This window comes from Natrinema sp. DC36 (assembly GCF_020405225.1).
GTDB lineage: Archaea > Halobacteriota > Halobacteria > Halobacteriales > Natrialbaceae > Natrinema.
In genome coordinates this window covers 2578451-2634818 of the sequence record NZ_CP084472.1, presented here as the reverse complement: position 1 = coordinate 2634818, position 56368 = coordinate 2578451, and the positions used below count along the sequence as shown (strand labels likewise).

The window sequence follows — 56368 nt, the reverse complement described above, 5'->3', positions numbered from 1 at the left end:
CGAGGAGGTACACGAGGGCGGCGTTGCCCACCGCGACGGCGACGAGCGTCACCCGCGGCTCACCGAACAGCGCCATCGAGACGGCGTACATCGCGGGGACGACCGGCGAGTACTTCGAGTAGAGCCGACCGCCGTCCTGCACGAAAAACCACGGCCGGAACGCGTCGGCGATCTCACCGGCTCGGAGCGTAAGCTGTCCCTCGAGCAACATGGCCGCCTGCAGGAGGTAGACCCCCTCGTCGTCGTTGCTCGAGTGATAGGGAAAGAGCTCGGTCGCGAGTAGCGCGACGGCGAGGCCGGCGAGACAGACGACGGCGAGTGCGGCCAACTGGACGGGGCGTGGCCGCTCACCGAACGCGTTCCCCGACCGAAATCGACGAATCGGATCCCGAATCACGAGGAGAGTCGGATTAGATGCTGATGCCGTCGATACTGCGCATCAGGTCCAGCGTCGGCTGCAGATCGGACAGCTCCGACGGGTCGATATCCGGAACGTTCAGATCGTCGACCGACGGGAGTTCGCCGACCGGTTCGGCCTCGGGGATCAGCGGATACTCGAACGTTTCCACCGCGAAGAACTCCTGGACTTCCGCCGAGAGGAGGTGGCGAACGAAGTTCTCCGCCAGCTCGGCGTTGTCCGTGTTCTCGATGACGGTCGCGCCCGCGACGTCGAACGTCGCGCCCGCGTCGCCCTCGGTGAACACCGTCTCGATCGGCGCGTCCGGGGATCCCTCGAGGACCCGCTGGATGTAGTAGTGGTTCGTGAACCCGGCGTCGATCTCGCCGTCCGCGACGGCCTGACAGACGGCCATTTCGTTGTTGTACCCGGTGATTCCGTTGTCGACGACGCTCTGAAGCCACTCGCGAGTGGCCTCCTCGCCCTCGAGGATGCGCATCGCGGTCACGAACGACTGACAGGAGCCGTACGAGGGGGCCCAGCCGAGGTCGCCCTCGAAGTCGGCGTAGTCACTGATGCTCGTGGGCATATCGCTCTCGGAGAACGCCGACGAATTGTAGGGAATCGTTCGGATGCGGCCCGAGGTTCCGACCCACTCGTCGGTCCGGAACTCCTCGGGGACCATCTCCAGGACGTCGTCCGAGAGGGATCGGGACATCCCCTCGCTCGCGACCTCCCCGAGTGCAGCCGAGTCGACCGTAAAGAAAACGTCCGCGTTGGTTCCCGCGCCCGCCTCGGCGATCTGATTCGCGAGATAGGAGGAGTCGGCGTATCGAGGCCCTTCGACGACGAAATCGTCGTACTGGTCCTCGAGGCTGCTGATGAGCGTCCCGACGAGGAACTCGTTTCGCCCGGAGTAGATGTGGAGTTCGCCCTCGAGGTCCGGCAGTTCCGACATTGGCGTGCCGCCGGGCTGACCGCGCCCCGAACGGCCGGAGCCGATCTGGTTGAAGACGTTCTCGTCGTCCTCGTCGTCGTCATCGCTCCCAATCAGGCCCATACAGCCGGCCAGGCCCGCCGTGCCGAGTGCAGTCGATCCGACGAGAAACGCCCGCCGACCCGTCAAATCGTGTTGCTTCGTCATGCAGTTTAGGCTAACCTAAATATACTTATAGGCGTCGATTCCCCGCAACGGGCGCAGTCCGCTCGAGGGCTGACAGACACTCGAGCCAGTTGCGCATGTGTTCGCCCACGTGGTTGAAGAACGCGCCGTTGTTGTACTCGGACCAGTCGCCGTCGGCGAGTTCGTCGGCCATCGCCTCGAAAACGTCGGCGTAGTCGTCCGCGTCCGAACCGACCTCGTCGACGACGCGCCAGAGGTGTTCGTTGAGCTCGAGCCCGGGGACCTCGTTGTTGAGATCGTCGAACGTGCTGCGGGGGGCCTTGTTGTGCTCACAGAGCGGCCCGCCGTTGTAGATCCGCTTGCCGAGCACGTCGCAGGCGCGCTTGAGGAAGACGCCCGACCAGATGTCGTCGAAGCGGCCGACCTCCCACTCGTTGTCGTCCATGGGAAGCTGGTAGAACGCGGGGATCACCTCGCGGCGAAAGGCGAGGTTCATCGAGCAGACGGTGAGATAGTTGTCGCGAGCCGCGACGAAGTCGTCACCGAAGTCGTCGCTCGAGGTTCGGGTCTGCGCCTGTCCCTCGAGGTCGCCGTCCATGAGGATGCGGACGGCGTCGAGGTCGGGGACGTTCGTCCAGAGTCCCTGCGAGGCGACGACCTCGCCACCGTCGATTTCGGCCGTCCCGGTCTCGACCGTCTCGTCCATCGCCGAGTAGGGGTAGCCACGCGGATAGAGCCCGTGAACGTCTGCGTTCTGGTAGAGAACGTTGACCCACTGTTCGTCGGAGGAGACGGCCTCTATCTCGCCTTCGAAGGCAAGGTTCTCCATGTGATCGCCGAAAAAGTCCTGATCCTCGTGGGGGAGGGTGTCGTCGTCGATGAAAAATCCGTAGTCGAACTCGTCGTGAGCCCACATGTAAAGCAGGCCGAAGCTCGTCTCGGCGTGACTCGCCGCCGGGACGACGTGGCCGTACTCCGAAACGTCGTGTGCGTCGTACCACTCCTCGCGTCGGCTCCCGTCGAAAACCTCGCCCGAGACGCCTTCGTCCTCGAGCATCGCTTCCATCGCATCGGTTTCACAGAAGTCCTCCGTGACGAGGACCACGTGCAGTCGAGAGAGGTCGAAGCCGTGGTTGCGCGCGTTCCCGAAGTACGACCGCATGCACTCGTACTCCCGGATCGTCGGGACGATTACGCAGATATCCTGACTCATTGCTCGCCTATCTTTTAGGCGAGCCTAAAAAGTTACCGGTCTCCCGCGTCGCCTCCGCATCCGACTCCGCCGCGTCCGATAGCGAAATTCCCAGCGAGGCGACCGAACCGGCACCGCCGAGCAGCGTCACGCCGTTTTTCAGCGCGTGATCGACGATCGCCGCCGCCAGCGCCGTGCTCGCACCGACGGGCGTGAGCCCGACCACGAGCGCCGTAAAGGCCGCCTCGTAGAGCCCGACGCCACCCTGGGACAGCGGGAGGACTTTCGCGAGGTTTCCGACGCTGACCGCCAGCGTCCCCACGGCCAGCAGCGGCCCGACGGCGAGCCCGCTATCGAGTGCCGCGAGGACGAGGACCGCCGTGAGCACGTCGAGCACCCAGATCAGCAGGCTTTCCGCTCCGATCGTCGCCAGCGCTTTCGGGTGTCGAGCGACGACCTGTACGTCGCCCGCGAATCCGAGCGCGGCCTCGAGCATCTCCTCGAGGCGCGGCCGACCGACGGTCCGGTCCCGGAGCCACCCGGCCAGTCCGTGGTCCGCACGAGCGGACGTGACGACGACGAACCCGACGCCGACCGTCGCCGTGCTCACGGCTACCGCGGCCACGAGGGCCGTTCGCGCGCCGCCGGCCTCGGCGGCGATCTCGAGCGGTCCGGCCGCGCCGCTCAGTGCGAGCCACGCCGTCGCGAGTCCAGCGAGCGCGGCGATCGTCGCCAGATCGAACACCCGTTCGACGGCCAGCGACGCGAACCCCGCGGTGTAGGGTACTTCGCGACGGGTACGCATTACGTACGCGCGTACCGCGTCCCCCGCCCGCGCCGGAATCGCGAGGTTGGCCGTCTGGCTGACGAAGACGGCCGCCGTACAGAACGCGGTGCCGCCTCGGTGGCCGATCGCGTCCACCACGTCGCTGTACCGGCGACCGCGAAGCGGCCACGAGGCGGTGTACACGACGATCGCGGCCCCGAGCAACCGCGGATCGGCCGTCGACATCTCGGCGACGACGGTCCCCAGATCGACGTCCCGAAGGGCGACGAGCAGGCCGAGAAGAACGAGTATCGTCCCCCCGATCGTCAGCCGCCGGCGGGTCAGCGCCGCTGTAATCCTCCCGGGCTGGTCGCTGTTGGCGGGATCCCCCGCGTTCGATCCGTGATCGGCATCCCGCGACGCCGAGTCCCCGCCACCGTCGGTCATACCAGCCACTCTCAGACCCAGATATTTAAGCCCACCTAAAACCCGATCGAACGGGGTCGACGGTCGCTCTCGAGTCCGTTTTCCTCGAACGGATTCGGCGCGATCACCCCGCTTAGCGTAGCTCCTCGATGATCTCGCGCGTCGAACGACGGACCGCCTCGTCGCTCGAGAGGCGGGGCTCCCAACCCAGCGCCGAGAGCTTCTCGATCGAGAGGCGCATCTTCGGCACGTCGCCGGTCCAGCCCCGCTCGCCCCCGGTGTACTCGTGGTCGGGATCGACCCCCAGTTCCTCGGCGACGATGGCTGCGATCCGGTCGACCGAGGTCGTCGTGCGCGTGCCCAGATTGTAGGTGTTCATCGGGTCGTCGGCGTGCTCGACGGTGTGAAGGATCGCGTCGAGACAGTCCTCGAGGTGGAGATACGACTTCTCCTGGCGGCCGTCGCCGAGGATCGTCAGGTGGTCAGGATCGTCCTGCAGTTTCTCGATGAAATCCGGAATCACCGCCCCGCGGAGGCGCGGACCGACGACGTTCGCGAATCTGAAGTTCCAGACGGTGAGGTCGTGGCTGTGCGCCCGCGCGGAAAGCAAGCCCTCATCCGCGAGTTTGCTCGCCCCGTAGGCGCTGATCGGCTCGAGGGGCGCGTAGTCCTCGGGCGTCGGCCGCGGGGCCTCGCCGTAGACCGTCGAGGAGGAGGTGTAGGCGATCTCGGTCACGTCGGCGTCGGCCATCGCCTCGAGGATGTTGCGGGTCATCCGCGTGTTGTCGTCGAACTGGCCGTGGGGGCGGTCCGTATCGACGTGTTTCGACGCCGCGAGGTGGAAGACGAGGTCGACGTTCTCGAGCTGGCCTTCCAGAGCATCGGGATCGGTGAGGTCGGCCTCGAGGAACTCGGCGTCGTCGGGGACGCGGTCGCGGTCGCCGTTCGAGAGGTCGTCGACGACGGTTACGTCAGTGCCGTCCGCGAGCAGGCGCTCGGTGAGGTGCGAGCCGATGAATCCGGCACCGCCCGTGACGAGTATGTTTTGGCTCGAGATGGACATGACCGGTGATTCACCGACTGGGGGGTAAGTAGTTGTGTTTCGCTCCAGGTACCGCCTTCGTGTGCAGCGGTCGGAGTGATCGTTGCGCTGGGCGAGCCCAGCGTTCCGTTCGTGCTGGTGAAGTCAGCGCTCGACGGACGGGGAACGCGGCTCGAGGGCAGCGAGGATAATCGGCCGGTATCGAAGCGAAGGGACCGTCGGTACCGGTGCCCGTCCGTCGCTATTCTTTTTGCAGCGACCTTCGTTTTCACTGGCGATGCGCTACTTCGAGGATATCGAGGTCGGAACGACCAGAGAATTTGGAGAGTACCACGTCGCGAAAGAGGAGATCATCGAGTTTGCCGAACAGTACGATCCACAGCCGTTTCACACCGACGAGGACGCTGCAACGGAGTCTGCGTTCGGTGAGTTAGTCGCATCGGGGTGGCACACCGCCGCGATATCGATGCGAATGCTGGTCGATAATTATCTCCGAGAGAACGCCGGAATGGGTGGCCGCGGGGCTGATGAACTCCGTTGGCAACGGCCGGTCAGGCCGGGCGATACACTGTCCGTTCGGGCAACGGTCGCGGGCAAACGCCGCTCCGAGAGCGAGCCACGCCGCGGATACGTAGAGAACGATATCGAGGTGGTAAATCAAACCGGTGAGATCGTCCTCTCCTACACCGTCACCGGGATGATCGGGCGACGAGAGCACAGCAGCGAGTAGATGGGACAGTTTACACGCCGGTCGAGTACCGCAGAATCCCGGCGAAACCGCCGAAGGCGTTGAGAAGCTGTTCGCCCTTCTCGAAGTCCGTCGAGATGAACTTGGTCTCGGTGCCGCGCTGTTCGGCGATATTGATGAGGTGGTCGATGGCGTCCTCGCGATCCTCGTCGGTCGCCTCGACCTCGGTGCCACACTCGGTACAGGAGTGTGTCGGCGTCGATTTCCGGCGCTCGACGACCTCGCGCTCGGTGGTACCGCAGTCGGGACAGTCGTAGGTAATCACGTCCTTCCGGAGATCCTCGCTGATCAGGAGGCGGTCGACCGACCCCATCATCAGGTTCCGGCGGGTCGGCTCGAAGCCGTAGGTCGCGAGATCGCCGGCGTTGAGTTCCTCGAAGAACTTCTCCATCTCCTTCTTGTCCTTCATCACCTCGGCGTCGGCGAGCGCGTCTTCGGCGTTGTTGACGAGGTCCGACAGGCCGGATTCGTCGGTGTAGGCGACGTCGAACTTGCCCAGGACGGAGTCCTGCAGTTCGTGGTGGAGGTAGTCACCGTCGAGGAACTCGTCTTTGGTCGGCGAGGGCCCGCCGACGAGAATCCCGTCGAGTTCGTGGCGTCGCGCCACGAACAGGTCGTTCGCCATCCCCGCGACCTCCTGATAGAAGTTATCGATCGCCTCGAGGCGCAGGCGGGCGAATCGCTGGGCGGACTGGCCACCCTTTCGTTGCTTGCCGGGGACCAGCGACGAGGCGGACTTGACCGGTTCGATGCGCTTGCCCTTCAGCCAGCCGACGTTGGCCTCGCGGCGGTCGAGGACGATCAGCCCGTAGAGGCCCTTGTCGGCGAGCATCTCCTCGAGCGGCTCGGTCAGGAAGTCCGAGTCGCAGTGATAGCGGAAGGACTCGATGGGCTGGGGCGGGCTCTCGAGGACTTTCGTGACCATCTCGGTGCGGCCGCCGCCGGAGTCGACGGCACCGGAGAAGAGCACGATGCCGTTGTCCGGCGGAAAGGTGTCGAAGTAGCGGAGTCGATCTTTGATGCTCGTCAGCGCGTCCTGGACGGCCGTTCGGGTCTGTTTGGACTTGATGTTGGCCGCTTCGCTGTGTTCCTGTGTGACGTGCTGGACGACGTCACTGATCTGTCTGTCGTCGGGAATGTAGATCGTCACGAGCTGCGTACCGGAGCCGTCGTAGTCCTTGAGGTCCTCGATGACCTTTCGGAACTCGTACTTTTTCCGGTCCGAGTGCTCCTGCTCGCCCTCCTGGCTCATTAGCCGTATAAAACGGGGCTGTGGGTAAGAATCCTTTGACACACCGGCCGACGTGGGACCGCGTGCCGATCGATGACGAGAGTACTGACTGCCGGCGAGTGGTCGTCACGGGCCCGTCGACGCGGGTCGAAACTGAGTCGAAGCGGAACGCGCGGGACACCGTCGCCGACGTGATCTCCCACTGTAACGACGCGGGAGGTGTGGTCACGATTTAAGGTGGTGCCGTTCTAGGGTCCGGACAGTATCCGAGTATGTCTCATGAGACGGTCTACGCCATCGCGAGCGGGAAAGGCGGCGTCGGGAAGACGACGACGACGGTCAACCTCGGCACGGCCCTCGCAGAGGCCGGCGAGCGCGTCGCCATCGTCGACGTCGATCTCGGCATGGCGAATCTCGCCGGGTTCGTCAGCCTCACCCCCGACTCGACCACCCTTCACGACGTGTTAGCCGGAGATGCATCGATCGACGACGCTACCTACCGACTCGCGGACAACATCGTCGCCGTCCCGAGCGGAACCAGCCTCGACGAGTACGCCGAAACCTCTCCCGAGGGGCTGCGCGACGTCGTCGAGGAACTGCGATCACGATTCGACTACGTCTTCCTCGACGTCGGAGCCGGTATCAGCCACGAGACCGTCCTCCCCCTGGGACTGGCCGACGCCGTCGTCCTCGTCTCGACGCCCGAACCCGCCGCCGTTCACGACACGAAGAAGACGATCGAGCTGACCGACCGCGCGGGCGGCGAGATCGCCGGCCTCGTCCTCACCCGCACCCGACCGGACGGCGACGTCTCCCACGACGAACTCGCCGACCGGCTCCAGGTTCCCCTCCTCGGGACGATTCCCGAGGATCCCGCGGCTCGTGACAGCGTCTACGCCGGGACGCCGCTGGTCGTCTTCGAGCCCGGCGGGCCCGCCGCCGTCGCTTACCGCCGCCTGGCGGCCGATCTGACCGGGATCGAGATCGACATCCCGGAGCCCGACCGCGACGGTGCCGAGGATACCGCGTCCACAGACGCCGAACGACCGGCGGCCGAACCGAACGCGGATGGCGGTAACGAGGTCGATGCGGGCGGCGGTAGCGATGCGGACGACGATGACGGTACGGACGGCGGTGAGGATGCGGGCGATACCGACGAGCGCGAGGCGGCACACGACGACGTCTCGAGCGCGATCACGGAAGCCGAATCGGATCCCTGACGAGCGATCGTCCCCGTCGAACACACGATTTCCGGCGGTAGGCACCGCCTGAACCGCCGATTCCTTCCCGAACTCACTGTTTATCCCGCCGTTTTGCCGATCGGACGGGATTCCGTCGGCGGGGGGTGGAATGGTGATACTCCGACAGCGTGCAACGGATTACGTGGCGTCTGACCGGTCGGTATCGTCATCGTTATCGATATAGAGAACCGCTACAACCCGCTCTCCGTCCGTTCTCGAGTCGAAACGACGGCGTTTCAGCGTCCGAGATAGTAACGAACTGATTACTAATCACGGCGGTTCTCGATGCCTCGCCCATGGAGCGACGAAAAATCCTCCTCGGCAGTGGCGCAGCACTCGCAACCATGCTCGCGGGTTGTTCGAGCGACGAAACCGGCGACGAGTCCGACTCGAACGACGACAACGATGAGTCGCTCGGAGACGACGGCGACGATGGAAGCGACGGAACCGACGGGTCTGACGGCTCCGACGAACCCGACATCCCCGGTCTCGATCCGGACAAGCTGAAGATCGACAGCGAGAAGGTCTCGATCAAGGACGTCAACAAAGACGGTGACAAAGTCGATATCGTCGCGACGACGACGACCACCGACCCGGACGCACTGATGGCCGAACTCGAGTCGCTCGCCGACGACATCACTCGCGCGATCTCCGACCCGGAGGCGTTCGCGGCCGCGGTCAAGAGCGTCACCTGGGTGCTCGAGAAAGACGGGGCCAAGGTGATGTCGTTCTACGTCGACGTACAGTGGGCGCTCGCGTTCATAAACGACGAGATGGACGAAGACGAGTTCGTCGATCGCGTCCTCGATACCGTCGACGAGACGCAGTAGCGGTTCCGTTGCGACCGCCTGGTGACATCCCGTTCTTTTGGAACCCGACTGACCGCGTAGCTGTGCGTATCGTCGAACCGCGATCCTACATCGAGCGCGGTGCGGCCACGCCCAGAATCGATAGCGCGTTGGCAACCGCGTGTTTCGAGGCGGCGACCAGCGCGAGCCGCGCCTCCCGTACGTCGGGGTCGACATCGTCGGCGAGCACCGGACACTCCCGGTAGAAGCCGTTGAACCGGTCGGCGAACTCGCGGGTGTAGGTCGCGATCTGGTGGGGCTCGAGGTCGTCGGCGGCCTCGTCGACGACCGCCGGGAACCGCGCGATCGTCTCGAGGAGGTCCCGTTCGGCTTCGGTCTCGAGCAGATCGGCGTCGAGGGCCTCGAGTTCGACGTCTTGCTCGGCGAGGGCCGTCTCGGGATCGAGCCCGGCCTCTTCCAGAATCCCACAGCACCGCGCGTGGACGTACTGGACGTAGGGTGCTGACTGTGCCTCGAAGTCCAGCGCGCGGTCCCACTCGAAGGTGATCGCCTTCGTGGGCTGCTTGGAGACGATGTCGTAGCGGACCGCGCCGATCCCGACCTGATGGGCGATGCGCTCGATGTCGGCCTCCTCCAGATCGTCGTCGCGGATGCGGTCGTCGAGGCGGTCCTCGACCTCGTCTCGAGCGCGATCGATCGCCTCATCGAGCAGATCGTCCAGATCGACGCCGGTGCCCTGTCGCGTGCTCATCTTCCCCTCGGGAAGGTTGACGTACGAGTAGAGCACCTGTCGGAGCTGGTCGGTCTCGTTGCCCAGCAACTCGAGGGTCGTCCGGACCTGTTTCGCCTGTAGCTTGTGGTCTTCGCCCAGCACCGTCACCGCGCGGTCGTACTCGTCGAACTTCCACTCGTGGTGGGCCAGATCGCGGGTGGCGTACAGCGAGGTACCGTCCGAGCGCAGGAAGACGAGGTTTTTGTCGATGCCGTGGTCCTCGAGCTCGAGCTGCCAGGCGTCTTCCTCGTAGACCGATTCGTCGAGTTCCTTCAGGCGGTCGACGAGGTCGTCGGTCGCGCCGTTTCGCATGAACCGCGTCTCCTTGACGAACTCGTCGAACTCGGCGGGCAGGCGCGCGAGACACTCCGTCATACCCCCGAGCACCTGATCGACGACCTCGCTGACCCGCTCGTAGGCCTCGTCGTCGCCCGCCTCGAGGCCCTGCATGATCGACTCGATCTCGGCTTCGGCCGCTTCGACCTCGGCGTCGGGCGCGTTCTCGAGGTAGGCGTTCCCCTTGCGGTAGTAGCGCACGAGGTCGTACTCGATCCGATCGCGCTCGGGCGGCTCGTCTAGCTCCGCCTCGTCGAACGTCTCGTAGGCCCAAGCGAAGACGGCCATCTGCCGGCCGGCGTCGTTGACGTAGTAGTGCCGGTCGACGTCGTAGCCGGCGTACTCGAGCAGGTTACAGACGGCGTCGCCGATGATCGGGTTCCGGGCGCGGCCGACGTGGACCGGTCCCGTCGGGTTCGCGCTGGTGTGCTCGACGACGATCGACTCCTCCCGATCCGGCAGACTGCCGTAGGTGTCGCCGGTCGCCGTCTCGAGCGTCTCGGCGAAGTAGGCGTCGCTCGGCAGGAAATTGAGGTAGGGACCCTGCGTCTGTACGTCCGAAACGTAGGTCAGCTCGTCGGCGTCGATCTCGTCGGCGACCTGTCCGGCGACCTGCGGCGGCGGTGCGCCGGCCTCGCCGGCCAGTCGAAACGCCACGCTCGAGGCGAGGACGCTCTCGACGTCGTCCGGCGGCTCTTCGATCCCCAGATCGTCCGTGGGAAAGTCCAGCGTCGAGAGCGCCCCCTCGAGGGCGTCTTCGACCTCCGCGCGTAGGGAGAGGAACATACCCGCCCGTATTCAGGGCTCGAGTAAAGGAATGTCGGGTTTCGTCTCGGCGCGTTGTCTCGCAGAGTCAAACCGGAACTGGAACCGAAACGCGGTCAGTCTACCGTTCGATCGTTGAACGCGAGCTCACGGTCGGAGACGTCGAGCCCTCTCGAGCCCTCCGGGAGTTCGGCCTGCACCTTCTCGATCAGGAGGTCGATCGCCATCCGGTTCGCGCCCTCGGGAATGATCACGTCGGCTTGCTTCTTCGTCGGCGCGACGAATCGTTCGTGCATCGGTTTGACCGTCTCGAGGTACTGATCGATGACGCCCTCGAGGTCGCGCCCGCGCTCGATGACGTCGCGTTCGATCCGGCGCAGAATGCGGACGTCCGCGTCGGTCATCACGTACACCCGCAGGTCGAGGAGATCCCGTATTTCCTCGTCGTGGAGCGCGAGAATTCCCTCGAGGACGATGATCTCGGAGGGCTCGACGGTGACGCGCTCGTCGGTGCGGTTGTGCACCTCGAAGTCGTACTGGGGCATCTCGATCGGCTCGCCCGACAGCAGCGTCTCGAGTTGCTCCCGGAGCAGTTCCCACTCGAACGCGGAGGGGTGATCGTAGTTGACCTCCCGGCGTTCCTCGAACGCGAGGTGCGAGAGGTCTTCGTAGTAGTTGTCGATCGGGATCCGCGTGACCGCCTCGCCGACGGTCTCCGCGACCGTGCGTGCGACCGTCGTTTTCCCGGCTCCCGTGCCGCCGGCGATTCCCATGGCGAACGACGGTGTGCTCATCGTCCGAATCTGGGCCGGGCCGCTAATGAATCCCCTGATCCCGCGTCGCCTCGATTCGACGGAATCCGTCCGCTTCTCGAGTGCCAGCCCTCACTCGAACGAGGCGGCGGCCTCGCGGAACCGCTCCTCGTGGACCGGGCGAAAGGTCTCGCTCGAGGCGCCGAACTCGCTCGGCGTCCAGAACCGGGCGTCCGTGGCGTCGCTGCCGGCCGCCGGCACCCCCTCGGCGTCAACCCGATCGGCCGCGTAGTGGACCGTCACGACGTGTTTGCCCTCCCGGGGCGGCATCGCCGACGCGGCGAGGATCTCGAGGTCGTCGGTATCGACGACGATGCTCGTCTCCTCTTCGAGTTCGCGGGCGGCCGCCGCCGCGGGCTCCTCACCGATCTCCACGTGGCCGCCGGGGATCGTCCACTCGCCGACGCCCGGAGGGACGCCGCGCTCGACGCAGAGGACGGCGGAATCCGGACCGGATCGGTCGACCACCGCGACGCCGGCACAGGGAACCGGGTTGTGCCAGACGATCGCCGCGCAGTTCGGACACCGCATGCGCTCGCGGTCGTCGAACGTGATCGACTCGAGTCGGGTGCCACAGTCGGGGCAGAACGTCGGCGGTCGACTGACCATCTATCCGGTTTCTCGGACCGGACCGTTCAAAGTGTTTTGAATCCGCTTCCCGTCAGCGGCACGACGACGTCGTCGTCATCGGCGACGACCCCGTCCTCGCGATATCGCTCGAGGGCCGCCGGCGCGACCGCACAGGTCGGCTCCACGTAGAATCCGTTGCGGTGGAGTCGGTCCAGCGCGGTCTCGATCCGGTCGCCGCCGATCGCGATCGCGTCGCCGCCGGTTTCCTCGATCGCCTCGAGGATCTCGGTGCCGCGGGCCGGTTCGGTGATCCGAATCCCGTCGGCGATAGTCGTCCCGTCGCCGTCCTCGTCGGTCGTCTCGCCGCCGAGTGCCGCGACGATGGGCGCGTAACCGGCTGCCTGCGCGCCGAGTAGGCGAGGCATTCCGTCGACGATGCCGGCCTCGTTCAGGAGGCTGAAGCCGCGGTACGCACCGAGGAAGAGCGTCCCGTGGCCGACGGGAAGGACGACGGCGTCGGGAACGGTCCATCCTTGCTGGGCGGCCACTTCGAACGCGAACGTCATGGTCCCGGCGTAGAACGCGGGGTTCCACGCGTGGCTGGCGTACCACCCCTCGCCCGTCTGATGGGGTGCGTCGCTGTCGCCGGCCGAGACGGCATCATCGTTCGAGCGGCCTTCGACGGCCCTGAGGCAGGCCGCGGTGACGTCTTCTCGAGTCCCCTCGATGCGAACGGGGCGCGCGTCGGCCCGCTGGATCGCCATCAGCTTCGACTGTTTGACGTCCGCCGGCACGTAGATGTCCGCCTCGAGCCCCGCGCGGGCCGCGTAGGTCGCGATCGATGCACCCGCGTTCCCGGATGAGTCCTCGATGACCTTCTCGACGCCGAGTTCGACGGCCCGCGAGAGGGTCGTCGTCGCGCCGCGGTCCTTGAACGATCCCGTCGGAAACACGTACTCGAGTTTGAACTGCGCGTCCCACTCGGGGGCGTCGACCATCGGCGTAAACCCCTCGTAGAACGTGACGTGCTGCTCGATCGGGAGGAACTCGAAGAAGGTCCACAGCCCCTCACTCGTGTCCAAACTGTGCAGCGGGAGCGGATCGCCCTCCGGGTGGGGTCGTTCCGTGAACTCGAGGCCGCGGCCGCACGCACAGCGCCACGGCTCGTCGGGTCCGGCGTCGTAGCGGGTGCCACAGTCGGGACACGTGAGATCAGATGGCATGGTCAGACGGTGTCGATGTCGGTTCCGACCGAACAGACGTATTCACCGGTCGCGACCTGCGGGAGTCGACGGATCCGCCAGAGGATGCCGTTGCTGTTGGCGGTGACGGTCGACTTCGGCTCGCCGAACGGCGTCGTCACCTCGAACAGCGTCTCGCCGCTCGCGACTCGATCGCCCAGCTCCTTCCGGAGGTCGACGAGCCCGCCGCTGGGAGCGCCGTACTGCTCGAAGCCGCTGGCCCGTACCTGTCGCTCCACGTCCGCGTCCTCCTCGAGGTAGCCGTAGTACCGAAGGACGTTGAAGACGCCGTCGACCCCCTTTCGAATGCTCTCTTCATCCCAGCCGACGGCACCGCCGAGTTCGGGGTCGACGGTCGGGATCCCTTCGTTCGGCGCGGCGCGGGCCAACTGTCCGTCCGGTCCCTTCTGGTCGAGAATGTGCCCGCAACCGAAGACTCTCGCGAGTTCGAGACACTCGTCGTAGAGGCGGTGGCGCGTTCCGCATCGGACCCGGACCTCGTCCAGCATCCGGCTGGTCGACCCCTGGTGGAGATCGAGGATCATGTCCGCTCGGGTCGCGACATCGAACGTCGCGGCCGCGATCCGCTCGCTCGAGGTCCCGTTCTCGTTGCCGGGATAGGCCCGGTTCATCTTCGTATCGTCGATCGGGTTGCGGTGTTCGGCCACCTGAAACGCGTGGTAGTTGACGATCCCGACGATCAAGATCGTGCCCGAGAGTTCGGCGGGATCGAGCCTTGGCACGAGGCGCTGGATCACGCCGACGCCGTTGAGTTCGTCGCCGTCACTGACCGCCTGTACGTAGAGCGTGTCTCCAGAAGTCGCGCCGTTGAGTACGGCGACCGGGAGCCCGAACGGGCTCCCGTCTCGCGTCTCGCCGACCTCGAGACGGCCCGTATCCATCTCGCCGGGCCCCGCGCTCGCCGTTCCGAGCGTCGTCGTCATACGTTCCTCACGATGGATCCGTTCGCCTTTAGACTATCCTTTGATCTCGAGCGTCGATCATCCGGTGAGGACGGCCCGGAGCGCGAACCGGAGGTTCTCCCGCCGTTCCATAACCCGACGGTAGAAGTAGGACTTCCAGCGCTCGCCGTAGGGGACGTACTGCCAGACCTCGTACGCCTCGGCCAACTCGTACTGGGTGTCCTCGCGGACGCCCATCAGCATCTGTACCTCGAACGCGGTACCGTGGCGTTCGTGGAGCGCCGTCGCGTACTCGAGCATCGCCGGATCGTGGCTCCCCACCGCGATCCCGCCGTCGTAGTGTTCGAACGCGTACTCGAGCAGGGTCCTGTACTCCCGGTCGACCCGCGCTCCGTCCGCGTACGCGACGTCGGCCGGCGGATCGTACGCGCCCTTCACGAACCTGACTTTCCCTGGAACGTCGGCGAGGCGGCGTGCGTCCGCTCGAGTCCGCCTGAGATTCGCCTGGACGCAGACGCCGACGCCCCCTCCCTGCTCGCGAGCGACCGTCTCGAAAGCGTCCAGCGTCGCATCGGTCGTCGTATGGTCCTCCATGTCGATCCAGACGAAGACGCCGTGATCGGCCGCCGCGTCGACGATCGCCGTTAGCTCGGAGCGGAAGACGTCCTCGCCGATATCCAATCCGAGTTGCGATGGCTTGACTGAAATGCAGGCCTCGAGCCTCGAGCCAGCAATGTCGGCGACGAGTTGGCGGTACTCGGCGGCGTCGGCCGCAACAGGGTCGTAATCGTCGTAGTGTTCTCCCAGCAGATTGACGATGGCCTTCACATTCTGGTCGTTTAGCTGGCGGACGTGTTCGAGTGCTTCCGCAGGAGAGTCACCCGCGACGAACCGGTTCGCGATGGGCGGGATCATAACAGAGTGACTGACCGCGACGCGTAAGGGTGTTTCTCCGTTTCTCGACGCGTTTCGACGGAATAGTACGGGTCGTTCGACGGAGAGCGAGTCACCGTTCCGACGGAGAGCGATCCGTTCCCCGTCTCTACGCGGCGTCGTCAGGATCCTCGACGGAGAGTTTGTGGCCCGTTTCTCGACCGTGTTCCCGAATCACTTCCGCGGATTTTTCCCCGTTCTTCGTTACTTCCTTCGAAAAGTTGCACTCGTCACACACGATACGAACGGACCGTACGTTTTGCTCGGGAGCCATTATACGCAGATCTCGGATGATTCGTCCTGCTGGTCGCGTTTCGCTCGGTGCGACGGCTCGGGTCCGTATGTCGGGGATGTGGTATCTTCGGTCATCTGTCTCAGGTGGGGACACGTTCCACTGCGGTGCGTTCCGCGCGGCCGCGACGGAGAGAACGAGGGACGCTCCGCGGCAGAACGGGCGTCCGGTTCGGGCGATTCCGACATCGTCGGGGCGCAAACACACGAGATGAATCGTTGGTCCGTGTGATGAGGGGGCGTGCCGGAATATTAAATTTACGTATATACCGCACATACTTACGCTTCCCCGACGGGGAGACGCGTCCCCCGAAGCGACGGTTCGAGATCGGCTGTCAGACGACGGAACCGTCTCGGTCGGAGGACTCCCAGTTCAAACCTATCCGCCGTGGCCGGGATAGTCCCGCTCGAACCGGTCCTCGATTTCCGCCTCGTCGAACTGCACGATCACCGGTCGACCGTGCGGACAGGAGTAGGGGTTCTCGCAGTCGTCGAGCGCGGACAGCAGGTCGACGACCGAGCCCTCCGTCAGCGAGGTGTTCCCCGTGATCGACGGATAACAGGCCAGATCGCCGAGGAACTCGTCGGCCAGCGCGTCGACGGTCTCGGCGCCCGCTTCGCGGTCGCCCGCGACGAACGATGCGAGGACGTCCCGCAGCCGATCCGGCTCGAGCGTCTCCTCGAGCACCGCCGGCACGGTCGTCACCGCGACCGTCCGATCGTCGATTCGGTCGGCGTAAAAACCCAGCCGCGAGAGGGCCTCTCGGTAGTGTTCGAACGCCTCGGCCTCGGCGGCCGTCAGCTCGAGTTCCACGGGCTCCGCGAGCGCCTGCGCGGTCGGATCGTCGGCGAAGGCCGCCTGCAGGCGCTCGTAGTTGACCCGCTCGTCGGCGGCGTGCTGGTCGATCAGGACGAGTCCGTCGGCCGCCTCGCAGACCAGATAGGTGTCGCGGAGCTGGCCGAGGAGTCGCAGCGACGGCAGCGACTCGAACTCGGATCGCTCCCCCGTCGCGGCCTCGCCGGCCAGCGTCCGCTGTTCGGTCGCCGCGGCGAATTTGCGTTCGGCGTCGGACTCGGCGCGGCGGCCTCGTTCCGTCCTCGAGGCGCTCTCCGTCTCCGTCGAGCCGGGCGACTCATCGCCGTCCGCGTCGGGATTTGGATCCGTGCTCGATTCCGCCACGCCCGTCGAACCTGTCGCATCCGTCGCATCTGTGGCGTCCGTCGCGTCCGTCGCTGGTTCGTTCCGCGGCGTTGCCGTCGGTCGACTGGCCGCCGCCGAGCCGTCCCCGGTCGGTGACTGCGAATCGGTCCCCGAATCCGCGCTCGGCGTCGCGGACGCGTCGGTTGACGGCGCGTCGTCCGTCACAGCGTCCGCCCGTTCGGTAGCCGAGTCCACGGGATCGTTCCCGTCGTCGCTCGAACCGTCGGACTGCCTCGCAGCCTCGCTGGTGCGCTCGAGCGTGGCGGTCTCGTGACTGTCCGGGTCGGGTTCGGTCCCGCGACCGCTGCCGGGTTCGACCCGCGCCTCGCCCGGCGCCGACCGACCGCGTGGCGCACCGGATCGGAGCAGACCGTGCTCGAGCAGCGCCGACTCCACGGCGGCGTCGACCTGCCGGCGGACCGCGTCGTCGTCGTCGAAGCGCACCTCCCGCTTTCTGGGGTGGACGTTCACGTCCACTGCGTCGCCGGGCACCGCGAGGAAGAGCGTGACGAAGGGGTAGCGGTCGCCGCCCAGTTGCGTGCCGTAGGCGCCCATGATCCCTTCGCGGACGGCGTCGGCGGTCACCGCCCGGCCGTTGACGTACGTCGCGAGGTAGTCCCGACTCGAGCGGTTCGTTTCGGGATGGGAGACGAGGCCGGAGACCGATTCCAGGGGCCCCGGCGGAAGCTCGTCGCCGCCGGCCTCGACGGGGATCATCGACGAGGCGACCTCGCGGCCGTAGACCGAGAGGACGGCGGCCTGGAGGTCGCCCTGTCCCGTCGTCGAGAACACCTCGCGGCCGTCGTGGGTTAGCGTGACCGCCACGTCCGGGTTCGCGAGCGCGTAGCGCGTGACGACGCGGTTGACGTGGGCGAACTCCGTCGCCGTCGTCTTGAGAAACTTTCTGCGAGCGGGCGTATTATAGAAGAGGTCCTCGATTTCGACCGTCGTTCCCGCCGGACAGCCCGTCGGCTCGATCGAGACGACGTCCCCGCCCTCGTAGACGAGTTCCGTCCCCGCGCCGTCGGTCTCGCGGGGCCGCGACCGGATCGTCATCCGCGAAACCGAGCCGATCGTGTGCAGCGCCTCGCCCCGGAAGCCGAGCGTGGCGACGCCCGACTCGAGGTCCTCGAGCCCGGCGATCTTGCTCGTCGTGTGCTCGCGAACGGCCGCGCGGACGTCCGCCTCGGACATCCCCGTTCCGTCGTCGGCGACCCGGATTAGCTCCGTGCCGCCCTCCTCGACGGTGACGTCGACGCTCGAGGCGTCGGCGTCGAGGCTGTTCTCCACGAGTTCCTTGACGGCGCTGGCGGGGCGTTCGACGACCTCGCCGGCGGCGATGCGGGCGACGGTGTCCTCGTCTAACTGGAGGATGTCGGTGTCGTCCTGGGGGTGGGTACTCTCGTCACTCATGATGATTTGGCGTCGGCGCGGCGATCGGTTCCGACGCGTCCGCTGTGCTGGATACAGGTAGAGGCGGCGGCTGGTTAGGTCTTCCGTCCCGTGTGACACCGCCGTGACTCGAGCGGGTCGGCAGGGTTCGAGTCCTCAGTCCTCGAGGCCCAGGTCCTGCGCCGTCGAATTCCCCGCTCGCGGAACGCCCTTCACCGTCACGGTCTCGCCGTTCATGAAGGAAGCGGCGGGACTGGCGAGGAACTGCGCGACGTCGGCGATGTCCTCCCCGTAGCCGATGCGGCGGTCGGTCTCCTCGCGGGGCGGCATGTCATCGCTGTCGATGCCGAGCGTCTCGGCGACGCCGGGGGTCTGGATCAGGCCGGGCGCGATACAGTTGACGCGGATGCCGTCCTCGGCCCATTCGACGGCGAGCGTCTCGGTCAGCCGGATGATCGCCGCCTTCGACGCGCCGTAGTGGCTCTCGCCGGGCGCGGCGTGCTGGCCGTTGACGCTGGACATGTTGATGATGACGCCGCCGTCGCCCTCGCGCATGACTTCGCCTGCGAGCTGCGTACAGTGGACCGTGCTGTTGAGGTTGAGGTCGACGATGGTCTGCCAGCCGTTGGCCGAGATGTCCTCGAACGCCGCGACGAACTCTCCGCCGGCGTTGTTGACGAGGATATCGACGTCGCCGAACTCGTCGACCGTCTCGTCGACGAGGTTCTGGACCTGATCGCGCTCGCGAACGTTACACTCGACGGCCAGCGCCTCGCCCGCGTCGTCAGTATCGTTGATTCCATCTGCGACCGGGCCGACGCGGTCCATCGACCGCGAGCAGATCGAGACGTTCGCGCCGCCGGCCGCGAGCGTCTCCGCGATCGACTGTCCGATTCCCTGGCTCGCGCCGGTGACGATGGCGGTTTTCCCTGCTACGTCGAAGTCTGCTTCGTGCATCGTGGTAACGACTGTCCTATCGGCTCAAAACGGTTCCGATGGCGCTCGAGGAGCGGCGGTTCCGCAACCGATCGACACCCGTCGGGTCGCCGGCGGATGGCGAGTGCCAGCGCCGCGCTTTTTGTGACCCCAGTCCTCCGTCCGTTATGGACCTGCGACGGATCCGCTCCGTCGCTCGAGACGTGGTCGTCGTGGTTCGCGAACAAAACGTGGCGTTCATGGCGGGCAGTATCGCCCACGCGGCGTTCCTCTCCCTGCTCCCGCTCTTGCTCCTCCTGTTGATCGTCGTGGGTGCGGTCGGCAACGAGTATCTGACCGACCAGGTCGTGAGGATGGCCCGCGATCACCTCAGTCCCGCCGGACGGGGGTTAGTCTACGAGGCGCTGACCCACGCCTCGGAGCGTGCCGGCGCGTCCCTTATCGGGGTCGCATCGCTGCTGTGGGGCATGGTGCGCATCTTTCGCGGACTTGATATCGCGTTCGACGAACTGTACGGGAGGACGGAGAGTTCGCTCCGCGAGCAACTCGTCGACGGCCTCGTCGTCGCCGTCGCCATCACGATCGCCACGGTCGGTACCAGTCTCGCGACGGCCACGCTGGCGGCGGTCGACCACCCCGTCGTGATAGGACTGACCCCGATCGTGTTATTCGGGGGACTCGTCGTCTCGTTCTTCCCCGTCTACTACGTCTTCCCGGATCTGGACGTCTCGGCGCGTGAGGCCCTTCCCGGGACCGTCATCGCCGCCGCAGGCTGGGTCGTCCTCGAGATCATCTTCGGGATCTATGCGGACCTCGTCGACACCGTCGGAACCTACGACACGTTCGGCGCGGTCATCCTCCTGCTCGTCTGGCTCTACGGCACCGCGTTCGTCCTGCTGGTCGGCGCATCGGTGAACGTCGTGATCGGGGAGTACCACCCGGACGAGAGCGCCAGTCCCAGCGACGGACGGGACGCGGCCGGTTCCGTCCGCGGGTAACCGACGACGAGAGCGGTGATAGCTCCGCTGCACTTCGCACGTCTTTCGATCGGAGACCGGATCTGCGACGACCCGATGGATAACGGAATCTATAGCCATCCTGCGCCGAGACTTCGTAGCGAAAATGTCGTGGTATCTCTTGCTCGTCGCGGGCCTGTTCGAAATCTGCTGGGCGATCGGTCTCCAGTACTCCGACGGACTCTCGAAACCGGTGCCAGCGTTCGGCACCGTCGTCGCCCTCGGTATCAGTATGGTACTACTGGCTCGGGCCGTCGAAGACCTCCCCGTTGGCACGGCCTACGCGGTCTGGACCGGTATCGGGGCCGTCGGAACGGCCTCGCTCGGAATCGTCCTGTTCGACGAACCGGCCACCCTCGCCCGGATCGCGTTCATCGGCGTCATCGTCGTCGGGATCGTCGGCCTTCACCTCGTCTCCGGCGGTCACTGACCCGATAAGAGAGATTCGGCGGTCATTCCAGAAGCGACTCGAGCGAGAAACTACCGGAACGAACCGACTCTCCCGCTCACTCCTCGAGTCGCTCCTGTAACTCCTGGACTTTCGAGACGAGTTCGATCGGCGGCGTCGTGTTCACGTCGATCGACTCGAGGTCCTCGAGAACGGCTTCGGTGTCGGGATCGATCGGTTGGCTGTCGGAGTCGCCCGCCAACGATTCGGTGTCGGAGTCGTCATCCGACGATCCGGTGTCGGAATCGGGATCCATCGGACCGCCGTCGGTCGATGCCGCCCGTGCCTGCGCCCGGTCCTGCTCACCCTGCGTCTGCATCGTTCCGCTCCCCAGATCGAAGACCGCCTGGACGGGGTCGCTCGAGCCGCCGCCTTTCGCCTCGATGGCCTTCTCCTCGCGCAGTCGCTCGAGGACGTCCCTCGAGCGGTCGACGACGGGACCGGGAACACCGGCGAGGTCGGCGACGTGGATGCCGTACGAGCGATCGGTGGGACCGTCTCTCACGGTGCGAAGGAAGGTTACCTCGCCGTCACGTTCGTCCGCCGCGACGTGGACGTTGGCGACGCGGGGGAGGTTCTCGGCGAGCCCGGTCAGTTCGTGGTAGTGGGTCGCAAAGAGGGTCTTCGCCTGTACCTCGTTGTGGAGGTACTCCGTCGCGGCCCACGCGATCGAGATGCCGTCGTAGGTCGCGGTGCCCCGTCCGACCTCGTCTAAAATGACCAGCGACTCCTCGGTCGCCGTGTGGAGGATGTTCGAGAGCTCGCTCATTTCGACCATGAACGTCGAGCGTCCCTGTGCGAGTTCGTCCAGCGCGCCGACCCGGGTGAAGATGCCGTCGACCAGCCCGATCTCGGCCTCCTTCGCCGGAACGAAGCTGCCGATCTGAGCCAGCAGGACGATACAGGCGACCTGGCGCATGTACGTCGACTTCCCCGACATGTTGGGCCCGGTCACCACGAGGAACCCCCGCTCCTCGTCCAGGTGTACATCATTGGGAACGAACTCCGTCGTCTGCTCGACGACCGGGTGTCGGCCCTGCTCGACCTCGAGGCGGTCACCCTGATGCAACTCCGGCTGAATCCAGCGATTCTCGGCCGCGTGGGTCGCCAGACTCGCGAGCGCGTCGACCGTCGCCAGCGCCCGCCCGACGTCCTGCAGCAGTTCGGCCCGCGCGGCCACCTGCTCGCGGAGTTCCTCGAAGAGTTCGTACTCGAGGTCGCCGCGTCGCTCCTCGAGCCGAAGGATCTCGCGTTCCTTCTCCTCGAGTTCGTCGGTCGTAAAGCGCTTCGAGTTCTTCAGCGTCTTGATCTCCTCGTAGTGATCCGGGACGCCGTCGGCGGCGGACTTGCCCACCTGAATGTAGTACCCGTCGGTCTTGTTCCGGTCGACGGTCACGTGGCTCAGGTCGTACTGCCCCTTCTCGCGGTCGGCGAGCGTCTCGAGCCACTCCTTGATCTCCTCGTGGCGATCGATCACCTCGTCGAGCTCGTCGTCGTACCCATATTGGAGGAGTTCCCCCTGCGTCACCGTCGACGGCGGCTCGTCGGCGATGGCTTCCTCGAGCGTCTCCCGAAGTTCCCGCGCAGCGTCCCGGTCCGGCCGATCGACGATCCCCGAGAGGGGAGAGTCGGCGAGGTCCGGGTTCGATGCGATGCCGTCGGCCAGCGCCGGGAGAACCGCCAGCGTCTCCTGAACCGCGAGCAGGTCCCGCGCGTCCGCACTGCCGTGAGTGGCCTTCGAGGCGAGCCGCGCCAGATCGTAGGCCTCGCCGAGCGTCTCCTGAACCTCGTCGCGGGCCAGCGCCGCCGTCGAGAGCGCAGCCACGCTCTCCTGGCGTCGCTCGAGGCTCTCGAGCGAGCGCCGGGGTCGCTGGAGCCACTCCTTCAACAGGCGACCGCCGGCGCTGGTCTGAGTGTGATCGATCGTCGCGAACAGCGACCCGTCTCGCTCGCCCTGCATCGTTTCGGTGAGCTCGAGGTTGCGCTGGGTGGTCGCGTCCAGCGTGACGTGGTCGTCGCCGTGGTGGGCCTGAATGCGGGTCATCGAGGCGAGCACGCCCGCGCCGGTCTCCTCGACGTAGGAGAGGATCGCGCCGGCCGCCGCGACGGTCGGATCCGCGACCGACAGCCGGTCGACGGTTTCGGTGCCGAACTGTTCGCGAACCGTGTGGCTCGCCCGCTTCGGCGCGAACGCCTCGGTTTCGTGGAGGGTCAGCGTCGCGTCGGTCCGGTCGCGGACGGTGTTCAACAGGTCGTCGTCGGCTCGCGCGTCGGGTCCCGGCAGCACCTCGACCGGATCGAAGCGGTACAGTTCCGTTAGCGCGTCGTCGACGTCGGCGGCGTCCGCGACGAGGAATCGGCCGGTCGTCACGTCGGCGAAGGCGAGGCCGTAGCCCGAATCGGTCGTCGAACTGCCGCTCGAGTCGCCGGCGCTCTCGCTGTCGTCGACGACCGCCGCGAGATACTGGGCGTCGGCGTCGCTGGTCTCGAGCAGGGTGCCGGGGGTCACGACGCGGACGATTTCCCGCGCGTGGCCGGAGTCGGTCTCGTACTGATCGGCGACGGCGACGCGGTAGCCGCGTTCGACGAGGGCCTTGAGGTAGGGCGTCAGATCGTCGATCGGCACGCCGGCCATGGGGTACGACGAGCCGTGGGAGGACTTCTGGGAGATTTTGAGGTCGAGCTCATCGCTGACGATCTCGGCGTCCTCGCCGAAGAACTCGTAGAAATCGCCACACTGCATCGTCAGTATTTCGGCGTCGGTCTCCTCTTTCAACGAGAAGAACTCTCCGACGATCCCCGTCGCCTCGGTCATATCCGGAGACTGTCCTTCCATCGCAAAAACCCTGCGGGATCCGCGGTGAAAGTGGTCGGGCGCGATCGATCACACCGCTCCGTAGCGAGTCTGGTCGTCTCGATGATCGCGAGTCCGACGTACCGCCTGCAGTCACCTCGAGAACGAGCGCCTACCCAAAATATGTTGGATGTTCGTTTCGGAAGCGTCGGCCGGAGGCCGACGCCGAATCCATCCGGTGTGGTGGACGTGGTAGGTGGGTGATCGGAATCGCCGGGTGGATTCTGCCACGGTGGAGCGATATCCGACCAGTGGCGAGGGGGCGGTGATGTCTCGGGAAGTTCGGACGGTTCGGCTGGCAACGACTGAACCCGCTCCGCCTCGCCACACAGGCTCTTCGGGGCTGTTGTGTATACTTATTGAGCAGTTAAAGCGATACCGGCGGGTACAACGAGTGCGTCAGTCCGGGCCACTCGCCCGCGTGCAGCGACGATCGATCCGCGGACGGCACCCGGGACGCTCGAGGGTCCGGCCTACACGCTCGGCCGGTCCGACGACGGTTACCGTTCGGCGATGAGACGGGTCAGTACAACGTCCCGCCCAGGGGAACGTCGTCGTCCGGCGACACCAACACGGGATACCCCTCCTCGCTGGGGACGCCGACGGTCAGCGCCTCGGATTTGAAGCCCGCGATCCGTACCGAGCCGAGGTTCGTGGCACAGAGTACTCGTCGACCGACGAGGTCCGCGGCGTCGTAGTGGTGGTCCAGTTGGCCGGCGGACTGGATCTCCCTTTCGCCGAGGTCGATCCAGAGCTTGGTCATTTTCGGCTTCTCGGCTTCGGGGAACGGTTCGGCCTCGATCACCTCGCCGACTACGATATCGACGTCGAATGGACTCTCGACCATGTGTCGTGATATTGCTGCACCAAAACGTAGCTATTGGTTCGCGAACCGACGCGTCCGGCGGGGATATATCACGCATCCCGTGGGAGGACTGACTGAACCCCAGCAATGCCAGATCCTCGCGATCATCGCGTGCTGATTCCAGTTGATGTCCTCGAGGGACAGACCGTTCCGGCGACGGTCATCGACGCGTTCGCCTCGATTCCGGTCGTTCTGCTCGGCTATCGCGAAATACCCGACCAGACGGGACCGGATCAGGCGCGCGACCAGTACGGTGACCGCATGCGAGCCGAACTCGCGGAGCTCGGGACGGTGTTCGAGGACGCCGGCTGTGACGTCACGACGCGGTCGGCGTTCACCCACGATCGACTGAAAACGTTCGAACGCGTCGCCGTCGACGAGTCGTGTGACGCCGTGTTGGTTCTCAACCCGGCACCGGTCCTCGAGACGATACTCGTCGCGATTCGAAGCGACGTCAACGTCGAACACATCGCCCGACTGCTCGAGACGATTCTCGCGGGAACGGACCTCGAACTGACGCTCTTTCACGTCGTCACGGACGAATCGCGGCGAGACGAGGGCGTGGAACTGCTCGAGACGGCGCGGTCGGAACTGCTGGCTGCGGGGATCGACGAAGACCGGATCGATAGCACGGTCGTCGTCGGGGACTCGCCGACGGCGGCCATCCTCGAGGCCGCAGCCGATCACGACCTCCTCGTCGCGGGTGAGAGCCGGCCGTCGGTCCGTCGCTTCGTCTTTCGGGACCGTGCCGAACGGCTCGCTCGGCGGACGGTCGATCCGGTCCTCGTCATTCGGGGGGAGTACCTCGAGTCGGACGACGTCGACGAGGAAATAGTAGACGGCGAGGGCGACGAGTAGCGAACGGCCGGACGGTCAGTCACGACGTTCGGCCGCATCGTCGCGTTCTTCGACACCCCGAACGACGAGTACCGGCCCGACCGATCCGGAAGCGACGCGTTCGGCTTCTTCGCCGAAGATGAACGACCGGAGCGACGGTGCCCGTTCGCCCATGACGATAGCATCGTAGTTGACCGCGGCATCGATGAGCGCCTCGGACGGCGGCTCGTCGACCGCGAGTTCGGTCTCGACGTCGATGCCGCGTTCGGAGAGGGTTTTGCCGGCCGCCTCGAGCGATTCCCGGCCGCTCGCTTCGTCGTCAGTCGCGAGAAAGAGCGTGACGCCGATTTCGCGATCGTCGACCAGTTCGGCGACGAACGAGCAGATCCGGTCGACCGCGACGTCACCCGTCAGCGTCACGAGGAGGCGATCGACCGGCCCGGTCACGCCCGTGATGGCGTAGGCGTCCGCCGCCGTCTCCGCGGCGACCCGATCGACCGTTTGCTCCCGATCGTGGGTGAACACGAGACGACGGTCGGCGCTCCCGCCGGCCGCCTCAAACTCGGCCACGAGGTCGTCGAGAGCGGCTGTCGCACGGTCCTCGTACTGGAGTCGCGCCTGGTCAGGCGGCGTCTGCTCGGGCAGGACGTGATACCCCAGCACGGTCACGTCCATCGGTCCGAGCAGCGTCGGCAGTCCGGCAGAGACCGATTCGCCCTCGAGTATCGCCAGCGGGACGAGGACTCGCATCACTGGAGCACCCCCTTCAGGGTCACGTCGCGGGCGTAGTAGGCGTACCACCCTGCGGTTGCGATCATGATCGCGAGGCCGATGAGCTGTGATGTGCGTTGCATGAAGCCGATCAGGGCGAAACTGGCGAGCGCGCCGAGTATCGGGACGACGGGGTAGCCGGGGACCCGAAAGTCAGGGTCGTACCACTCCGGTTCGTTTCGGCGCAACGCGAGCAACGCCACGCAGATCAGTCCGTACATGACGAGGTGCAGAAACGAGGCGACCTCCGCGAGCAGTTCCACACGGCCGGTCGCGACCAGCACGAGGATCGGCCCGCCGGCCATTCCCAGCGCGACGTGTGGCGTGCCGTACCGCAGGTTGATGCGGCTCGCCCGTCGCGGTAACAGCGCATCCTTCGAGACGGCGTAGATGGCTCGAGAGGTGCTGAGAACCGACGCGTTGGCGCTCGACATCGTCGCGAGCAGTCCGCCGAAGACGATCGCGAACGCGCCAGCCGCGCCCAGATAGTGGCGGCCGACTTCCACCATCGCCGTCTCGCCGAACCCCGCGAGTTGCTCGCTCCCGAACGCGCTCGTCGCGACGAAGATCGTCGCCACGTAGAGTACGCCGACGACGAGGACGGAGCCGACCATCGCCAGCGGCAGGTTCCGACCGGGATTCTTCATCTCCCCGGCGACGGTCGCCACCTGCGCGAAGCCGAGATACGAGGTGAATACGAGCGCCGCCGTCGTCAGTACGGGGACCGTTCCGAACGGTGCGAACCGTTCGGGTGCGGTCGGCTCGCCGATGAGTCCCACCGCGTCGAGCCCGCCGTACCCGAGGAAAAATACCAGAATCGACAGCAACAGCGCGACGATACCGTTCTGCAGCTTCGCCGCGTTTTCCGTCCCCGTGACGTTCAATACGGTAAAGCCCGCGCCGAACAACAGCGCCAGCGGGATAACGAGCCCATCGCCGACCGCAACACCGACTTCGGCGAGCGTATCGACGGCGTAGTAGCCGAAGCCGACGAGGTAAAACGCCGTCGCGAACACCAGTCCGAACCACAGCGAGAGTCCGACGACGGTCCCGGCGAGCGTGCCCAGCGCACGGGAAATATAGTAGTAGCCGCCCCCGCTTTTCGGCATCGCCGTCGCGAGTTCGGAGGCCGGCAGTGCGACCAGCAACGCGACGAGTGCGCCGATGGCGAACGACGCCGCTGCCGCGGGACCGGCCTCTCCGGCCGCTAGCCCCGGAAAGACGAAAATCCCGGCACCGATCATCGTCCCGATCCCGATGGCGAGGCCACCGGAGAGCCCGAGCGTCCGCTCGAGTTCGGCGTCGTCCGTGATCGTCGCCTCGTCGGTCTCGATCGTCGCCTCGAGCTGTGGCGACTCGCCCTCGACGTTGGTTCCACCGGTCGGCGACGTGTCACCCATAGCGAGAGAGAGTCTCGCCGGCCGTATATTTCTGCTGCTGAACGAGGGTCCAGATCGACGTTTCGGTCCTCCAGCCGCCGACGCCCGGCGGCAGCCGGTTCCGCGATCAATCGACGAGTCCGTCGGCCAGCAACCGCAGGCTCTCGTCGTCCTCGCCGGCCGCGTCCGGAATCGCGAGCATGACTTCCTCGATCCCGACGTCGGCGTACGCTGCAAGCCGCTCGCGGACTTCCGCCGGCGTCCCCGTCGGAGCCGTCTCGAGGTACGCCGACAGAAAGAACTCGCGGGGCTCGCTCGGCTCGTCGGGGAGCATCTCGTCGGCGAACGCCTCGCGCTTTTCCGTCGCTGTCTCGGTCGTCTCGCCGACGAAGACGAATAGCTCGGCGGATTTCCGGATCTCCTCGTACCGATCCTCGCTCTCGCAGTGCTCGCGCAACACGTCGAGCTTTTCGGCGAAGCCCTCGGGCTCGAGGGTGCCGTAGTTCCAGCCGTCGGCCAGCTCGGCGGTGTAACGCAGCGTAAACGCCTCGCCCCCGCCGCCGATCCAGATCGGCGGGTGGGGGTCCTGAACGGGCTGGGGTTCGCAGAACGCGTCCTCGAGGTCGATCTCGTGGTGCTTGCCCTCGTGGCTGTACGTCTCGTTCGTCCAGAGTCCCTGCAGGATCTCGACTGTCTCGGCGAGCCGGCGGAGCCGTTCCGCCGGCGGCTCCCGAAACTCGTAGCCGAAGTGGTCGTACTCGGCTTCGTACCAGCCGCCGCCCAGACCCAACTCGAGTCGCCCCTCGCTCACCCGATCGACCGTCGCCGCCATCTTCGCGAGCAGGGCCGGATGGCGGTAGGACTGGCTGGTCACGAGCGTCCCGAGTCGCACCTCATCGGTCGCCTCGGCGACCGCGCTCAGCGTCGTCCAGCACTCGTGGGTCGATCGGCGCGGGTCGCCGATCCACGACTGGAAGTGGTCTTCGAGCCAGACCGCGTCGTAGCCCAGCGATTCGGCCTCGAGCGCGGTGTCCCGAACCGTGCCGATATCGGTGCCGTACTGGGGGAGGATGACCCCGACATCGAGGTCGTCCGCGTCGAAATCGGTCGCGCTCATTCCGTCACCTCCCGATCGAGCGCTAGCGTCCGATCGGCGAGCGTCTCGGGATCGGCGGCGACGAGTTTGACGAGCGCCTCTTTCCCGACATCGCCGCGGTCGATGACCGCGATCGGTGGCTCGTCGCGATCCGCGAAGGCCTGCCGAGCCCCCCACCCCATCGTGTTCCCCTCGGCCTCCTTGACGGCCGTCGGCTCTTCACCGCGGTCGTACTCCGCGACGGGCCACTCGAGGGACTCGAGCCCGTCCTCTACGTCCGCGTCGAACCGGCAGTTGACCGCGAATCGCAGGTCGGGGACGAACTCCCGCGCCGAGAGGAGGAAGCGGGCGACGTGGCTCGAGGCCCCGAACCGAACGCCGCGATTGGGCTGGACGCCCGAGAGCGTTCGCGTGATACGGCCCTCGATAGCCGCGGTTTCGGCGACGGATTCGGCGTAGGGGGTCGCGCCGACGACGTTCATCCCGACTTCGGGAACCAGCGCAGAGACGTCGGCGTCGACGAATCGGTCGACGATCGCCTGGACCTCCTCGGCGGTCGGTTCCCGCGCGGCCTCGTTGCGCAGCGGAACCATGTGGTTGACCGCGCCGTGGCCCTCACCGACATCGTAGTAGTATCGGACGGCACGCGCGAGGAAGTCGGTCGCGCCCGCTACTGCGCGCTCGAGGGCCTCTCCGTTTGCGAGGCGGGCCGCGATCGCGGCGGCGAGCGTACAGCCCGAGCCGTGAGTCGCCTCCGTGCCGACGCGCGGGTGTTCGAACGCTCGAGCGCCGTCCGCCGTGACGAGCACGTCCCGCACGCGCTCGCCGGGGACGTGGCCGCCCTTGATGAGGGCGGCGTCGACGCCGGTCTCGAGGATCGCGTCACCGGCCTCGCGAGCCGTTTCCTCGTCGACCACGGCGATATCCGTCAGCACCTCGGCCTCGTCGGCGTTGGGCGTCGCCAGCGTCGCCTCGCCGAGCAACTCCTCGTAGGCGCGTTCGGCCTCGGGCTCGAGCAGGCGGTCGCCGGCGGTTGCGACCATCACGGGATCGACCACGAGCGGGAAATCGAACTCGCTCGCGCGCTCGGCGACGGTTCGGACGATTTCCGCGGTCGCGAGCATCCCGGTCTTCGCCGCGCCGACGGCGAAGTCGTCGGTGACGGCCGCGAGCTGGGCCTCGATCTCCCCGATCGGGAGAACGTGGGAGGAGTCGACGCCGCGGGTGTTCTGGGCGGTGACGGCGGTGATCGCCGACGTGCCAAAGACGCCGTGGGCGGCCATCGTCGCGAGGTCTGCCTGAATCCCCGCGCCGCCGCCGGAGTCGCTGCCCGCGATCGTCAGCGCGACCGGCCGGCTCTCGGGTGCTGGTGTTCGCATACGGAATCGTATTCCCGGGTTATACTAAGCGATGATGGTCAGCGAAGCTGAGAATCGTCCTCGAGCTGGAGCGGCGGGAGTTAGTCGGTCGCGTGTACGAAGAACCCCTGTTCGTGTTCGATCACTCCAGCGTCGTGAAGCGCAGAAATCGCCTGACTGACATCGTTCTCGCTGCAATCGTGTTCGTCCGAAATCGTCTGCCTGAGCGATTTGTGGGTGTGTGGCTCCCGCTCGAGTTCGTCGATGATCGCCGCCTTCAGGCGTTCGAAATCACGCATCGGTCTCGGTATCGTTAGTCCCCCGACACGGGTAGCTCTTGCCCGACCGTCGTCTCTCACTGACGATCCGGCGGTCACTAACGATCCGGCGGTCGCCGACGCTCCCGCCGGTCGAGCGCGAACCGCCGACCTGGGCTTCGAATCGCGCTACTCGGTCGCCTCCTCGGCGAGCGCGGCGTACGCGTCCCACGACGGATCGACGGTGGGATGCTCGAGCCGATCTCCGTCCACGACGACCTCTCCGCCCTCGCCCGCCACGGCTTCGACGCGGCCGATTTCGGTGATAAAAGTGTCCCGAGACTCGAGCGCCCCACGTACGTCGTCGACGCCACCGGGGTCGACCGCGAGCAGGAGCGAGCCGCAACTGGTCGCGGCCCAGGGGTCGATCGCGAGGGCATCGCACACTTCGCGGACGCCGGGGCGCATCGGGACTGCTGCGCGGTCGACCGCGAACCGGACGCCCGCGCCGTCCGCCATCTCGTTGAGCGCACCGGCGAGGCCGCCTTCGGTCACGTCGTGCATCGCCCGCACCGGTCCCGCGGCGGCCGCGGTGAGAGCGTCGCGGACGGCGAAGACCTCCTCGAGTCGGTCCTGTGCGTCCGCGATCACGTCGTTCGGGAGGGTTAGCTGATCGCCGAAGAGCGTGCTCAAGAGACCGACCGACTCGACGGCGGGGCCGTTCGTCAGGAGGAGTCGATCACCGGGGCGGGCTCCGTCGGGGCGGACGATTTCGTCGTGATCACCGACGCCCATCGCGGTCGCAGCGCCGACCCACGGGTGCGAGACATCCGCGTATCGCGCCGTGTGACCCGTCACGACCGAGACGCCGAGATCGACGCACTCCGCGTGGATCGTCTCCCAGACCGTCGCGAACTCGTCGTCGGTCATCCCCTCCGGGAGCGTGAAACAGACCGAGAGGTGGGACGGGGCCACGCCGCTGACGGCCACGTCCGCGAGCACGAGGTCGAGTGCGAACCGTGCCGCCCGCTCGAGGCCTAGCGCGGGGAGGATCGAGAGCGGATCGGTGGCGGTGACCAGCGCCCGACCGCCGATATCGAGAACGCCGAAGTCGACGCCGTGGGTCGGGCCGACGGCGACGTCGTCGCGGTCGGCACCGAGATTCGGTGCGACGTGCCGATCGAAGAACGCGCGGTCGATTTTTCCGAGGTCGCTCACGGCCGGCAGGTCCCACCGAGCGGTCTTAGCGGTGATGATCCGCGTCGACCGCGCCCCGGCACGACGGCTCGTCGAGAGTCGGTCTTTCCGACCGTGACTCGAGGGGCGACCCCGATCGAACGCGCTTCGTCGCCGATTTCGAACGGCAGTACCGTAACCACAGTCACTATCGATCGCGGCGTCACGAAACCGGTATAGATTACAGACAAGAGTGAATACCGTCCCCGAATTATCGGTGATAGATGGCGTACTCGATCCGGTCACGGGCCGACATCGACCTCGAGTTCTCCGCGAACGAACTGACGGGTGCGCTAGGTGATTCAGTTACGGTCTTGCCGCTGCTCGTGGCGCTGGGGGCGACGACGAGCGTCTCACTGCCCCACGTGCTGATCGGCTTCGGCGTCTTCCAGATCTTCTGGGGCGTCTACTACGGGATGCCCCTCTCCGTCGAGCCGATGAAGGCGCTGGTCGGTCTGGCCATCGTCGGCGCGCTCACGCACGCCGAACTCGCAGCCGCCGGGTTGCTCGCCGGCGGCGTCCTGCTCGCGGTCGGACAACTCGGCTTCGTCGGGCGGCTCCAGCGGGTCGTCGGGGAACCGGTCATCCGCGGCGTCCAGTTCGCCGTGGCCCTCCTCCTGCTCGAGGCGGCCGTCGACCTCTCGATCGGGAACCTGCCGGTCGCAGCCGGCGGGCTCGCCGTCGTCGGCCTGCTCGCGCTCGTCGGCTATCGGAGAGCGAGCGTGCTGGTCGTCCTCGGCCTCGGCGGGGTCGTCGCCGTCGCGACGGCCGGCGTTCCGACGCCCACGGTTCCGACCCTCGCAGTCTTTCCCGCCGGGTCGCCGTCGTTCAGCGCGGCGGCGCTCGAGGGGACCGTCGCTCAGCTCGGGATGACGGTCGGGAACGCGGCCATCGCGACCGCCCTGCTCTGTGGCGACCTCTACGACCGGGACGTCTCGCCGGACGCGCTCTCGAGCAGTATGGGCGTCACCTGCCTCGCGGCGATCCCGCTGGGCGGCGTGCCGATGTGTCACGGGAGCGGGGGCCTCGCCGGAAAACACGCCTTCGGCGCGCGAACCGGCGGCGCGAACGTCCTGCTCGGGCTCGGCTACCTCGCGCTCGCGCTGGTCGCCGCCGGGGCCGTCCTCGCGGCCTTCCCGATGGCCATCCTGGGCGTCCTACTCGTCGTCGTCGCACTCGAGCTGGCTCGAGCGGCATTCGCGCCCGTCGACGATCTCCGGGCGCTCGCGCTCGTCGCGGGGGTCGGGGTCGTCGGCCTCGTGGGCAACGTCGGTATCGCGTTCGTCCTCGGAACCGTCGCGTTCTGGCTGCTCTCGCGGCAGTCGTGAGCGGTCCGAAGGCCCTAATCGGAGAACGTGAGCCGGACGACCTTTGATTCCGTAGCGCCAACCGCCGCCAATGGCTACGAGCTGGGCAGACCTCTTCGACCGCGGGGCGGAGTACGAGGGTGATCTCGAGGCGATACGAACTGAACTCGAGGCGATCCGGGAGGAGAGCGATGCCTGAGCGGGACGAGCCGAACCCCGCGCGCGTCGTCGCGGACGCCGATGTGCTCGCGGCGGATCTCCTCATCGGCGGCGACGCGCGCGAGGCGCTGGACCACGTCCGCCGCCACTCCTGGGTCGAACTGGTCGCGAGCGATCCGCTGCTCGCACAGACCGAACGGCTCGTGTCGAAACTCGCCGATCCGACCCTCGCCGCCGATCACCGGGAGCGCCTCGAGGCCGAGCGCGTCTCGGTCGACCAGCCCGAGGGAGACCACCCAGCGCTGGCCTCGGCCTATCGGGGCGAGGCGGCGCACCTCCTCTCGTACGACGAGCGCCTTCGATCGGCGAAAGCCGGGCTCACGCTCCAGCCGCGGGTGTCCGTCAGCGTCCGTCCGCCGGACGCGTTCGCCCGCCTCTTCGATCCCGAGAGCCTGTACGTGGCCGTCGAGGGTGGCAAGTACCCGGGACCGGATCGGGATCCCCGAGCGTAGCCGCGGCGGTCCGGCTCGCGAAGCGACTACAGCACCGCGAGCGGGTTCGCACGAACTGATCGAACGCCGAGAGCCTTATCCGACGGGAACCCGCAGTACTGAGGGGCAATGAACGATCTTCGCACCGGATTGAGCTACGGTGACGTGCTCCTCGTCCCGAAGCGCTCGCCAGTCGACAGTCGGAACGACGTGGATCTCTCGACGCCGTTCACGCCGAGCGTCGAACTCGAGACGCCGCTGGTCGCCGCCGCCATGGATACCGTCACGGAGGCCGAACTGGCGATCGAACTCTCGCGGGCCGGCGGAGTGGGCGTCATCCACCGATTTCTCTCGCCGGACGAACAGGCCGCACAGGTCGAGCGGGTGACGGCCGCTGACGAACGGGTGGCCGCCGCCGTCGGAATCAACGAGGACTACGTCGGCCGCAGCGACGGCCTGGTCGCGGCCGGCGTCGACGCGCTCGTGATCGACGTCGCACACGGCCACCTCGAGCGGACGCTCGAGGCCGTCGAGCGGCTCAGAGCGGCGTTCCCGAACACCGATCTCGTCGCCGGCAACGTCGCGACGCCCGCGGGCGTCGAGGACCTCGCGGCCGCCGGTGCCGACTGCGTGAAGGTCGGTATCGGGCCGGGTTCACACTGCACTACCCGGAAGGTCGCCGGTGCGGGCGTCCCGCAACTGACCGCGGTCGACGACTGCGCGACGGCGGCGGCGGACTTGGACGTAACCATCTGTGCGGACGGCGGGGTTCGAACCTCCGGGGACGCGGTGACGGCGTTGATGGCCGGTGCCGACACCGTCATGGCGGGGAGCCTCCTCGCCGGCACCGAGGAAGCGCCGGGCGCGGTGGTCGAGGTCGACGGCACGCGGTACAAGCGCTCGCGGGGAATGGCGACCACCACCGCCGCCGAAAAGCGCGACGACAAGGAGAGCGACGTTCGCGCGGACGAGGGCGTCGAGGCGCTGACGCCGTACAAGGGACCGGTCGCCGACGTCGTCGCGGAGTTCCGCGCCGGCATCCAGTCGGGCCTCTCCTACTGCGGCGGCCACACGATCCCGGCGGCCCGCGAGAAGGCGGAGTTCATCCGCGTCGCTCCCAGCGCGAAAGCCCGCGAGGGGTACCACGCGGATCACGACTGGGAGGGCGTCAGCGTCGACAGCGAGGCGAACGACGGTGACGGCGAGGCGACCGCAGCCGACAACGGGGCGAACGACGGCGACGAATCGCGGTCCGGGGACGCGGACGCAGTGAACGACGATTGAAGGCGGCCCCGACGACGGTTTCACTCACTCGTTTCTCTCGACCGCAGCCGGGGATTCCGACCGGGTCACGACCAGTACCGGGACGTCGACCGTCCGGAGCACGGTCGCGGTGACGCTGCCCAGTAGCTGCCGCCGGAGATTCGATCGGCCGTGCGACCCCATGACGACGATATCGACGTCGTGCTCGGCGACGTATTCGCGAATCCCGGCGGCGACGCCGTCGAACGATGTCGTTCGGACGACGTCGGTTTCGAGCTCGAGGTCGGCGTCTCTCTCCTCGATCTCGTCCGCGAGTTCGTCGACGGCCGCCATCCCCTGCGCCTCGAGCCGTTCGACGAACGATTTCTCGAGGCCGCCGGCGTTGAACGCGCCGCCTGCCGCCTGCAGGTCGACGACGCTCAACACGTGGCCGGTCGCGCCGTACCGTCGGGCCACCGCGGCTCCGTGGGGAGCGGCCGCGGCGGCATTTTCGCTCCCGTCGGTCGGCACGAGAACCCGGTCGTAGTCGAACGCGTCCTCGGCCGATCGATCCCCCGCCGGAACGACCAGGACGGGCACGTCGCTCCGCCCGGCATCGGTTCCCTTCAGTATACTGACGACGAAGGTGATGTTCGACGGTCACTCGTCGCGTCCGGCGTCCCACTCCGCGAACGCCGCCAGCGCGCGACCGCGATGCGAGATCGCGTTCTTCTCCTCGGTGCTCATCTCGGCCATCGTCTGGCCGTTGTACTCGAAGATCGGATCGTAGCCGAACCCGCCCTCGCCGCGGGGGGCGACGAGCGTGCCGGCGACCGACCCCGCGAACGTCTCGGTTCCGTTTCGGTCGACGTAGGCCAGTACGGTCCGGAACTGCGCGCGGCGGTTCTCCTCCTCGCTCGCGAGTCGCCAGAGTCGCTCGACGCCGACGGTGTCCTCGACGTACGCCGAGTACGGTCCCGGAAACCCGCCCAGCGAATCGACGAAGAGTCCCGCGTCGTCCACGAGTACCGGTTCGTCGCTCCCTAGTTCCTCGAAGGCTTCGCGGGCGCCGTGGGCCGCGATCTCCTCGAGCGAGTCGCTCTGGATCTCGGTGTAGTCGTACTCGACCTGTTCGACTGGCTCGACTCCCTCGAGGTACTCTCGCGCCTCGCGGACTTTCCCCTCGTTCCCGGTGACGAATCGAATGGCCATGTGCGAGCGACGTGGCGGCGACGGCAAAGCGTCGTCGGTTGCGCCGCGCGGGACGGTCGGCTCCCCCTCGAGTCTACAGTTCGAGCGCGTTCATCACGGTCGCTTCGGCCTTCCGCAGGTGCTCGGCCGCGGTGCCGGGCGCGCAGTCCAGCGCCGCGGCGACGTTTTCGACGCTCGCGGTGCGGGGGACGTCGAAGTAGCCCAGTTCGCGAGCGACCCGCAGCGCCTCGCGCTGGCGGTCGGTCAGCGCCCCGACCGCGGCGTCGTTGCCGTCGTACTCGCCGACGCGACCGACGGTCGCCTCGATTCCCTCGGGAATCTCCTCAAGGGCGCGCCGGAGGTCCTCGGACTCGCCGACGACGGAAAAGCGGATCGTCCAGTCGGATCGGTACTCGATCGGCGGGAGAACGACGAGGCTTCCCTTTGTGAGACTCTCGAGCAGTCGCTCGTCGACATCTTCCGGAACGTCGCGCACGTAGACGGTGAACGAGCGGTCGCCGGTCCGGTTGAGGTCGTACTCGCCGACCTCCTCGGTCCGCTCCATCGCTGCCGCGTAGGCGTCCGGATCGCCGACGACGTAGAAGATGAAGGTGTTGTCGTCGTCGCCGACGAGGTTGCCGTGGATCATCCGATAGGAATCGAACGCGTCGCTGTCGGCGACGAACCGGTGCATCGGATGGATCGTCTCGGCGTCGTAGCGCAGCGTGAGCCGAACGGTCTTCACGGCCGGAGGGTCCGGGCTGCATATATAAATAGCCTAGCTCGTGACGCAGAACCGACTCGCCTTCCGTCTCCGAATGGCCGAGTATGTCATCGGATTCGACGCTCGAGTCCCGGCCGACCGGGACGGAGGGTTCGGCGGGGGAGATCGACCTCGAGAGCCTGCTCGGCGACGCGGTTCTCGGTCGCGACGATCACGAGAATGCGCCCGCGTTCGTGATCCGGCCGGACGAGGTTCGGGACGTCCTCACGACGCTGCGAGACGAAGCTGGGTTCGACCACTGCTCCTGCGTGACGGCCCAGCAGTACCCCGACCGGTTCGAGACGATCTACCACCTGAAGTGCTACGCTGATCCGACTCGAGAGGTGAGCGTCGTCGTCCCGACGCCGATCGACGACCCGGTCAGCGAGTCCGCCGCGCCGGTCTTCGAGACGGCCGACTGGCACGAGCGCGAGGCCTACGACCTCGTCGGGATCGAGTACGAGGGCCACCCCGACCTGCGGCGGATTTTACTGCCCGAAACGTGGCAAGGCCATCCGCTGGGGCTGGCATACGACCAGGAGCAGCCACAGGTCGTCGCCCTCTCGGAGCACGCGAACCCGATCGCGGGCGACGAGCACGACGCCGCGTCGGAGACGATGTTCCTCAATATCGGTCCGCACCACCCGTCGACCCACGGCGTCATGCACGTGAAAGCGGTGTTGGACGGCGAGACGGTCGTCGACATCGATCCCGATATCGGCTACATCCACCGTTGCGAGGAGCAGATGTGCCAAAACGGCACCTACCGCCACCAGATCATGCCCTACCCCGACCGCTGGGACTGGATGTCGGGGCTGTGCAACGAGTGGGCCTACGCCCGCGCCGCGGAGGATCTTGCGGGCCTCGAGGTCCCGGAGTACGCGCAGATCATTCGGACGATGGGGGCCGAGCTCTCGCGGCTGGCCTCCCACTTCATCTCGCTTGGCACCTACGCGCTGGACGTCTTCGGCGAGTTCACCGCTACCTTCCAGTACGCCATCCGCGACCGCGAACTCGTCCTCGACCGCTTGGAGGACCTGACCGGCCAGCGGATGATGTACAACTACCTCCGGCTTGGTGGGGTCGCTTGGGACCTCCCCGAACCCCGCGCGGAGTTCATCGAGGAAACGCGGGACTTCCTCGACGGGCTCCCTGCCAAGATCGACGAGTACCACGACCTGCTGGTCACCAACGAGATCTTTCAGCGCCGCTGTATCGATACCGGCGTCCTCGAGCGCGAGGTGGCCACGCAGTACGGCTGCACCGGCCCGGTCGCCCGCGCCTCCGGGATCGATTACGATCTCCGCCGGGACGATCCGTACGGCTACTACGACCGCCTCGAGTGGGACGTCATCACGGAACCCGACGGCGACAACTACAGCCGCGTCCTCGTCCGAATGCGCGAGGTCGAGGAGTCGGCGAAGCTCATCGCGCAGTGTCTCGACCTGCTCGCAGACTGGCCCGACGACGAGCGCACGGTCCAGAGCAACGTTCCGCGGACGCTCAAACCGGACGCGGGGGCCGAGACCTACCGCGCTGTCGAGGGGGCGAAGGGCGAACTCGGAATCTACATCCGCGCGGACGGCTCCGACACGCCGGCCCGATTCAAGATCCGCAGCCCGTGTTTCTCGAACCTCTCCGTACTCCCCGAAATCGCCGAGGGGGAGTACATTCCGGATCTCGTCGCCGCGATCGGCAGTCTCGACTGCATCATGGGCGAAGTCGATCGCTGATCGAGGTATCGATGCCGCGAGAAATCGAATCGAGCGCCGTTCAGTCGTCCGTATCGTCGACGATGACTTCGACGGGTTCGTCCGCTCGATCCTCGCTCTCGTCGGACGAACTTTGCTCCTGGTGCCACAGGAGGCCGCCGGCGACGAGGACGACGACCCACGATCGCCAGTTAGCGAGGTTCAGGGTGTAGCCGACGCCGAAGGGTTTCTCCACGAGCATCCCTTCGCCGGGCTGCCAGTACGACGAGAGCATGCGGCCGATGCTCGGTCGTTCAAAGTTGTACGGTACCCCGAGAATCTCACCGGAAGTCGGCTTCTCTGCCATGGCGGGTGATACGTCCTCCCCTATTAAGAGTATTGTGTGCTGCGACGATCGGTGCGAGCGGCCGGCTGTGATCCCGGGTCGTTCCGCGTTCCCGTCGTTACGCGCCGTTCCGTGTCCGCGTCGTCGTTCACGCATCCTCGCTGTTAGGCGTCCGACTGGTACCGACCGCGCCCCTCGACGTCTCGGAGGCGCTCGAGCACGCGTTCCTCGCCGACCTCGCGATACCCGTCCCGGACCGCCTCGCGGAGCGGCTCGGGGTCGTCGGCGGTGCCGACGAGGCTCTGGTCGAAGACGTGGAGATCCATCGCGTAGTCCTCGACGTGATCGGTGTGGTAGCCGAGGCCGAAGTCGATGAGGTAGGTCCGCTCGGGAGCGAGACGGATATTTCGCGTCGTCGGGTCGCCGTGGACGAATCCGGCTCGGTGCAGTCCCGCGAGGTGGCGGCCGACGTCGCGGACCCGCTCGGGGGTCAGCCCCTCCCGGAGGTCCCGGTCGCCGACGTACTCGAGTTCGAGGCGCGCCTCGCGGGAATCGACGTCGGAGAGGACGGGCGTCGGGACGCCCTCGCGGCGGGCCAGGCTGGTCAGTCGGGCCTCGAGGGTCGTCCGCTCGCGGCGGAGCCGTTCGTCGAGTTCGGGGTGGCGGTAGGTCTTGGTCTCGCGGCGTTTCGTCACGCGGCCCGCATCCGGCTCGAGGGTGACGAGCGCTTCGGCACCGCGAACCTGCTCATCGGCCGCCGCACTCACGCTGCGCCCGGCCGCGAGTTCGGGTTCGTCGGATCTCCATGTAACAGAAACCTGATCCGGTCGGAAATCGGGGTCGACGCGCGAGTCCTCGAGCGCGAGCGTGTCGCCCGCTTCGTACATCTTTGCGCCCAGGACCGCGATCATTCCCGCGTTGTCTCGCAGGAAGCGGGGCTCGGGCGCGTGGAACTCGGCACCCCGCTGGGCGCACATCTCCGTGAGCATCTCTCGGAAGCGGGCGTTCTGGCCGACGCCGCCGCCGAGGACGAGTTCGTCGCTGCCGGTCAGCGACAGGGCGCGCTCCGAGACTTCGGTCAGCATGCCGAAGACGTTCTCCTGGAGGGAGTAGCAGACGTCTTCGACCGGCACCCCACCGCCGGACTCGCGACGCTCGTCCGACGAGCCTCCGCTCGCACTGCTCGCGGAGACGCCGTCGTACGCCTGCTTGGCGGCGCTCATGATCCCCGAAAAGGAGAAGTCCATTCCCTTGACGACGTAGGGGAGATCGACGTATTCGCCGTCCTTCGCGGCCGCCTCGACTTTCGGCCCGCCCGGATGGGACCAGCCGACGTGGCGGGTGAACTTGTCGATCGCGTTGCCGACGCCGGTGTCCATCGTCTCGCCGAGGACGCGATAGCGGCCGTTGCGGTAGGCCAGCAGGTGTGCGTTCGCGCCGCTCGCGTTGAGACACACCGGCGAGTCGAAGCCGGAAGTGTGCCGGCCGATCTCGAGGTGGGCCACCATGTGGTTCACGCCGATCAGTGGCACCTCGAGCGCCTGACTCAGCGCTCGAGCGGCCGTCCCGACGACGCGAAGACAGGGGCCGAGGCCGGGGCCGCGGGAGAAGGCGACGGCGTCAACAGGCGCCGCCTGTTGGCCCGACGAGCCGCGCTCGTCGACGTCGACGGATGCCTCCGTCGCGTGCCCGTCGTGGGTCTCGCGAGCGTGCTCGAGGGCCCGTTCGACGACGCGCGGAATCGCGTCGTGCATGTGTTCGGCCGCCTCTCGAGGGTGAATGCCGCCGCTCTCGGGCTGATAGGCGTCGGTCTCGATGAATACGTCGTCGGTCTCGGCGTCGAAGACCGCTGCGCTGGCGGCCCAGGCGGTGCCTTCGATCCCGAGGATACGGACGGTGTCAGTCACGGCTGAAAAGCGGCTGTTACCGGCGTTCGACGTGCCACATCCGTATTCGGCACGTCGCCCATCGGTCGGGGATTATTCCCACTCGGTGTAGCTGCACTTCCCGCAGTGCTTCCGGTCGCCGTGGTTGGCGAGGAAGACGTCACCGCAACGGGGGCACAGTTCGCCCTCGGTGCTCCCGTCGTCGCCGTAGAGGTCGTAGTGCGCCATTTAGGCTTCCTCCGGTTCGGCTTCGGCGTCGGCGTCGGCTTCCGCGTCGTCCGCGCCGATCTTGTTGCGCTCGAGCATGTGGTCTTGCTCGACGTCGCGGGCGTAGTCGGCCGTCTCGTAGACCTTCGCCTGACCGACGGTCTTGCGCATCCCGAACTTGGTGTCGAGTTTGCGGATGACGACCTCGCCGGCGTCTTTGTTCAACTTCGCCGCGAGGCTGTCCCGAACCTGCAGTCGCTCGGGCGTCGCGTCCTCGTGGGAGAGTTCGAAAGTCACGTCAGTTCGATGCAACATGGGGTTCTCCGTTTCGGAGATGATGTCGACGTCCATGATATCACTCAGTTACCCTACTATCCCCGTGTAGCGCCTAAAAGGATTTCGAAGCGACCCACCAGCGCGCCGGTGACCGAATCGGTTCGCATCGTCGCCGCTCGAGGGATCCCCTCGCGCTCGGGATCTGTTGCCCGCGGATGAGTAAGACGGCGGCCAGTGACGACTCAGGGCAGCGCGACCAGTCCACGCGGCGTCTGATCTTCGAATCCGTCGGGCCAGTCGACCCCCACTCGTTCCCACGAGTCGCCGAAGTCCCGCGTCAGGAAGAGTCCGCGATTGTTTACCGCGAAGACGACACCCGGCTCCCCGGTGGTCGCGAACACCGCTCGAACGACGCCCTCGCCGGTCGGCAGACCGCGCCCCTCGAGCCGTTCCCACGACGAATCGACGCCGTCCCTGCGATAGACGTGCGAATCCGCCCTGCTCGCGGTGTGGGCCGTCGACGCGCCGCTGGCGCTCGAGACCATGACGCGGTCGGGCTCGCCGGGATCGGGGACGACGGACCAGCAATACCGGTGCTCGAGGTCCGCCTGCGGCCGACGCCACGATTCGCCGCCGTCGTCGCTCTCGGCGTAGCCGTCGCCGGCCGCGGCGTAGAGTCGCCCCTCGCGATCGGGGTGGGTCGCGAGACTGTGATTGTCCCGCCGAGAACCGGCGGGCCGCTCGTGCCACGTGTCGCCGTCGTCGGGGGTGTAGACGAACGCGCCGGCCTCGATCCCCACGTAGAGGCGGTCGGGATCGAACGGGTCGACCGCGAGCCAGCGGACGTGGTGGGTGTCCGGCCGCGGCGGGAAGTACCACTCGTCGGCCGAGGGGAGGTCGAGTAGTCCCGAGAGACGGGTCCAGGAGTCGCCACCGTCGCGGGAGCGGTAGACGCGGCTGGGTTCGGTACCGGCGTAGACGACCTGCGGATCGTGCGGGCTGATCGTCACCGACATCACGGGATCGCTCTCACGGCCGACAGTCCCGTTGCCCTCGTCTCCCTGAACGCCCGCTGGCCCCTCGGCCACGAATTCGGTCTCGAGGCGAGCGAACGTCTCGCCGCCGTCAGTGCTTCGGAACAGGCCGTCGTCGACCGTCCCGACGACGGAGCGAGCCGGTGCGTCGGGGGCCGCCGCGACGCACTCGAGACGGCTCCCCTCGAGTCGCGTCGTCGTGACCCACCGGTCGGGCTCGATTCCGTCGCTCGGACAGACGAGCAGTCGATCTCGAAGTGCGACGAGGACCGTCACCATACCGGAGCTACCGGAGTGTGTCGGATATACTATCGGGTACGCGTCAGTCGCCGCGAATGACGCCGAACCGCCCGCGGAACGCCGCTCGTGTCGATTCGCCACTCCGTCGAGTCCGCGGATATCGGTCCGCTATTCGGATCTCACTCGTGTCAACGAATGTGCCAATTCACTAATGAGCGAGGTTGAGAAACCGTAAACGAGTTCGATGGGGACACTCACTCGTCGCCCGATCGATTCCGTCCGAAGAAATGCAGTGACGCTCGTCGGTCTCGGGCTGCTCGGAATCGTCGGTGCGTACGCGTTGACGGTCGGCGGCCCGTACGACCTCCTCGCGCTCGAGTTGGCACTGCCGACGGTGATCGGTGGCGGGCACGTCTGGTACGGACTCCGATCTCACGACGACGTTGAGGGGGTCGATCGGGCGAGTATCGTTACGATCTGTTCGTGTCTCTGTGGAATCGTGTTCGCGTTCTTCTGTCTGTGCAGTATCTATCTCTTCTCGCTTCGGATGGGGATAGATGTCACCGGCGGATTGATGCAGCCGGTACTCATCTCGTTGAGCGTCGGCCTCGGTCTCGGAATCGTCCTCGGTCACGTCTACGTCGAATTCGCACAGCACTACCGCGAGAACAAACGGCTCTCGCGGGCCATCGACGCCTCGATGGACGGCATCGCAGTCGTCGTCGACGGTCGTCACGTCTACATCAACGACGCGTACGCCGCGCTCTACGGACTGCAGGACGAGTCCGCCCTCGCGGAGCGACCGTGGCACACGGTGTACACGAGCGAGTCACAACGCCGAGTCGAACGGGAGGTCGTCCCTGCACTGTCCGATCGGAGCTACTGGCGGGGGATGTTAACCGGCAAGCGAACGGACGGCACGACGTTTCCACAGGACGTGACGGTGAGCACCCTCGAAGACGGATACGTCGTCGTGGTCCGGGACGTGACCGACCAACGGGACCGCGAACAGCGCATTCAGGTGCTCAACCGAGTGCTCCGGCACAACCTCCGGAACACGTTTACCGTTATCCGTGGCCACGCGAACCTCATCGCCGATCGGTCCCCCGAACTCGAGCGGCGACACGTCCGCCCGATCCGCGAAGAGATCGACGACCTGCTCACGACGGCCGACAAAGCTCGCAGCGTCGAACGAGCGCTCGATCGACACGGGAACGCCGACGTGATCGAGGCCGCCGAGGCGGTCCGACGGGTCGCCGATCGGGCACGAGCGTCCTATCCGGACGCCGCAATTGTCTCCCGGATCGAGATCGCCGAGCGCGGATCAGCGACGACCATCAACGACGTCGTGATCGACGCGCTCACCGAACTCGTCGACAACGCGATCGAGCACAACACGACGGGGCGATCAGCCGACGGACGCGGCGCAACGTCCGACCGCGCCGCTGACGGACCGACCGTCGAAATCACCGTCCGGACCGTCGAGTCCGACGACTCGTCGCGGCTCGAGTTTACGGTAACCGACAACGGGCCGGGAATTCCGGCGACCGAACGGCGGACGATCCTCGGCGGCCGAGAAACGCCGCTGGAACACGGCTCCGGGCTCGGACTGTGGCTCGTCAACTGGATCGTCAACACGACCGGTGGTGAACTCTCCTTCGCTGACCCCCTCAAGAACGGAACGACGGTTCGCCTTTCGTTCCCGATCGCGAGGGATGCGACAACGGATCCGTCACCGATGCAGAGACGGTGATCGAGGCGCGTGCACGCCGTGCGATGTGACGGCACGAGCGTTCATCGGGACGGACCTGTCGGCGTCGGATCGCGTTCTGGTTCCGTCTCCATGCGGTTGGTATTCCCGATGAGCGTCGACATGAGCCGGGCTTCGATCCGGCGGAGGTGCTGCCCAACGGTTCCCGCAGAACAGTCGAGTCGGACGGCGATGTCCTCGTAGGTCACCTGTCGCGGCTCCTCGTAGTACCCCTCCTCGACCGCGACGCGCAACACTTCCCGCTGGCGGTCCGTGAGCTCGGTGAACGGCCGTTCGTCGGACGGATCGTACGTTCCGAGGCGCTCGATTTCGACATCGACGAGCGACCGAGTTTCCTCGATGACACGACGCAGCGCTTCCTCGCGACCGATCTCCGAGACGCGAAGACACCGATTCTCCGGGCCCGTGTACTCGAGCGGGTAGTCCAGCAACACGGCGTGTCGGTTGTGGATCGCGAGCAACTCCAGCGTGAGGTCGCTGGGCCGATAGTGCAACTGCAGGATCGTCGTTTCACCGGCGTCGGTGAGCTGATAGTCGACGACTTCCGGCCCGGTCTCCGCTAACGCGCGTTCGACGGCCGCTCTGTCCCCTCGAACTATCTTTTGCGTGATGATCGTTCCATCGTTGAGCTGATCGATGTTTCGGATGGATTCGAACGTGACCCCCAGCTCGCGGAGACGCTCCGCGCCCCGATCGAAGTATCCCCGCGGCGGTGTGAGAACGTATGTCACGTATCGCATGACTTCCGATTACAAGACTCTCATAGAAAACAGTTATGGTCGTTCATTAGTTAATTGAATAACAGAACTCTGTATTGTAAAATAGAATTCGGTTAAAACACTGGTAACAAGACGAGGTATATAGTCGCTTCCGATGTCGGTCTCGGGGAGCGAGAACAACCGAGGACGGATGAGAAACTGATCGCCGCGGCTCTCGACGAGCGGTCCGGTTTCGACGAGCGGCGACGAAGCCGAATTCGACGCGCGACGACGGACGACCCCGAACCGCCGCTACGACGCTTCCGTGTAGTACGGCCAGTACAGCGACCGGCCCGCCTTTACAAGCGGCCAGAGTGGACTACAGCCCCGCTCCCAGACGAGGACCGGGACGGGGCTACCGCCGAACCCCTCCTTGAACCGATAGACGCCGTCCTCGAAGTTCGTGTTCGTGCTCCCGAAGTCGTACGTCTCGTAGCCGTGCTCGATTCCCCACTGGAAGACGTGATCGTAGAGCAGTTCCGACGCGTGATCGTCGAAGTATTCCCGAGGAACGGCGGCGAAAAACCCGTGGACCGTCTCGTGCTCGTCGTCGAGCAACTCGAGCATCCCGCCGGCGTACTCGCCGTCGATCCGGATCGTGAGCAAGAGGAGGCGATCGTCCATCGCCTGCAGTTCGTCGAAAAACGAAAACGGATACACCGCTCCGTCGACGCGGTCCATGACGCCTTCGTAGGTCCGGTGAAACCGCCGCAGATTCTCCCGCGTGATCTCCTCCTCGACCACCTCGTAGTCGATGTCCTGCCCGTGTTCGATCCCCCGCCGCCGCGTTCGGCTCATCCCCTCGAGGAGCTCGTCGTAGCTCCTGGTGAGATCGAGCAGAAATCGACACTCCCGCCGGTAGGGCCGATAGCCGTGTGACTGCAGAGCGTCGTTGTACCGCAGATAGCTCATATCGAGGCCCCGGATCTGGTGGACGATCGTCCGTCCGCGACAGAGCCGCGGGATCGCTTCGATCACGCGCTCGAGGGTGTCTTCCGTATCCGTCGGGAGCAACGGCCCGCCGAAGCCCGGATAAAGCGACGACAACCGATCGAACGGCGTCTTCTCGATCCCGACGACGAAGTTGGGCATGCCGCCGATCGTGTTCCCGTCTTTGGTGACAACGAGATGTCGCGGCGTGTACCCCAACCCCGTCTCGATCGCCTCGAGCCACTCGTAGCGATGGAAGACGCTCCCGCGACTCGAGCGCTCGACGATCCCGTTCCACTGCGATTTCCCCACGTCCCGCACCGAATCGACGACGTCCACCTCGAGACTCGACTCCTCGGTCTCCGCGGATCGCCCGTACCGATTCGCGAACTGCGATCCGATTCGATGGAGTCTCGAGCGACTGTTGCCGCCGGTCTGTTGGGCCATTGCCCGAACCCAATACGGGTTTCCTCTTTGGTAGTCCGCCCATTACTCATCGGTTGGAGATCGTAACGACTCCCAACCGATAACACAGCCACGTCGTCGGTCGGTAGGCGCTTGATATCCGTCCGCTCGAGCGCCGACGTTCGGGCCGCCGCCCCGATTCGATGCCGGCAGCCGCCTGAAGCGACGTGCTCGGCTCGATCTCGAGGAACGCGGAGAACTCGAACGACGATGCCGCTTTCCTGCGTAGTAAAGGGAGCCGCGTCTCACTCCAGATTGACCAGCCGGCGTGCGGTGGCGCGCGCTGGGCCGCGGTGAATGGAAATGAACCGCGGCCTGACACTGCGCGAGGTCTTCGCGAACTTCATGAGCGAATGGCTTGGAAGACGCAAAGCGTCTTCCAGTGGATGAGCGAGCGACGCCAGGAGCGAGCGTTAGCGCGGGACCGTCGGTCCCGCGAACCATCCGAACGGACGCGAAGCGTCCGTGAGGAGAAATCGGTTGGGGAGGACGTGGCGATTCCCTGTCGCCACGATAGCAGGGCACTTCTCTCATCGAACTTACTACTGAGAATCCTGCTCAGTAAACTCGGCTACACACCGATCGCACAGCCGTCGTGCAATGCGGTGTGCACTGTGCACTGACTGCCAGTCGGTGCGAACGACGCTCGAGAACTCGTCTCTGCCGAATAGATTACGACGATTCCGACGTGACCCACGCTCGAGTCTCACCGTCGTCATCGATGTCGACCTGCGTCCCGACATCGTCGAACGTGACGCCGCCGTAGGCGACGCTGCTACCGGGGCCCGAGTAGATGCCGTCGGTACCGCAATCCGCCGCTCGAGCGGTGGTGAGCGTTACGTCGACGTTCTCTCGGAATCGGAACGCCTGATCGTCCGACCCTCTCGCAGTTACGTTGCTCATCTTCAGGTCGTCCATGTCGTCGAAGATGATCGCGTTCGTGAACGGGCCGTCGACGACGACGTTCGAGATCGCAGCGCCGTCGAATCCGGCGGCGTACAGCCCCGATCCGGCAGCCAGATCGCGGCCGTCGGTCCTGATCGTCGTGTTACTGATCGTCAGCTCTCGCCGGCCGCTCTCGACGTGCCCCAGCGTGATACCCCTCGCATTGTCGATACACGAGACGCCGTCGATCGTCAGATCCGCGACCGCCTCGTCGGGGTCGGCCCTGATCGCCGTATACTCGCAGCCGGTGATATAGCCGTCCGTGATCGTGATCGACTCGTTGCTGCCGTGGTGGAGGTGAACGCCGTGCTCCGGGCTGTTCACGGGATCGATCTCGAAGTTCGTGAGGGTGCAGTTCCGGGTCGGGGTGTCGTCGTCCTCGACGAGCGTATACTCGCTCCCGTCCCATACGCCGTTCCAGGATGCCCCCGGATACTGCGCGTCGAACTGCACCGGCGCATCCGACCCGCTCTCGCCGCCTCGAGTCGCCCAGTAGCCGTCCACGACGACGTTTTTCGACGAGACGACGTCGATATGATGATTGTAGGTGTGGTCGCCGTAGATGTTCTCCAATCGGACGGTCGCCGCGTGCGCGGGCATGATCCCGGTCGTCTTCGGCGTGTCTATTCGGACGTTGCACACGCCCCAGTTCGACGCGCCGTCGTATCCCGTCGCGTCGAAGCCCCTGTTGGAGAGGAGCGCCTTGCCTTCCTCACCGTCGGGCCGCGTCCCCTCGAAAACCGTCGAACGACCCGCACCCATGACGATCGTATCGTCGCCCACCAGCGGCGTCCGCTCGAGCAGGTATCGACCCGGCGGGAAGTAGACGATCCCGCCGCCGGCCTTGGCCACGGTTTTGAGGAGTTCGTGGACAGCCTCGCCGACCTCGGTTTCTCCGTCGCCCTCGATCCCGTGGGCCTCGACGTTCCACACGGGGGTCTCCGCGGTCCGCGCGTGGACCACGTCTGTCGCCTCGAAGTGGCTCGTCCCCGGAACCGGTTGCTCGGCGCTTCCCCGCCCGCCGAAATAGCACCAGTCCTCGCTCGAGGCGTCCCACCGCCAGGTGATCTCCTGATCGGTCGCGTGGTATAGTTCGTCGTCGTACTCGCCGGTCGACGGACGCTCGGCGATCGGCCCGTGGACGATCGCGTGCTCGTCGACCGCCTCGACCGTGTCGGTGTGGTCCCACTCCTCGCCCTCGTCGAACGTTCCCAGCTCGAGCCGCGGTGTCTCATCGGCCACGCTTATTCGCCCCCGTAGCCCCGTCCGTACGCCGTTCCGTAGCCGGATATCGCGGCCTCGCTGTTGGTACACCCGGCGAACGTAACGCACGCGCCCGACACCGCGAGGAGGACGTCCCGTCGCTGTAGCGCTGAACCATTCATATCGGCTGACTCTCTCGATATCATATAAAAATGGTCATGTAATAGGTGCGTCGGCCGTGCTCGGACTCGTAGCGTGATGCCGGCTCGAGATCGGCTTGACTTGGCGGTTACCGCTCGCGTGTCCCGACCGACTCGCCGGACAGTCTCGAGATTCTGACGCGCTACGTATGGCCTCACGGAATTTTAGGCCGAGCGTCGGCTTGACCCTACGGTTTCGACGCATACAATCCAAGCATCTCCTGCTGGGTGTCAGCATCGGTGTGGCTGTCTTGTGGCGCGGGACGCCTGAACGAACTTTCGTATGTCGTCGCAAGCACTCACCACCGCTTTCGTCTTATTGCAGTCGTCGGAGTCGGCTGCGCGTTCGATCGCGTCTCGTCGGTTCGCATAGTCTCCGTCGGGTCTGATTCGCATACTCAGACACACGACACCCGAAATCCTCGTTTTTTCGGCTCACTAGACGGTCCATTTCGGCCCACAATCGGCGGAACGTATCGTCATCCAGAAAAGAACGCGGTCTCAACCGACCAAACGACTCGAGATATGCACACGAGGGTTCACGTCTCGTGTGCATATTTGAGGAACGGGATTTGTCGACGAGTAACCAAATGCAGTCACATCGAAGCCTGTTTCTCAGAGTTCTATTCAGGTGAAATCTGCATGGATCTCGCAGTCAGTAGAGAGACAGCAGTGTACGGCCTTTTCAGTGAAATAGTCATCTGTGAAATATAATTCAGATGAAGAACCCTCACCTTGATAACCAGTTCGTGAATATTCGGAAAGCAACATAAGAGAAAGAGTTTTTCGCCATCTCCGAATTGTATTTCTCCGCGTAGGAAGTATCCATTAATCCTCCGACGTTGCCATACTGATACCGTGTTCGATAGTGATTGAAATACTGTTGGTGAAAGAATTGAAATGTGTGATTGATGCAGTCATCCCGTTGGCCTGGGCCGTGACATCGTATTCTTTCCCGTCTGCGAGGACACCCCGATAGGTCACGATATCGTTTGACGGTATAGGGAGGATATCGTAGACGGCACCGTTATCTGAGTGATCGCTGACCGTTACTTGAACGTCAACATCCTCGTTAAGTTGATTGGAGAGGACGAGATCAGCTGACGGCCTGTGACTCTTCTGGAAGCTAATCTCATCCCAATTAATTGTAAACACAAACTCGTCATTCGAAGACCTGCTCGGTCGTAGTGTCTGTTCTGTCTCCTTTCCATCAGCCGACACTGAAAGAGTGTACGGTTCTGAGTCTCTGTTGTACGAACCCATTGGGAAGAAACTTCTGATCACCCTCTTGTCTCCCGGTTCCACGGTGATGTTCTCTTCCACCGTCGTCCCCTCGGCATCAGTGACTGAAACATCCACATCTACTGGTTTGTTCAGTTGATTTTGAATCGTGACGACGTAGACGCTCTCTATTTCCTTGAATTGTGTACGGTCTGCATCACTTGGAATATTGTGAGTTGATTGAATAGTTCCGAGACATCCGGAAGCTGTACCAATTGCAACTAGGCTGCCACAAACGAGGAATTTACGCCGTCTCATTGGATATAATAGTATCTAAGATGTCTTAAACATTGACAGCAAAAAAGTCAGTTGTTATAAACGATTATCGGGTAGCATCCAATTTCGGAAAGCCGGGCACACCACGCGACCAGCGCGCTCGTCGTCTCGTCGATTCCGCGCTCGGCGGCCTGGAACTGACTCGAGCTACTCATCACACAGAACGGTGGACCCAACGGAAGACTTCGTCTTCCGAGCCTTTACTCGCTGTGCTCGCAAAAATGTCGGGATTTGAATCCAGAGGTAGACGGTCGCTCGCTCCGCTCGCGCTGCGACTTCCAGGGCTTCAAATCCCTCCTCGACGATAATTTGCGCCGCTCGAGAATTTGCTCGCGGCGCAAAATAGTGGACTCGTCGGGATTTGAACCCGAGGCCTCTTCCTTGCGAAGGAAGCGATCTACCACTGATCTACGAGCCCTCGCACGTTCATACCCTCGGTTTCTATTTGAGGCTTGTGTTTCGGGGACGGAACGGGACACGGCACCACGGTGGTGGTCGGCTGTCAGTGTCGTGAGCCGGGCTCACTGTGGCGGCGTCCCCACTCAGTCCCAGCCGTCGTCGCACTGGACTCGAGCCCGCTCACAAATCGACGACAGCAGCAGTAGACCCGTAATTCCGCTCCTGCCAAACGGTTCGTGCTCGAGCACGCAGTCCCGCGAAGAGTCCGACCGACCGCGCGATCACACGGCGAGCACGCGAGCGCGTCCGGCGACAACCCCGACCAGGAACCCCGCGAAGTGAGCGATCAGCGCCACGCCGGGCGAAGCGGTCGCGAGGGTAACCGCGGTTGCGAGCCCGACGATGACGAGGATCGACACCCACTGCGGGACGTCGACGAACGAGGCCAGCCCGCTCGAGAGCCGATTCGACGCGACGAGATAGCCCAGCAGCGCGAAGACGGCCCCGCTGGCACCGAGGACGCCCGCCGTCGGCGCGATGGGAACGAAGGGCATCGCCGCGAGCAGCCCCGTGAGAACGATCTGGGCCACGCCCGCGATCGCGCCCGTTATCGCGACGAAGACGTGAAAGCGGAGCCGCGTCGTCGCCCGCGCGACCGGCCAGCCGAAGACGATCAGCGAGAGGCTGTTCGAAACGAGGTGGCCCAGCCCGTCGTGGGCGTAGACGCTCGTCACGATCGTCCACGGATCGGTCGAAAGCGGCGGCCTGAGGACGAACAACCCACCCATCACGCCCACGGCGTAGGTGATGCCCTGAATGACGAACACGAGTACAAAGATGACGAGCACCTCGAGGATCGGACTCCCCGATCCCGTCTGCGTGCCGTCGTTCCCGTCGGAATCGGGCTGCAGGTAGGTGTTCGACTGTGATCGTGACCGCGAGCGCCGCGCCATACGAGCGACTGCCACGGCGACCGACAAAAGTCCCGCCGCTTTCCGAGACGACGAGGGGTACAAATAGCGAGTCGGTCTCGAGCAGACTCGCCGCTTCGGGCCGCGCAGCTATCGCTGGCGGACTACTCGAAAGCGACAAAAATGGTATATAACTCGTCCGTAAGTCGGAACCGAAACCGACCTCAGTCTTCGAGGACGATCTCGATCGAGACGTCGTTCGGCACCTGAATGCGCATGAGCTGGCGGAGTGCGCGTTCGTCGGCGTCCAGATCGATCAGGCGCTTGTGGACGCGCATCTCCCAGTGCTCCCACGTCGCGGTGCCCTCGCCGTCGGGCGACTTCCGGGTCGGCACCTCGAGGGTCTTCGTCGGCAGCGGGATCGGACCGCTCAGGTTGACGCCGGTGTTGTTCGCGATCTCGCGGACGTCGTCGCAGATGTTGTCGAGGTCGTCTGGACTCGTGCCCGCGAGTCGAACGCGTGCTTGCTGCATTTATTGCTTCTCGTGAACTTCGAGGACCTTTCCGGCGGCGATGGTCTGACCCATGTCGCGGATGGCGAAGCTCCCGAGTTCGGGGATCTCGCTGGACGGCTCGATGCTGAGGGGCTTTTGCGGTCGGATGGTGACCACGGCAGCGTCACCCGACTGGATGAAGTCGGGGTTCTCCTCGGCGACTTCGCCGCTTGCGGGGTCCATTTTCTTGTCGATGGACTCGATCGTACAGGCGACCTGCGCCGTGTGAGCGTGGAAGACCGGGGTGTAGCCGGCCGTGATCACGCTGGGGTGCTGCATGACGACGATCTGCGCCTGGAACGTCTCGGCGACGCTCGGCGGGTCGTCGGCGGGGCCACAGACGTCACCGCGGCGGATGTCGTCCTTGCCGATGCCGCGGACGTTGAATCCGACGTTGTCACCGGGCTCTGCTTTGGGCACCTCTTCGTGGTGCATCTCGATCGTCTTGACTTCGCCGCCCACGTCGCTGGGCTGGAAGGAGACGTTGTCGCCGGTGTTCAGGAGACCGGTCTCGATACGTCCGACGGGGACGGTACCGATGCCGGAGATGGTGTAGACGTCCTGAATCGGGAGTCGGAGCGGCGCGTCCGTCGGTGGCTCCGGCTCCGGCAGGCTGTTGAGGGCCTCGAGCAGGATCTCGCCGTCGTACCACGGCGTGTTGTCGGAGCGCTCGGCGATGTTGTCGCCCTCGAACGCCGAGATCGGGATGAACGAGGCGTCGTCGGTGTTGAACTGAACCTGCTTGAGCAGTTGCTCGACTTCCTCGACGACGTCGTCGTACGTCGACTCCTCGTAGTCGACGATGTCCATCTTGTTGATGCCGACGATGAGTTCGTCGATACCGAGGGTTCGAGCCAGGAAGACGTGTTCCTGGGTCTGGGGCGCGACACCGTCGTCGGCGGCGACGACGAGGACGGCGTTGTCCGCCTGGGATGCGCCCGTGATCATGTTCTTCACGAAGTCGCGGTGGCCAGGACAGTCGACGATGGTGAAGTCGTACTCGTCGGTCGAGAACTCCTGGTGGGCGATGTCGATGGTGACACCACGCTCTCGCTCTTCGGCGAGGTTGTCCATGACGTAGGCGAACTCGAAGCCGCCCTTGCCCTTCTCTTCTGCTTCTTCGCGGTGCTGTTCGATGACGTGCTCGGGTACGCTCCCCGTTTCGTAGAGGAGTCGTCCCACGAGCGTACTCTTCCCGTGGTCAACGTGACCGATGATGGCCAGGTTCTGGTGTTGGTCGCTCATTGTTGTAGCTCACGCGCTGAGGCGCTTATATCGGTCTCTTTGGCTCGTTGCGGTTAAAACCATTTCGAAAGCGTATTCAGCCGATCCCGCCGCCGTCTTGCGGTTTGGCTAGCATTCACACGCCACGGCACGTTCGGCAGCGGAGGGCGGGGTGGAAGATAGGCCCTGAGAGCGGCGATTCTCGCTCGAGCGAGCGCCGAACTCCTGGCGCGCGATTCCGGTACCCTGCCGAGATGGATCCGTTTGCAGTTGTTACCCTAACCCGTTATTCTCGGCGGCCGCGCTTGGTCTCCGCGTCCGAATCTCCGAACGAGAACCGGGCCGAATACCGAGAGATGACAGAAGAGAGCAGCGAACGAACGACGACTACAGCGGCGGCAGTCGACCGACGTCCGAGAGGACCGCCGTGGCCGTCTCCGGACCGCCGGCACCGCGGCCGCTCGAGTGGAGCGATCCCGCATTACGGGTCTCGATCTGGACGATGTTTCGCGTGCCGGTCACGGCCAGCGCGCCGTTTTCGGGGACGAGTCGCGGACCGACGCGGATACCGTCGCGCGTGGCCTCCCCGATGAGCCGGATCGTGCGGCCGTCCTCGGCTGCGAGGTCGAGTGCACTGCCCGGAATCGATTGAATTCCCTCGACCGTTGCGTCCTCGAGCGCGAAGCCGCCGTCGGCCAGCACGTTCGCGAGGATGACGAACTTGAGGGCGGCGTCGGTGCCGTCGACGTCGAAGGTTGGATCGGCCTCGGCGACGCCCAGGTCCTGAGCCTCGGCGAGAACGTGCTCGTAGTCGAGCCCTTCGGCGGCCATCCGGGTGAGGATGAAGTTCGCGGTGCCGTTGAGGACGCCACGAACCGCGGTGACGGCCTGTGGCGTGCAGTCGTCGATCGTCGAGAGCACCGGAATCGCGCCGCCGACGGTCGCCTCGAACCGAACCGAGCCCGCGTGCTCGGCCTCGAGCGCACGCAACTCTTCGTAACGCTCGGCGACCGGCCCCTTGTTCGCCAGCACGACGTGACGGTCGGCCTCGAGCGCGCGCGTGACGTGCGAGAAACCGGGCTCGGCGTCGCCGAGCGTCGTCGGCGTCGCTTCGACCAGTACGTCGTAGCCCGCGTCGAAGACGGCCTCGGGATCGGCGGTGCCGACGGGTTCGCCGCCGACCTTGCGCTCGAGGGCGTCCTGGACGGCGATGCCGTCCGAATCGACCGCGGCGCTGGTGGAGTCGGCGAGCGCGACGACCTCGTGGCCGTATTCGGCCACGAGATCGGCCACGGAGCGGCCGACGTCACCGGCGCCGAGAATCGCGAGCTCCATCAGGCCTCACCTCCGAGCAGCGGTTCGACGACAGTTAGCTCCTTGTCCGTCCCGATCGCGCGGATGGCTGCGAGCGCCTCCGTGGACCGCCCGGAGTTGACCGCGAGTCGCGCTCGAGCGCTCGCGACGGCTTCGGTCCCGTCGGGCGCGGCCAGCGAGAGGTCTTCCACGACGGCGTTGGCCTCGTCCTCGATTCGCGAGAGCGTGTTCGAGAGGTCGGTTTCCACGAGGTGGCCGATCAGGATGACGTTCATCTCCTCGCCGTAGTGCTCTTCGCCGGCCTGGATGACGTTGACGCCGGTGTCGCGCAGCGCCTCGACGATGCCGTCGAACCGGTCGGGCGGGCACTCGATGTCGACCTCGACGGGAATATGCCCGCGAGGCGTGATGTTGCCGCGTTCGTGGTGGATGCTCAACAGATTGCCGCCGTTGTCGGCGATCGGCGCGAGCGCGCGAAGCAACTCGCCGGGTTCGTCGACGAGTTCGAGCCGGACGGTATAGGCGCGGACGCCGCCGTCGGTCTCGGCGTCGGGGTTGTCGTCGTCGGGTTCGGGTACGTCACCCATCGACGGCACCTCCTGCCTGCGGGCGTCTACTCGTCGTCATAGTATCTGATGTCCGTACGGGGCGCGTAAAAGGATATAGGACTTGCCAAAACTAGCCGTCCCTGTCAACGATGGCCACACGCCCACGACCGCTCGAGCGAGGCTCGTCCCGATGAACCTCAAAGGTGATCTTTCCCCGGGTTCGACGATCCCCAGTCGCCGCGGCCGCCCTCGGTCCGGTCGACGCCCATGATCGATTCGGGCTGGTCGGGGCCGCCGAGGCTGTCGCGCGCGTCGGGCACCCGGATCGTCACCTCGCTAATCTCGGGCCACGTGATGAGTTCGGCCTCGATGTTGCCCGTCGTCACGTCGCTGACCGAACAGCCCTTGCAGCCGCCGCCGAGTTCGATGACGACCTCGCCGGTCTCGGGATCGGCCGCGCGCACCGCGCTGGTTCCGCCGTGCATCTGGATGATCGGCATCTCGCGGGCCAACCACTTCTCGACGCGTTCCCGCAGCGACGGCTCGTCCTCGGAGTCACTCATGCGTCGTGCTAGGAACTCGAACGGTGAATAAGTTCGGTCGCGCCGCCGAAATCCGGCGAATTAATCCTGAACGTTTCCGCAGCGTCGGCGCAGCCACTCGAGTGCGACCCCGCTGCCAATGACCCCGGCGAGGCCGGTGAAGCCGGGGATCGGATCGTCGGTGTCTGCACTCTCGTTCTCGCCGGGTCCGGGTCCGGTACCGGTATCGTTCGTCTCGTTGCCGTCCGTCGTCCAGGTGGCGGGATCTCGCAACGACGGCGGGTCGGCTTGTTCGCCGGCCCCGATCGGAAACGTGTAGAGTGCCCCCTCGAGCGACGTGTTCGGAATCGCCTCGGTGCTGCTCGCGAGGAACGTTTCCCCGGGTTCGATGACGCGGGCCGTCCAGAATCCCGTCGTCCCGGGATCGCGCCACCAGGCAAGTCGTTCGGGGGCGGTGGGATCGGTAACGTCGTGGATCATCACGCCGGCTCGATACCACGACGAGTAGAGCGTTTCGTTGCGAAGCTCGAAGTTGTGCGACGTCGTCCACGTGCCGCCGCGATAGGTCTCGTCGGCCGTCCGCGGCGCGTCGATCGATCCCTGCTGTATCGGATCCTCGGGATCGGTCACGTCGTAGAGATCGATCCCACCGGGCCGATCGGGGTCCTCGCCCCCCGTCGACCACGCTTCCCGGCCGATCGCCAGCAGGTCGCCGGTGTCGTCGACCGCGGCGTAGTGGTCGTTTCCCGGGAGCCCCTTCGTGGCCGCATCGGAGTCGGCGATCCCGCGTTGTTCCTCAAGGGACGTCTGTGCGACGTGAGAAACGTACGCCGGTTCGGTCGGATCGCTGACATCGACCAGGTAGGTTCCGGCGTTCCAGTGGGCGAGATACGCGGTCTCGTCCTGGACGTAGACGTCGTGGAGCTGGCGGGGCGACCAGTCGATGTCGC

Annotated in this window: 54 protein-coding genes, 1 tRNA gene and 1 pseudogene (2 of these 56 cut by a window edge); 12 read left to right on the top strand and 44 right to left on the bottom strand. The window is 65.7% G+C overall.

The window, feature by feature from the left end; genetic code table 11:
- The 5 genes from LDH74_RS13725 to LDH74_RS13705 form a co-directional block, all read right to left on the bottom strand.
- Positions 1–328: the 5' end (the start) of a glycosyltransferase family 39 protein gene (locus LDH74_RS13725; protein WP_226039277.1), read on the bottom strand. The gene continues 1823 nt to the left of window position 1, outside the view; only the first 328 of its 2151 coding nucleotides appear in the window; the start codon lies at positions 326–328; the stop codon falls past the left edge of the window.
- Positions 329–410: 82 nt separating this feature from the next.
- Complete coding sequence (locus LDH74_RS13720) at positions 411–1541, bottom strand: extracellular solute-binding protein (protein ID WP_226039276.1); 1131 nt, start codon at positions 1539–1541, stop codon at positions 411–413.
- A 25-nt stretch (positions 1542–1566) separates the two neighbouring features.
- Positions 1567–2733, bottom strand: a complete 1167-nt coding sequence (locus LDH74_RS13715) for an alpha-1 4-glucan-protein synthase (RefSeq protein WP_226039275.1) — start codon at positions 2731–2733, stop codon at positions 1567–1569.
- A gap of 7 nt (positions 2734–2740) precedes the next feature.
- Entirely contained in the window at positions 2741–3925 is a 1185-nt protein-coding gene (locus LDH74_RS13710) for a lysylphosphatidylglycerol synthase transmembrane domain-containing protein (protein WP_226039274.1), read from the bottom strand.
- A gap of 112 nt (positions 3926–4037) precedes the next feature.
- Complete coding sequence (locus tag LDH74_RS13705) at positions 4038–4967, bottom strand: NAD-dependent epimerase/dehydratase family protein (protein ID WP_226039273.1); 930 nt, start codon at positions 4965–4967, stop codon at positions 4038–4040.
- A 256-nt stretch (positions 4968–5223) separates the two neighbouring features.
- On the opposite strand from LDH74_RS13705, the gene LDH74_RS13700 reads away from it, so the two are divergent.
- Positions 5224–5676: a MaoC family dehydratase gene (locus LDH74_RS13700; protein WP_226039272.1), complete on the top strand. Its 453-nt coding sequence runs from the start codon at positions 5224–5226 to the stop codon at positions 5674–5676.
- A gap of 10 nt (positions 5677–5686) precedes the next feature.
- Here LDH74_RS13700 and prf1 read toward each other — a convergent pair whose 3' ends face one another.
- Complete coding sequence (gene prf1 / locus LDH74_RS13695) at positions 5687–6946, bottom strand: peptide chain release factor aRF-1 (RefSeq protein WP_226039271.1); 1260 nt, start codon at positions 6944–6946, stop codon at positions 5687–5689.
- A gap of 62 nt (positions 6947–7008) precedes the next feature.
- On the opposite strand from prf1, the gene LDH74_RS13690 reads away from it, so the two are divergent.
- The 3 genes from LDH74_RS13690 (at position 7009) to LDH74_RS13680 (ending at position 8996) form a co-directional block, all read left to right on the top strand.
- Positions 7009–7161 carry a hypothetical protein gene (locus tag LDH74_RS13690; RefSeq protein WP_226039270.1) on the top strand — a complete coding sequence of 51 codons (153 nt, stop codon included), beginning with the start codon at positions 7009–7011 and terminating at the stop codon, positions 7159–7161.
- A gap of 36 nt (positions 7162–7197) precedes the next feature.
- Complete coding sequence (gene minD, locus LDH74_RS13685; protein WP_226039269.1) at positions 7198–8145, top strand: cell division ATPase MinD; 948 nt, start codon at positions 7198–7200, stop codon at positions 8143–8145.
- A gap of 317 nt (positions 8146–8462) precedes the next feature.
- Entirely contained in the window at positions 8463–8996 is a 534-nt protein-coding gene (locus tag LDH74_RS13680; RefSeq protein ID WP_226039268.1) for a hypothetical protein, read from the top strand.
- Positions 8997–9081: 85 nt separating this feature from the next.
- Here the strand turns inward: LDH74_RS13680 and argS are convergent, their stop codons facing one another.
- The 9 genes from argS to LDH74_RS13635 all read right to left on the bottom strand — a co-directional run bounded on the left by argS (position 9082) and on the right by LDH74_RS13635 (position 19168).
- On the bottom strand, positions 9082–10869 hold the full coding sequence (argS, locus tag LDH74_RS13675) for an arginine--tRNA ligase (RefSeq protein WP_226039267.1): 1788 nt from the start codon (positions 10867–10869) through the stop codon (positions 9082–9084).
- A 95-nt stretch (positions 10870–10964) separates the two neighbouring features.
- Positions 10965–11642: a uridine kinase gene (gene udk, locus LDH74_RS13670; RefSeq protein WP_226039266.1), complete on the bottom strand. Its 678-nt coding sequence runs from the start codon at positions 11640–11642 to the stop codon at positions 10965–10967.
- A gap of 90 nt (positions 11643–11732) precedes the next feature.
- The gene (locus tag LDH74_RS13665; protein ID WP_226039265.1) at positions 11733–12269 is read right to left on the bottom strand and encodes an NUDIX domain-containing protein; all 537 of its coding nucleotides are present in this window, start codon (positions 12267–12269) and stop codon (positions 11733–11735) included.
- 26 nt (positions 12270–12295) lie between these two features.
- Positions 12296–13453 (bottom strand): threonine synthase, encoded by a 1158-nt coding sequence (locus tag LDH74_RS13660; RefSeq protein WP_226039264.1) that lies wholly within the window; start codon positions 13451–13453, stop codon positions 12296–12298.
- A 2-nt stretch (positions 13454–13455) separates the two neighbouring features.
- Positions 13456–14415, bottom strand: a complete 960-nt coding sequence (locus LDH74_RS13655) for a succinylglutamate desuccinylase/aspartoacylase family protein (protein ID WP_226039263.1) — start codon at positions 14413–14415, stop codon at positions 13456–13458.
- A 57-nt stretch (positions 14416–14472) separates the two neighbouring features.
- Positions 14473–15309, bottom strand: coding sequence for a proline dehydrogenase family protein (locus tag LDH74_RS13650; RefSeq protein WP_226039262.1), 837 nt, complete (start codon positions 15307–15309; stop codon positions 14473–14475).
- A gap of 127 nt (positions 15310–15436) precedes the next feature.
- Positions 15437–15601 carry a hypothetical protein gene (locus LDH74_RS13645; RefSeq protein WP_226039261.1) on the bottom strand — a complete coding sequence of 55 codons (165 nt, stop codon included), beginning with the start codon at positions 15599–15601 and terminating at the stop codon, positions 15437–15439.
- A 396-nt stretch (positions 15602–15997) separates the two neighbouring features.
- On the bottom strand, positions 15998–18232 hold the full coding sequence (gene mutL / locus LDH74_RS13640) for a DNA mismatch repair endonuclease MutL (RefSeq protein WP_226039260.1): 2235 nt from the start codon (positions 18230–18232) through the stop codon (positions 15998–16000).
- 135 nt (positions 18233–18367) lie between these two features.
- Positions 18368–19168, bottom strand: a complete 801-nt coding sequence (locus LDH74_RS13635; RefSeq protein ID WP_226039259.1) for a glucose 1-dehydrogenase — start codon at positions 19166–19168, stop codon at positions 18368–18370.
- Positions 19169–19314: 146 nt separating this feature from the next.
- Between LDH74_RS13635 and LDH74_RS13630 the strand changes: the two genes are divergently transcribed.
- Positions 19315–20145, top strand: a complete 831-nt coding sequence (locus LDH74_RS13630; protein ID WP_226039258.1) for a YihY/virulence factor BrkB family protein — start codon at positions 19315–19317, stop codon at positions 20143–20145.
- Between the two features lie 124 nt (positions 20146–20269).
- Positions 20270–20593: a multidrug efflux SMR transporter gene (locus tag LDH74_RS13625; protein WP_226039257.1), complete on the top strand. Its 324-nt coding sequence runs from the start codon at positions 20270–20272 to the stop codon at positions 20591–20593.
- A 76-nt stretch (positions 20594–20669) separates the two neighbouring features.
- Here LDH74_RS13625 and mutS read toward each other — a convergent pair whose 3' ends face one another.
- Positions 20670–23426, bottom strand: a complete 2757-nt coding sequence (gene mutS / locus LDH74_RS13620; RefSeq protein ID WP_226039256.1) for a DNA mismatch repair protein MutS — start codon at positions 23424–23426, stop codon at positions 20670–20672.
- Between the two features lie 562 nt (positions 23427–23988).
- Positions 23989–24312, bottom strand: a complete 324-nt coding sequence (locus LDH74_RS13615) for a tRNA-binding protein (protein WP_226039255.1) — start codon at positions 24310–24312, stop codon at positions 23989–23991.
- Between the two features lie 105 nt (positions 24313–24417).
- Between LDH74_RS13615 and LDH74_RS13610 the strand changes: the two genes are divergently transcribed.
- The gene (locus LDH74_RS13610; RefSeq protein ID WP_226039254.1) at positions 24418–25188 is read left to right on the top strand and encodes a universal stress protein; all 771 of its coding nucleotides are present in this window, start codon (positions 24418–24420) and stop codon (positions 25186–25188) included.
- A gap of 15 nt (positions 25189–25203) precedes the next feature.
- On the opposite strand, the gene LDH74_RS13605 is transcribed toward LDH74_RS13610, so the two are convergent.
- From LDH74_RS13605 to LDH74_RS13580, 6 genes are all read right to left on the bottom strand, one after another.
- A complete protein-coding gene (locus tag LDH74_RS13605) occupies positions 25204–25920 on the bottom strand; it encodes a universal stress protein (protein ID WP_226039253.1) in 717 nt (238 codons plus the stop codon).
- On the bottom strand, positions 25917–27338 hold the full coding sequence (locus LDH74_RS13600; RefSeq protein ID WP_226039252.1) for an APC family permease: 1422 nt from the start codon (positions 27336–27338) through the stop codon (positions 25917–25919). Before LDH74_RS13600 ends, LDH74_RS13605 begins: the two co-directional genes overlap by 4 nt.
- A 106-nt stretch (positions 27339–27444) precedes the next feature.
- Positions 27445–28434, bottom strand: a complete 990-nt coding sequence (locus LDH74_RS13595) for a TIGR03560 family F420-dependent LLM class oxidoreductase (RefSeq protein ID WP_226039251.1) — start codon at positions 28432–28434, stop codon at positions 27445–27447.
- Positions 28431–29792 (bottom strand): bifunctional hydroxymethylpyrimidine kinase/phosphomethylpyrimidine kinase, encoded by a 1362-nt coding sequence (thiD, locus tag LDH74_RS13590; protein WP_226039250.1) that lies wholly within the window; start codon positions 29790–29792, stop codon positions 28431–28433. Before thiD ends, LDH74_RS13595 begins: the two co-directional genes overlap by 4 nt.
- Positions 29793–29872: 80 nt before the next feature.
- The gene (locus tag LDH74_RS13585) at positions 29873–30070 is read right to left on the bottom strand and encodes a hypothetical protein (RefSeq protein ID WP_226039249.1); all 198 of its coding nucleotides are present in this window, start codon (positions 30068–30070) and stop codon (positions 29873–29875) included.
- Between the two features lie 147 nt (positions 30071–30217).
- Positions 30218–31246 carry an AIR synthase family protein gene (locus LDH74_RS13580; protein WP_226039248.1) on the bottom strand — a complete coding sequence of 343 codons (1029 nt, stop codon included), beginning with the start codon at positions 31244–31246 and terminating at the stop codon, positions 30218–30220.
- Between the two features lie 242 nt (positions 31247–31488).
- Here LDH74_RS13580 and LDH74_RS13575 point away from each other — a divergent pair, with 242 nt between their 5' ends.
- The 3 genes from LDH74_RS13575 to LDH74_RS13565 all read left to right on the top strand — a co-directional run bounded on the left by LDH74_RS13575 (position 31489) and on the right by LDH74_RS13565 (position 34505).
- Entirely contained in the window at positions 31489–32592 is a 1104-nt protein-coding gene (locus LDH74_RS13575) for a putative sulfate/molybdate transporter (RefSeq protein ID WP_226039247.1), read from the top strand.
- A 170-nt stretch (positions 32593–32762) separates the two neighbouring features.
- On the top strand, positions 32763–33242 hold the full coding sequence (locus LDH74_RS13570; RefSeq protein ID WP_226039246.1) for a hypothetical protein: 480 nt from the start codon (positions 32763–32765) through the stop codon (positions 33240–33242).
- 108 nt (positions 33243–33350) lie between these two features.
- Positions 33351–34505, top strand: a complete 1155-nt coding sequence (locus LDH74_RS13565; protein WP_226039245.1) for a guanosine monophosphate reductase — start codon at positions 33351–33353, stop codon at positions 34503–34505.
- A gap of 24 nt (positions 34506–34529) precedes the next feature.
- On the opposite strand, the pseudogene LDH74_RS13560 reads toward LDH74_RS13565, so the two are convergent.
- The 3 genes and pseudogenes from LDH74_RS13560 to LDH74_RS13550 all read right to left on the bottom strand — a co-directional run.
- Positions 34530–35072, bottom strand: a pseudogene (locus tag LDH74_RS13560) (universal stress protein); the annotation flags it as partial.
- A gap of 51 nt (positions 35073–35123) precedes the next feature.
- Complete coding sequence (locus tag LDH74_RS13555; protein WP_226039244.1) at positions 35124–35675, bottom strand: XTP/dITP diphosphatase; 552 nt, start codon at positions 35673–35675, stop codon at positions 35124–35126.
- A 73-nt stretch (positions 35676–35748) separates the two neighbouring features.
- Entirely contained in the window at positions 35749–36399 is a 651-nt protein-coding gene (locus LDH74_RS13550) for a helix-turn-helix domain-containing protein (RefSeq protein ID WP_226039243.1), read from the bottom strand.
- Between the two features lie 83 nt (positions 36400–36482).
- Here LDH74_RS13550 and LDH74_RS13545 point away from each other — a divergent pair, with 83 nt between their 5' ends.
- Positions 36483–38150, top strand: coding sequence for an NADH-quinone oxidoreductase subunit D (locus LDH74_RS13545; protein ID WP_226039242.1), 1668 nt, complete (start codon positions 36483–36485; stop codon positions 38148–38150).
- A gap of 40 nt (positions 38151–38190) precedes the next feature.
- Here the strand turns inward: LDH74_RS13545 and LDH74_RS13540 are convergent, their stop codons facing one another.
- The 5 genes from LDH74_RS13540 to LDH74_RS13520 all read right to left on the bottom strand — a co-directional run bounded on the left by LDH74_RS13540 (position 38191) and on the right by LDH74_RS13520 (position 42136).
- Complete coding sequence (locus LDH74_RS13540; protein WP_226039241.1) at positions 38191–38475, bottom strand: DUF5808 domain-containing protein; 285 nt, start codon at positions 38473–38475, stop codon at positions 38191–38193.
- Positions 38476–38618: 143 nt separating this feature from the next.
- Positions 38619–40361 carry a bifunctional N(6)-L-threonylcarbamoyladenine synthase/serine/threonine protein kinase gene (locus tag LDH74_RS13535; RefSeq protein WP_226039240.1) on the bottom strand — a complete coding sequence of 581 codons (1743 nt, stop codon included), beginning with the start codon at positions 40359–40361 and terminating at the stop codon, positions 38619–38621.
- Between the two features lie 72 nt (positions 40362–40433).
- Entirely contained in the window at positions 40434–40568 is a 135-nt protein-coding gene (locus LDH74_RS13530; protein WP_098725639.1) for a 30S ribosomal protein S27ae, read from the bottom strand.
- Positions 40569–40898, bottom strand: coding sequence for a 30S ribosomal protein S24e (locus tag LDH74_RS13525; RefSeq protein WP_098725640.1), 330 nt, complete (start codon positions 40896–40898; stop codon positions 40569–40571).
- 167 nt (positions 40899–41065) lie between these two features.
- On the bottom strand, positions 41066–42136 hold the full coding sequence (locus LDH74_RS13520) for a hypothetical protein (RefSeq protein WP_226039239.1): 1071 nt from the start codon (positions 42134–42136) through the stop codon (positions 41066–41068).
- A gap of 253 nt (positions 42137–42389) precedes the next feature.
- On the opposite strand from LDH74_RS13520, the gene LDH74_RS13515 reads away from it, so the two are divergent.
- A complete protein-coding gene (locus LDH74_RS13515) occupies positions 42390–43850 on the top strand; it encodes a PAS domain-containing sensor histidine kinase (protein WP_226039238.1) in 1461 nt (486 codons plus the stop codon).
- Positions 43851–43891: 41 nt separating this feature from the next.
- Here the strand turns inward: LDH74_RS13515 and LDH74_RS13510 are convergent, their stop codons facing one another.
- The 13 genes from LDH74_RS13510 to LDH74_RS13450 form a co-directional block, all read right to left on the bottom strand.
- Positions 43892–44608, bottom strand: coding sequence for a helix-turn-helix domain-containing protein (locus tag LDH74_RS13510; protein WP_226039237.1), 717 nt, complete (start codon positions 44606–44608; stop codon positions 43892–43894).
- Positions 44609–44878: 270 nt separating this feature from the next.
- On the bottom strand, positions 44879–46003 hold the full coding sequence (locus LDH74_RS13505) for a GNAT family N-acetyltransferase (RefSeq protein WP_226039236.1): 1125 nt from the start codon (positions 46001–46003) through the stop codon (positions 44879–44881).
- A gap of 690 nt (positions 46004–46693) precedes the next feature.
- Complete coding sequence (locus LDH74_RS13500) at positions 46694–48208, bottom strand: glycoside hydrolase family 55 protein (RefSeq protein ID WP_226039235.1); 1515 nt, start codon at positions 48206–48208, stop codon at positions 46694–46696.
- Positions 48209–48210: 2 nt separating this feature from the next.
- Positions 48211–48351 (bottom strand): hypothetical protein, encoded by a 141-nt coding sequence (locus tag LDH74_RS13495; protein WP_176548170.1) that lies wholly within the window; start codon positions 48349–48351, stop codon positions 48211–48213.
- An 846-nt stretch (positions 48352–49197) separates the two neighbouring features.
- Complete coding sequence (locus LDH74_RS13490) at positions 49198–49908, bottom strand: hypothetical protein (RefSeq protein ID WP_226039234.1); 711 nt, start codon at positions 49906–49908, stop codon at positions 49198–49200.
- Positions 49909–50272: 364 nt separating this feature from the next.
- A tRNA-Ala gene (locus LDH74_RS13485) sits at positions 50273–50344 on the bottom strand.
- A gap of 262 nt (positions 50345–50606) precedes the next feature.
- Positions 50607–51278 (bottom strand): rhomboid family intramembrane serine protease, encoded by a 672-nt coding sequence (locus tag LDH74_RS13480; protein WP_226039233.1) that lies wholly within the window; start codon positions 51276–51278, stop codon positions 50607–50609.
- A 182-nt stretch (positions 51279–51460) separates the two neighbouring features.
- Entirely contained in the window at positions 51461–51769 is a 309-nt protein-coding gene (gene rpsJ, locus LDH74_RS13475) for a 30S ribosomal protein S10 (RefSeq protein WP_008160457.1), read from the bottom strand.
- Entirely contained in the window at positions 51770–53035 is a 1266-nt protein-coding gene (gene tuf / locus LDH74_RS13470) for a translation elongation factor EF-1 subunit alpha (protein WP_226039232.1), read from the bottom strand.
- Between the two features lie 366 nt (positions 53036–53401).
- Positions 53402–54349, bottom strand: a complete 948-nt coding sequence (locus LDH74_RS13465; protein ID WP_226039231.1) for a homoserine dehydrogenase — start codon at positions 54347–54349, stop codon at positions 53402–53404.
- A complete protein-coding gene (locus LDH74_RS13460) occupies positions 54349–54915 on the bottom strand; it encodes an amino acid-binding protein (protein WP_226039230.1) in 567 nt (188 codons plus the stop codon). Before LDH74_RS13460 ends, LDH74_RS13465 begins: the two co-directional genes overlap by 1 nt.
- Before the next feature lie 158 nt (positions 54916–55073).
- Complete coding sequence (locus LDH74_RS13455) at positions 55074–55439, bottom strand: NifU family protein (RefSeq protein WP_226039229.1); 366 nt, start codon at positions 55437–55439, stop codon at positions 55074–55076.
- 60 nt (positions 55440–55499) lie between these two features.
- Positions 55500–56368 carry the 3' portion of a hypothetical protein gene (locus LDH74_RS13450; protein ID WP_226039228.1) on the bottom strand. The gene runs 580 nt beyond the window's last position, so 869 of the gene's 1449 nt are visible here — the last part of the coding sequence; its start codon lies beyond the right edge, outside the window; it ends in the stop codon at positions 55500–55502.

Excerpts from the sequence above, each read along its gene's own strand:
- LDH74_RS13720 (WP_226039276.1), bottom strand. The coding sequence starts at position 1,541 with ATGACGAAGCAACACGATTTGACGGGTCGGCGGGCGTTTCTCGTCGGA.
- LDH74_RS13715 (WP_226039275.1), bottom strand. The coding sequence starts at position 2,733 with ATGAGTCAGGATATCTGCGTAATCGTCCCGACGATCCGGGAGTACGAG.
- LDH74_RS13710 (WP_226039274.1), bottom strand. The coding sequence starts at position 3,925 with ATGACCGACGGTGGCGGGGACTCGGCGTCGCGGGATGCCGATCACGGA.
- LDH74_RS13705 (WP_226039273.1), bottom strand. The coding sequence starts at position 4,967 with ATGTCCATCTCGAGCCAAAACATACTCGTCACGGGCGGTGCCGGATTC.
- LDH74_RS13700 (WP_226039272.1), top strand. The coding sequence starts at position 5,224 with ATGCGCTACTTCGAGGATATCGAGGTCGGAACGACCAGAGAATTTGGA.
- prf1 (WP_226039271.1), bottom strand. The coding sequence starts at position 6,946 with ATGAGCCAGGAGGGCGAGCAGGAGCACTCGGACCGGAAAAAGTACGAG.
- minD (WP_226039269.1), top strand. The coding sequence starts at position 7,198 with ATGTCTCATGAGACGGTCTACGCCATCGCGAGCGGGAAAGGCGGCGTC.
- LDH74_RS13680 (WP_226039268.1), top strand. The coding sequence starts at position 8,463 with ATGGAGCGACGAAAAATCCTCCTCGGCAGTGGCGCAGCACTCGCAACC.
- argS (WP_226039267.1), bottom strand. The coding sequence starts at position 10,869 with ATGTTCCTCTCCCTACGCGCGGAGGTCGAAGACGCCCTCGAGGGGGCG.
- udk (WP_226039266.1), bottom strand. The coding sequence starts at position 11,642 with ATGAGCACACCGTCGTTCGCCATGGGAATCGCCGGCGGCACGGGAGCC.
- LDH74_RS13665 (WP_226039265.1), bottom strand. The coding sequence starts at position 12,269 with ATGGTCAGTCGACCGCCGACGTTCTGCCCCGACTGTGGCACCCGACTC.
- LDH74_RS13660 (WP_226039264.1), bottom strand. The coding sequence starts at position 13,453 with ATGCCATCTGATCTCACGTGTCCCGACTGTGGCACCCGCTACGACGCC.
- LDH74_RS13655 (WP_226039263.1), bottom strand. The coding sequence starts at position 14,415 with ATGACGACGACGCTCGGAACGGCGAGCGCGGGGCCCGGCGAGATGGAT.
- LDH74_RS13650 (WP_226039262.1), bottom strand. The coding sequence starts at position 15,309 with ATGATCCCGCCCATCGCGAACCGGTTCGTCGCGGGTGACTCTCCTGCG.
- LDH74_RS13645 (WP_226039261.1), bottom strand. The coding sequence starts at position 15,601 with ATGGCTCCCGAGCAAAACGTACGGTCCGTTCGTATCGTGTGTGACGAG.
- mutL (WP_226039260.1), bottom strand. The coding sequence starts at position 18,232 with ATGAGTGACGAGAGTACCCACCCCCAGGACGACACCGACATCCTCCAG.
- LDH74_RS13635 (WP_226039259.1), bottom strand. The coding sequence starts at position 19,168 with ATGCACGAAGCAGACTTCGACGTAGCAGGGAAAACCGCCATCGTCACC.
- LDH74_RS13630 (WP_226039258.1), top strand. The coding sequence starts at position 19,315 with ATGGACCTGCGACGGATCCGCTCCGTCGCTCGAGACGTGGTCGTCGTG.
- LDH74_RS13625 (WP_226039257.1), top strand. The coding sequence starts at position 20,270 with ATGTCGTGGTATCTCTTGCTCGTCGCGGGCCTGTTCGAAATCTGCTGG.
- mutS (WP_226039256.1), bottom strand. The coding sequence starts at position 23,426 with ATGACCGAGGCGACGGGGATCGTCGGAGAGTTCTTCTCGTTGAAAGAG.
- LDH74_RS13615 (WP_226039255.1), bottom strand. The coding sequence starts at position 24,312 with ATGGTCGAGAGTCCATTCGACGTCGATATCGTAGTCGGCGAGGTGATC.
- LDH74_RS13610 (WP_226039254.1), top strand. The coding sequence starts at position 24,418 with ATGCCAGATCCTCGCGATCATCGCGTGCTGATTCCAGTTGATGTCCTC.
- LDH74_RS13600 (WP_226039252.1), bottom strand. The coding sequence starts at position 27,338 with ATGGGTGACACGTCGCCGACCGGTGGAACCAACGTCGAGGGCGAGTCG.
- LDH74_RS13595 (WP_226039251.1), bottom strand. The coding sequence starts at position 28,434 with ATGAGCGCGACCGATTTCGACGCGGACGACCTCGATGTCGGGGTCATC.
- thiD (WP_226039250.1), bottom strand. The coding sequence starts at position 29,792 with ATGCGAACACCAGCACCCGAGAGCCGGCCGGTCGCGCTGACGATCGCG.
- LDH74_RS13585 (WP_226039249.1), bottom strand. The coding sequence starts at position 30,070 with ATGCGTGATTTCGAACGCCTGAAGGCGGCGATCATCGACGAACTCGAG.
- LDH74_RS13575 (WP_226039247.1), top strand. The coding sequence starts at position 31,489 with ATGGCGTACTCGATCCGGTCACGGGCCGACATCGACCTCGAGTTCTCC.
- LDH74_RS13570 (WP_226039246.1), top strand. The coding sequence starts at position 32,763 with ATGCCTGAGCGGGACGAGCCGAACCCCGCGCGCGTCGTCGCGGACGCC.
- LDH74_RS13565 (WP_226039245.1), top strand. The coding sequence starts at position 33,351 with ATGAACGATCTTCGCACCGGATTGAGCTACGGTGACGTGCTCCTCGTC.
- LDH74_RS13555 (WP_226039244.1), bottom strand. The coding sequence starts at position 35,675 with ATGGCCATTCGATTCGTCACCGGGAACGAGGGGAAAGTCCGCGAGGCG.
- LDH74_RS13545 (WP_226039242.1), top strand. The coding sequence starts at position 36,483 with ATGTCATCGGATTCGACGCTCGAGTCCCGGCCGACCGGGACGGAGGGT.
- LDH74_RS13540 (WP_226039241.1), bottom strand. The coding sequence starts at position 38,475 with ATGGCAGAGAAGCCGACTTCCGGTGAGATTCTCGGGGTACCGTACAAC.
- LDH74_RS13530 (WP_098725639.1), bottom strand. The coding sequence starts at position 40,568 with ATGGCGCACTACGACCTCTACGGCGACGACGGGAGCACCGAGGGCGAA.
- LDH74_RS13525 (WP_098725640.1), bottom strand. The coding sequence starts at position 40,898 with ATGGACGTCGACATCATCTCCGAAACGGAGAACCCCATGTTGCATCGA.
- LDH74_RS13520 (WP_226039239.1), bottom strand. The coding sequence starts at position 42,136 with ATGGTGACGGTCCTCGTCGCACTTCGAGATCGACTGCTCGTCTGTCCG.
- LDH74_RS13510 (WP_226039237.1), bottom strand. The coding sequence starts at position 44,608 with ATGCGATACGTGACATACGTTCTCACACCGCCGCGGGGATACTTCGAT.
- LDH74_RS13505 (WP_226039236.1), bottom strand. The coding sequence starts at position 46,003 with ATGGCCCAACAGACCGGCGGCAACAGTCGCTCGAGACTCCATCGAATC.
- LDH74_RS13495 (WP_176548170.1), bottom strand. The coding sequence starts at position 48,351 with ATGAATGGTTCAGCGCTACAGCGACGGGACGTCCTCCTCGCGGTGTCG.
- LDH74_RS13490 (WP_226039234.1), bottom strand. The coding sequence starts at position 49,908 with ATGAGACGGCGTAAATTCCTCGTTTGTGGCAGCCTAGTTGCAATTGGT.
- LDH74_RS13480 (WP_226039233.1), bottom strand. The coding sequence starts at position 51,278 with ATGGCGCGGCGCTCGCGGTCACGATCACAGTCGAACACCTACCTGCAG.
- rpsJ (WP_008160457.1), bottom strand. The coding sequence starts at position 51,769 with ATGCAGCAAGCACGCGTTCGACTCGCGGGCACGAGTCCAGACGACCTC.
- tuf (WP_226039232.1), bottom strand. The coding sequence starts at position 53,035 with ATGAGCGACCAACACCAGAACCTGGCCATCATCGGTCACGTTGACCAC.
- LDH74_RS13465 (WP_226039231.1), bottom strand. The coding sequence starts at position 54,349 with ATGGAGCTCGCGATTCTCGGCGCCGGTGACGTCGGCCGCTCCGTGGCC.
- LDH74_RS13460 (WP_226039230.1), bottom strand. The coding sequence starts at position 54,915 with ATGGGTGACGTACCCGAACCCGACGACGACAACCCCGACGCCGAGACC.
- LDH74_RS13455 (WP_226039229.1), bottom strand. The coding sequence starts at position 55,439 with ATGAGTGACTCCGAGGACGAGCCGTCGCTGCGGGAACGCGTCGAGAAG.